Annotated in this window: 43 protein-coding genes, 2 pseudogenes and 1 riboswitch (2 of these 46 running past the window's edge); of the genes and pseudogenes, 20 read left to right on the top strand and 25 right to left on the bottom strand. The window is 69.1% G+C overall.

Features of this window, described 5'->3' with window-relative positions; translation table 11 throughout:
* The 7 genes and pseudogenes from G8A07_RS11625 to infA all read right to left on the bottom strand — a co-directional run.
* Positions 1-64: the 5' portion of an SDR family oxidoreductase gene (locus tag G8A07_RS11625; protein ID WP_195797143.1), read on the bottom strand. 731 nt of this gene lie to the left of the window's left edge; the window shows 64 of its 795 coding nt (coding positions 1-64); its start codon is at positions 62-64; its stop codon lies off the left edge, out of view.
* The gene (locus tag G8A07_RS11620; RefSeq protein ID WP_195797142.1) at positions 61-747 is read right to left on the bottom strand and encodes a TenA family transcriptional regulator; all 687 of its coding nucleotides are present in this window, start codon (positions 745-747) and stop codon (positions 61-63) included. The genes G8A07_RS11625 and G8A07_RS11620 overlap by 4 nt, the downstream gene beginning before the upstream one ends.
* Before the next feature lie 15 nt (positions 748-762).
* The gene (locus G8A07_RS11615; RefSeq protein WP_195797141.1) at positions 763-2220 is read right to left on the bottom strand and encodes an AMP-binding protein; all 1458 of its coding nucleotides are present in this window, start codon (positions 2218-2220) and stop codon (positions 763-765) included.
* Positions 2217-2849 (bottom strand): thermostable hemolysin, encoded by a 633-nt coding sequence (locus tag G8A07_RS11610; protein WP_249937308.1) that lies wholly within the window; start codon positions 2847-2849, stop codon positions 2217-2219. Before G8A07_RS11610 ends, G8A07_RS11615 begins: the two co-directional genes overlap by 4 nt.
* A gap of 153 nt (positions 2850-3002) precedes the next feature.
* Positions 3003-4964 carry an RNA polymerase sigma factor RpoD gene (rpoD, locus tag G8A07_RS11605; RefSeq protein ID WP_195797140.1) on the bottom strand — a complete coding sequence of 654 codons (1962 nt, stop codon included), beginning with the start codon at positions 4962-4964 and terminating at the stop codon, positions 3003-3005.
* Positions 4965-4996: 32 nt separating this feature from the next.
* Positions 4997-5305 (bottom strand): annotated as a pseudogene (locus G8A07_RS11600) (RNA recognition motif domain-containing protein); the annotation flags it as partial.
* 106 nt (positions 5306-5411) lie between these two features.
* The gene (infA, locus tag G8A07_RS11595; RefSeq protein WP_195797138.1) at positions 5412-5675 is read right to left on the bottom strand and encodes a translation initiation factor IF-1; all 264 of its coding nucleotides are present in this window, start codon (positions 5673-5675) and stop codon (positions 5412-5414) included.
* Between the two features lie 486 nt (positions 5676-6161).
* Between infA and G8A07_RS11590 the strand changes: the two genes are divergently transcribed.
* From G8A07_RS11590 to tam, 5 genes are all read left to right on the top strand, one after another.
* Complete coding sequence (locus tag G8A07_RS11590) at positions 6162-6626, top strand: universal stress protein (RefSeq protein ID WP_195797137.1); 465 nt, start codon at positions 6162-6164, stop codon at positions 6624-6626.
* A 78-nt stretch (positions 6627-6704) separates the two neighbouring features.
* On the top strand, positions 6705-6902 hold the full coding sequence (locus G8A07_RS11585) for a hypothetical protein (RefSeq protein ID WP_195797136.1): 198 nt from the start codon (positions 6705-6707) through the stop codon (positions 6900-6902).
* A gap of 124 nt (positions 6903-7026) precedes the next feature.
* Positions 7027-7458 carry an Hsp20/alpha crystallin family protein gene (locus G8A07_RS11580; protein ID WP_195797135.1) on the top strand — a complete coding sequence of 144 codons (432 nt, stop codon included), beginning with the start codon at positions 7027-7029 and terminating at the stop codon, positions 7456-7458.
* Positions 7459-7486: 28 nt separating this feature from the next.
* Positions 7487-8323, top strand: coding sequence for a universal stress protein (locus G8A07_RS11575; RefSeq protein ID WP_195797134.1), 837 nt, complete (start codon positions 7487-7489; stop codon positions 8321-8323).
* A 93-nt stretch (positions 8324-8416) separates the two neighbouring features.
* Positions 8417-9196 (top strand): trans-aconitate 2-methyltransferase, encoded by a 780-nt coding sequence (tam, locus tag G8A07_RS11570; protein ID WP_195797133.1) that lies wholly within the window; start codon positions 8417-8419, stop codon positions 9194-9196.
* Between the two features lie 3 nt (positions 9197-9199).
* On the opposite strand, the gene G8A07_RS11565 is transcribed toward tam, so the two are convergent.
* Positions 9200-9835: a LysE family translocator gene (locus tag G8A07_RS11565; protein ID WP_195797132.1), complete on the bottom strand. Its 636-nt coding sequence runs from the start codon at positions 9833-9835 to the stop codon at positions 9200-9202.
* Positions 9836-9921: 86 nt separating this feature from the next.
* Here G8A07_RS11565 and G8A07_RS11560 point away from each other — a divergent pair, with 86 nt between their 5' ends.
* Entirely contained in the window at positions 9922-10377 is a 456-nt protein-coding gene (locus G8A07_RS11560) for an Lrp/AsnC family transcriptional regulator (RefSeq protein WP_195797131.1), read from the top strand.
* A 119-nt stretch (positions 10378-10496) separates the two neighbouring features.
* The gene (locus tag G8A07_RS11555) at positions 10497-12077 is read left to right on the top strand and encodes a sensor histidine kinase (RefSeq protein ID WP_195797130.1); all 1581 of its coding nucleotides are present in this window, start codon (positions 10497-10499) and stop codon (positions 12075-12077) included.
* 484 nt (positions 12078-12561) lie between these two features.
* Here G8A07_RS11555 and G8A07_RS11550 read toward each other — a convergent pair whose 3' ends face one another.
* From G8A07_RS11550 to G8A07_RS11535, 4 genes are all read right to left on the bottom strand, one after another.
* Positions 12562-13704 (bottom strand): branched-chain amino acid ABC transporter substrate-binding protein, encoded by a 1143-nt coding sequence (locus G8A07_RS11550; protein WP_195797129.1) that lies wholly within the window; start codon positions 13702-13704, stop codon positions 12562-12564.
* 238 nt (positions 13705-13942) lie between these two features.
* Positions 13943-14491, bottom strand: coding sequence for a hypothetical protein (locus tag G8A07_RS11545; RefSeq protein WP_195797128.1), 549 nt, complete (start codon positions 14489-14491; stop codon positions 13943-13945).
* Positions 14488-14919, bottom strand: coding sequence for a DNA polymerase III subunit chi (locus G8A07_RS11540; protein WP_195797127.1), 432 nt, complete (start codon positions 14917-14919; stop codon positions 14488-14490). The genes G8A07_RS11545 and G8A07_RS11540 overlap by 4 nt, the downstream gene beginning before the upstream one ends.
* 23 nt (positions 14920-14942) lie before the next feature.
* A complete protein-coding gene (locus tag G8A07_RS11535; RefSeq protein ID WP_195797126.1) occupies positions 14943-16403 on the bottom strand; it encodes a leucyl aminopeptidase in 1461 nt (486 codons plus the stop codon).
* 28 nt (positions 16404-16431) lie between these two features.
* On the opposite strand from G8A07_RS11535, the gene lptF reads away from it, so the two are divergent.
* Genes lptF through G8A07_RS11510 form a run of 5 tightly spaced genes read left to right on the top strand, consistent with a single transcriptional unit; the run spans position 16432 to position 21117 of the window.
* Complete coding sequence (lptF, locus tag G8A07_RS11530) at positions 16432-17532, top strand: LPS export ABC transporter permease LptF (RefSeq protein WP_195797125.1); 1101 nt, start codon at positions 16432-16434, stop codon at positions 17530-17532.
* The gene (gene lptG, locus G8A07_RS11525) at positions 17529-18638 is read left to right on the top strand and encodes an LPS export ABC transporter permease LptG (RefSeq protein ID WP_195797124.1); all 1110 of its coding nucleotides are present in this window, start codon (positions 17529-17531) and stop codon (positions 18636-18638) included. Before lptF ends, lptG begins: the two co-directional genes overlap by 4 nt.
* On the top strand, positions 18639-19013 hold the full coding sequence (locus tag G8A07_RS11520) for a sirohydrochlorin chelatase (protein WP_195797123.1): 375 nt from the start codon (positions 18639-18641) through the stop codon (positions 19011-19013).
* Positions 19010-19954, top strand: coding sequence for a CysB family HTH-type transcriptional regulator (locus G8A07_RS11515; protein WP_195797122.1), 945 nt, complete (start codon positions 19010-19012; stop codon positions 19952-19954). Before G8A07_RS11520 ends, G8A07_RS11515 begins: the two co-directional genes overlap by 4 nt.
* An 8-nt stretch (positions 19955-19962) precedes the next feature.
* On the top strand, positions 19963-21117 hold the full coding sequence (locus G8A07_RS11510; RefSeq protein WP_195797121.1) for a pyridoxal phosphate-dependent aminotransferase: 1155 nt from the start codon (positions 19963-19965) through the stop codon (positions 21115-21117).
* Here the strand turns inward: G8A07_RS11510 and G8A07_RS11505 are convergent.
* Positions 21104-23029 carry an ATP-binding protein gene (locus G8A07_RS11505; RefSeq protein WP_195797120.1) on the bottom strand — a complete coding sequence of 642 codons (1926 nt, stop codon included), beginning with the start codon at positions 23027-23029 and terminating at the stop codon, positions 21104-21106. The genes G8A07_RS11510 and G8A07_RS11505 overlap by 14 nt on opposite strands.
* Before the next feature lie 239 nt (positions 23030-23268).
* On the opposite strand from G8A07_RS11505, the gene G8A07_RS11500 reads away from it, so the two are divergent.
* Together G8A07_RS11500 and G8A07_RS11495 are read left to right on the top strand one after the other, a co-directional pair.
* Positions 23269-23973 carry a Crp/Fnr family transcriptional regulator gene (locus tag G8A07_RS11500; protein WP_195797119.1) on the top strand — a complete coding sequence of 235 codons (705 nt, stop codon included), beginning with the start codon at positions 23269-23271 and terminating at the stop codon, positions 23971-23973.
* A gap of 40 nt (positions 23974-24013) precedes the next feature.
* Entirely contained in the window at positions 24014-25096 is a 1083-nt protein-coding gene (locus G8A07_RS11495; protein WP_195797118.1) for a phosphotransferase, read from the top strand.
* A 101-nt stretch (positions 25097-25197) separates the two neighbouring features.
* Here the strand turns inward: G8A07_RS11495 and G8A07_RS11490 are convergent, their stop codons facing one another.
* Positions 25198-25893 carry a hypothetical protein gene (locus tag G8A07_RS11490; RefSeq protein WP_195797117.1) on the bottom strand — a complete coding sequence of 232 codons (696 nt, stop codon included), beginning with the start codon at positions 25891-25893 and terminating at the stop codon, positions 25198-25200.
* A 70-nt stretch (positions 25894-25963) separates the two neighbouring features.
* Between G8A07_RS11490 and G8A07_RS11485 the strand changes: the two genes are divergently transcribed.
* Entirely contained in the window at positions 25964-26656 is a 693-nt protein-coding gene (locus tag G8A07_RS11485; protein WP_195797116.1) for a glutathione binding-like protein, read from the top strand.
* A gap of 14 nt (positions 26657-26670) precedes the next feature.
* Positions 26671-27693, top strand: a complete 1023-nt coding sequence (locus G8A07_RS11480) for an ATP-dependent 6-phosphofructokinase (RefSeq protein WP_195797115.1) — start codon at positions 26671-26673, stop codon at positions 27691-27693.
* Between the two features lie 6 nt (positions 27694-27699).
* Here G8A07_RS11480 and G8A07_RS11475 read toward each other — a convergent pair whose 3' ends face one another.
* Positions 27700-28176 carry a nuclear transport factor 2 family protein gene (locus tag G8A07_RS11475; protein ID WP_249937307.1) on the bottom strand — a complete coding sequence of 159 codons (477 nt, stop codon included), beginning with the start codon at positions 28174-28176 and terminating at the stop codon, positions 27700-27702.
* A gap of 113 nt (positions 28177-28289) precedes the next feature.
* On the opposite strand from G8A07_RS11475, the gene G8A07_RS11470 reads away from it, so the two are divergent.
* Complete coding sequence (locus G8A07_RS11470) at positions 28290-28943, top strand: TetR/AcrR family transcriptional regulator (protein WP_195797114.1); 654 nt, start codon at positions 28290-28292, stop codon at positions 28941-28943.
* Positions 28944-29453: 510 nt separating this feature from the next.
* Here the strand turns inward: G8A07_RS11470 and G8A07_RS11465 are convergent.
* The 3 genes from G8A07_RS11465 to G8A07_RS11455 form a co-directional block, all read right to left on the bottom strand.
* A complete protein-coding gene (locus G8A07_RS11465; protein WP_195797113.1) occupies positions 29454-30251 on the bottom strand; it encodes a hypothetical protein in 798 nt (265 codons plus the stop codon).
* Between the two features lie 155 nt (positions 30252-30406).
* On the bottom strand, positions 30407-30772 hold the full coding sequence (locus G8A07_RS11460; RefSeq protein ID WP_195797112.1) for a hypothetical protein: 366 nt from the start codon (positions 30770-30772) through the stop codon (positions 30407-30409).
* 2 nt (positions 30773-30774) lie between these two features.
* The gene (locus G8A07_RS11455) at positions 30775-31218 is read right to left on the bottom strand and encodes a hypothetical protein (RefSeq protein WP_195797111.1); all 444 of its coding nucleotides are present in this window, start codon (positions 31216-31218) and stop codon (positions 30775-30777) included.
* Between the two features lie 114 nt (positions 31219-31332).
* Between G8A07_RS11455 and G8A07_RS11450 the strand changes: the two genes are divergently transcribed.
* Positions 31333-32471, top strand: a protein-coding gene (locus G8A07_RS11450) for an IS3 family transposase (RefSeq protein ID WP_371816442.1) whose coding sequence is annotated in 2 segments (ribosomal slippage) — positions 31333-31579 and positions 31579-32471 — 1140 coding nt in all. Because the reading frame shifts where the segments join, the coding sequence is not laid out codon by codon here.
* Here G8A07_RS11450 and G8A07_RS28275 read toward each other — a convergent pair.
* From G8A07_RS28275 to G8A07_RS11430, 4 genes are all read right to left on the bottom strand, one after another.
* Positions 32468-32977: a hemagglutinin repeat-containing protein gene (locus G8A07_RS28275; RefSeq protein WP_195797724.1), complete on the bottom strand. Its 510-nt coding sequence runs from the start codon at positions 32975-32977 to the stop codon at positions 32468-32470. The genes G8A07_RS11450 and G8A07_RS28275 overlap by 4 nt on opposite strands.
* Before the next feature lie 63 nt (positions 32978-33040).
* Entirely contained in the window at positions 33041-33283 is a 243-nt protein-coding gene (locus tag G8A07_RS11440) for a hypothetical protein (protein WP_195797110.1), read from the bottom strand.
* Positions 33280-48021, bottom strand: a complete 14742-nt coding sequence (locus tag G8A07_RS11435; protein ID WP_195797109.1) for a hemagglutinin repeat-containing protein — start codon at positions 48019-48021, stop codon at positions 33280-33282. The genes G8A07_RS11440 and G8A07_RS11435 overlap by 4 nt, the downstream gene beginning before the upstream one ends.
* Positions 48018-49751 (bottom strand): ShlB/FhaC/HecB family hemolysin secretion/activation protein, encoded by a 1734-nt coding sequence (locus G8A07_RS11430; protein WP_249937305.1) that lies wholly within the window; start codon positions 49749-49751, stop codon positions 48018-48020. The genes G8A07_RS11435 and G8A07_RS11430 overlap by 4 nt, the downstream gene beginning before the upstream one ends.
* A 190-nt stretch (positions 49752-49941) precedes the next feature.
* Positions 49942-50053, bottom strand: a riboswitch (cyclic di-GMP riboswitch).
* 298 nt (positions 50054-50351) lie between these two features.
* On the opposite strand from G8A07_RS11430, the gene G8A07_RS11425 reads away from it, so the two are divergent.
* A complete protein-coding gene (locus G8A07_RS11425; protein ID WP_213086268.1) occupies positions 50352-50672 on the top strand; it encodes a PepSY-associated TM helix domain-containing protein in 321 nt (106 codons plus the stop codon).
* A 166-nt stretch (positions 50673-50838) separates the two neighbouring features.
* On the opposite strand, the gene G8A07_RS11420 is transcribed toward G8A07_RS11425, so the two are convergent.
* A complete protein-coding gene (locus G8A07_RS11420; protein WP_195797107.1) occupies positions 50839-52611 on the bottom strand; it encodes a hypothetical protein in 1773 nt (590 codons plus the stop codon).
* A gap of 398 nt (positions 52612-53009) precedes the next feature.
* Between G8A07_RS11420 and G8A07_RS11415 the strand changes: the two genes are divergently transcribed.
* On the top strand, positions 53010-55712 hold the full coding sequence (locus tag G8A07_RS11415) for a winged helix-turn-helix domain-containing protein (protein ID WP_195797106.1): 2703 nt from the start codon (positions 53010-53012) through the stop codon (positions 55710-55712).
* A gap of 492 nt (positions 55713-56204) precedes the next feature.
* Here the strand turns inward: G8A07_RS11415 and G8A07_RS11410 are convergent, their stop codons facing one another.
* Both G8A07_RS11410 and G8A07_RS27865 read right to left on the bottom strand, forming a co-directional pair.
* Positions 56205-57626 (bottom strand): amidase, encoded by a 1422-nt coding sequence (locus G8A07_RS11410; protein WP_195797105.1) that lies wholly within the window; start codon positions 57624-57626, stop codon positions 56205-56207.
* A gap of 13 nt (positions 57627-57639) precedes the next feature.
* Positions 57640-57671, bottom strand: a pseudogene (locus tag G8A07_RS27865) (alpha/beta fold hydrolase); its annotated part runs 760 nt beyond the window's last position; the annotation flags it as partial.

Raw genomic sequence — 57671 nt, 5'->3', positions numbered from 1 at the left:
CCACCGCGCGGCCGATGCCGCCGCCGGCGCCGGTGAGCAGCACCCGCGCCTCCCGCGCCTTCATGCCGGCACCCCGGCCGCGGCGCTGGCGACCTGCGGCAGTGGCAGACCGCGGAACACATCGCCGTAGAGCCGATAGAAGGCGCGCGCCGCGTGGATGATGTCGGCCTGGTCCTGCGGATCCTCGATCTGGTCCATCAGCAGCTCGAAATGCCCGGTGTGCTCCCGGTCCAGCGTGCCATGCGAGCGCAGGTAGCTGAAGGCCGCATCCGGCAGGCCCAGCGGCTTCTGGATCTGGTCGGCAGCCAGCAAGGCCAGGGCCACGCTGCTGCCCTCCAGCACATGCACCATGCCGAAGAAGCCCAGCGGGTTGCGCCGCGCAATGCCATCGTAGGCATAGGCCACCATCACCTCGGTGGCATGGCCGGGCATACCGTCGCGCACCGCCTCGGCATCGAAGCCGCAGGCGCGGATGTCGTCCAGGATCCATTCATCGTGGCCTTGCTCTTCCTCGATGTATTCGTCCAACGGGCCGCGCAGCCAGGCAAGGCGCTCGGGCAGCGCGGCCTTGCAGGCGGCCAGCAGCGGCACGGTATGGCGCACATGATGAAAGGCCTCGCGCAGGAAGGCGTGGTAGCTGGGCCGCGAGACCTCGCCGCGCAAGCAGCCCTGGATGATGGGCACGCTCAGCAGGCCGGCGCGGTCCGGTTCGGTTTCGGCCAGCAGCCGGGCATGAAAATTCGACATCGCAGACTCCTTGGTTCAGTGCGTCAAAGGGCTGGCCAGCGCGGCCTCGTGGGCGCGCCAGATCGCGTCGCGCAGTGGCCGGCCGTTGGCCGTGGCCAGACCCGTTTCGGGCGAAAAGGCGGCGCGAGCCCGCAACCACAGCCGCACCCGCGCGTAGTCCGGCAGGCCGGCGTTGGCCGCGTCCACGGCCGCCTGCAATGCAGCGTTGTCCAGATCGAGGCGGCTCGGCCAGAGCACCGCGCACAGCGCGCTCATGCCCTCGCCATAGACCACGGCCTGGCCGATCGCCGGCTCGCCACGCAGCGCCGTCTCGACCCACTCGGGCGCCACATTGCGACCGAAGGCCGTGATCAGCACATGCTTCTTGCGGCCGCTGACATGCAGGAAACCCGCCTCGTCGAGATGGCCCAGGTCGCCGCTGGGCCACCAGTCCGACGCGTCCGCGACCTCGCCCAGATAGCCCAGGAACAAGCTGCCGCGCACCTCGATCTCGCCATCGGGCGCGACGCGCAGTTCGGCATGCGGCAGGGCCCGACCGGCGCTGCCGGGCCGGTCCGCCCAGGGCAGGTTGAGCGTCTGCACCGAAGCCCCCTCCGACAGGCCGTAGCCTTCGTAGGCCGGGATGCCGAGGGCGCGCGCCTGCAGCAGCAGCTTGGCGCCCACCGCGGCCCCGCCGACCGCCACCAGCTTCAAATCCTCCGGGGCGCGCCGGCCGGACTGCTGCAGATGCGCCACCCAGGCGCGCAGCATCTGCGGCAGCAAGATCAGGCTGCCGGGCCGGTGCTGCCGTAGCGCCGCGTCGAAGCGCTGCGCATCGAAGCTGGAGGACCCGCTGAGGCCCAGCTCCGCCAGCGGCGGCGCGATGCAGGTGGCCCCGCGCAGCAGCGGCGCCATCAGCCCCGCGATGTTCTCCAGCAGCACCGCCAGCGGCAACGCGCACAGATGCCGGCTCACCGCCAGGGGCTCCAGCGCCTGCACCAGACCGGCGGTGACCCGCCGCATGCCCTCGTTGCCCAGGCAGACGCCCTTGGGCGCACCGGTGGTGCCGGAGGTGAAGGTAATCTTGGCCGTGCCGGCCGGCAGCGCGGGGGGCCGCGCCGGCAGGCGCAGCAAGGCCAGGTCCTGCCCGTCCAGCGTCAGCGCCTGGGCCGTCAGTTGCGGGAAGCGGCTCGTCAGCGCGGGCGGCAGCAGCAGGCTGTCCACGCCGGCGGCCGCCAGCGCATGCTGGACCTGCGCCGGGCTGAAAAACAGGGGCAGCGGCACATGCACCAGGCCGGCTTCGGCGGCGGCCAGATCGGCCAGCAGCCAGGGCAGGCCATTGTCCAGCAGCGTGGCCAGCACCCTCGTGCCCTGGGCCCGCAGCAAGGTGGCCAGCCGCTGCGCGCCGCTCAGCAGCGCCTCGCGCCCCCGGGAGCGCTGGCCGTCCTCCAGCCTCGCCGTGGCGCCCAGCAGGGTCGGCAGCACGCCGTTCATACCGCCCCCTCGGCGCGGCGCGCCAGTTGCTGCAGGGCCTGCGGCAGGTACCCGGCTAGCACCACGGGATGGTGTTCGTAGTAGCGGCCCCAGGAACTGGCGGCATCTCCCAGCTTGGCCGGATCCGCCGCACCCAGCGCCAGCGGCGTGACGCCAATGCGCAGGAACAGGTGGCGCAGCTCGGCGGTCAGGGTGGAGACCACCCATTCAAAGCCCTGGCTTGCCAGGTACGGGCCCATGCGCATGATCAGGCGTCGCCCTTCACCGGCGCGGGCCGCCGCCAAATGCCCCACCTCGACCACGACATCGCGCGAAGGGGCCTCGGCGGCGCCGGCACCGAGCAGTTGCTCCACCGGCGCGTTCAAATAGCGCTCCAGGAACAGGGGGCCGCCCGCGGCCGCACGATAGCCGAGTGCGGCGACCAGCCCTTGCTGCGGGTCGCACAGGCCGACCAGCGTGGGCGCGAAGCCCGCCAGCATCGCACCGTAGCGCTGGGCATAGATGCGGCTGATGAAGTCCTCGACCTCGAGGCGGCCGGGATCGCCGGGGCCGTACACCTTCAGGTGAGCGGTCGCGGCGATCCCGATCGCAGGCGCGAGGTCGCAGGCAGTATGGGTGTTCTTCAGCAAGATGGCTCCTTTCGGACCCGCGGCGGGCGGGTCGCAACGGAGCGCATGCTCGGCAGCGGCGATTAATGCGGGATTAAGCGCGCCGCAAGGCGCGGGGTGCGTCGGCACCTATCCCGGTCCCGCTTGCGCTGGATCAGGGTCGGTCGCCGCGGCTCAGTCTTCGATATGCCCGCGCAGCTTGCCGGCGTGGCCCGCCAGCTTGAGCTTGCGCATTGCCTTGGCCTCGATCTGGCGCACCCGCTCGCGGGTCACGGCGAACTGCCGGCTGATCTCCTCCAGCGTGTGGTCGGAACTCATGCCGATGCCAAAGCGCATGCGCAGGATCTTGGCCTCGCGGTCGGAGAGTCCGTCCAGCAGCTCGTCGACCGCGCTGCGCAGGCCCGCCTGCATCGCGGCATCCAGCGGGGCCAGGCTGTGCTGGTCCTCGATCAGCTCGCCCAGGGTGGTGTCGCCTTCGTCGCCCACCGGCCGCTCCAGCGAGACCGGCTCCTTGGCAATGCGCATGACCTGGCGCACCCGTTCCTGCGGCAGCGCCAGCAGGCGCGCCAGGGTGTCGACATCCGGTTCGACACCGAACTCGTGCAGATGACTGCGGCTGAGCCGGTTGATCTTGTTGAGCAGGTCGATCATGTGCACCGGCACGCGGATGGTGCGCACCTGGTCGGCGAGCGCGCGCGTCACGGCCTGGCGTATCCACCAGGTGGCATAGGTGGAGAACTTGAAGCCACGCCGGTACTCGAAGCGGTCCACCGCCTTCATCAGGCCGACATTGCCCTCCTGGATCAGGTCGAGGAACTGCATGCCGCGATTGACGTATTTCTTCGCGATCGAGATCACCAGACGCAGATTGGCCTCGACCAGTTCCTGCTTCGCGGCCAGCGCGGCCTGCTCGCCCTCGCTCATGCGCCGGGCGATCGCCTTCAGCTCCTTCAGCGGCACGGCCGCCGCGGCCTGCAGCGCGATCAGCCGGCGCTGCAGCTCCCGGATCGCGGGCTGGTGGCGCTCCAGCGCGGCAGCCCAGGGCGTGGCCGCCGACCTCTCCTCGTCCACCCAGGCCAGGTCCAGCGCCCGGGGTGGGAAACGCTCGATGAAGCGCTGCTGCGGCATGCCGCAGCGGTCCACCACGATCTTGCGGATCTCGCGCTCGCAGCGGCGCACCTCGTCCACCTGGGCACGCAGCAGCCCGCACAGGCGCTCGATCGTCTTGACGCCGAAGCGCAGATCCATCAATCGCAGGCTGAGCGCCTGCTGGGCGCTCAGATAGGAGGCCGAACCATGGCCGGCGCGCGCCTCCGCCCGGCTCAGCCGGTCGACACCGACGCGCAGCGCCGCGAAGGCCGCCAGCGCGGTGGCACGCAGCTCGCCGAGCCGTCGCGTGCCGGAACGGCTCGCCTCGGCGCCGCCCGCTTCCTCATCCTCGTCGTCGAAGACATCGTGATCTTCCTCGGCGACATAGTCGTCCGCCTCGCCGGCCATGCCTTCGATCAGCTCCTCGACGCCGAGGCTGCCCTCCGCCAGCCGCTCGCCGCAGGCCAGCACCTCGGCCATCACCATCGGCGAGGCCGATATCGCCAGCATCATCGCCTGCTGGCCGGCCTCGATGCGCTTGGCGATTTCGACCTCGCCTTCGCGCGTCAGCAGCTCGAAGCCGCCCATCTCGCGCATGTACAGGCGCAGCGGATCGGTGGTCCGCCCGAACTCCGAATCGACCGTCGACAGCGCCGCTTCCGCGGCCTCCTCGGCCTCTTCCTCGCCGGCCACCGCGATGCCGCCGCCGGCCACCAGCAGCGTGCCGGCATCGGGCGCGCGCTCGTAGACCTCGACGCCCATCTCGCGCAGCAGCTTCGCGACCGCCTCCAGCCCCTCGGCGTCGCCCAGCTGCTGCGGCAGGTGGTCATGGACCTCCTGCTGGGTCAAAAAGCCGCGCGTCTTGCCCAGGGTGACCAGGGCCTTCAGTTCCTTGCGGCGCGTCTCGGCCTCTGCCTCGGTGAGCTGGCTCACCTCGAGGCCGAACTCACGCACCAGGGCCCGCTCCTTGGACTTGGGCACCTTCATGCGCAAGGGCTTGGCCTTGACGCTCGCGGCGGGGTTCGCGACGGAGCTCTTCGCGGCCATGCGACGCGCCGGCTCGGCGCTCAGTAGCTGCGGCCGCCGCCGTAGCCGCCGCGGCCACCACCACCGCCGCCGCCGAAGCCGCCCGGGCGCTCCTCGCGGGGACGAGCCTCGTTCACGACCAGCGCGCGGCCGTCCACCGACTGACCGTTCAGGCCGCGGATCGCGGCCTGGGCCTCGCTGTCCGAGCCCATCTCGACAAAGCCGAAGCCCTTGGAGCGGCCGCTGTCGCGGTCCATCATGACCTTGGCGGAGGAGACGGTGCCGAATTCCGAGAACTGCTGCTGCAGATGCTCGTCGCGCACGGAGTAGGCCAGGTTGCCGACGTAAAGTTTGCTGCCCATATGGCTGCCTTTCGATAAATGCGTGCGGCCTTGCGGATTGCGTTGAGGACCGGTGACGCGGGGTGGGTAAATTGGGAGGGGGAACGCTGTGCCGGTGGATGCCCGCTCAGCGTGGACCGCGTCGCATCGGCGCACCGCCACCGCCGCGCGTTTCAATATGGCGGAAGGTGATGCGGCCCTTGCTCAGGTCATAGGGCGAGAGCTCCAGCGACACCTTGTCGCCCGCGAGGATGCGGATGTGGTGCCGGCGCATGCGGCCGGAGGTGTAGGCCACCAGGCTGTGGCCGTTGTCCAGCATGACGCGAAAGCGAGAGTCGGGCAGCACTTCCTCGACCTTGCCGTGCATTTCAATCAAGTCTTCCTTGGCCAACGGATCTCCTTGCCGATCGATGTGAGGGAATGAACGACCACGCGTGCCAGGCAAGCCAGCGCGGCCGAAAAAGAAAACGAGTCGCGGGGGCGAGCTTCGGTGGGGCGTGGCCCGGCCGCATGCGCGGTCAGGGTCCGGATCCGGTCGGAGGATGGGAGGGACCGGAAATGAAGCTCGCCAGTTGAGGCGGCTGACACCGCGGAACCCGCAGCATCCGGGTCGGGCGGTGTGGTGCGCGGCGAGGGCCGGGGACCATGTCAGACGACAAATGGCGCGTTAGTGAGCAAGACGCGCCAGGAGGGGCGAAGTGTACGCCGGTTCCGCAATCGGCGCTGGCCGGGGCTGCTCGTCATCCGTCCGGCGCGAGGCGGGGGGGCGAGCGCGGCCCGATCACGCCCGGGCCAAGCCGCGCGGCTTGCGTTGGATCAAGGCCGCGCGACACCGGTGCGCCCAGCATCGGGTCATGCCCGTGATGGAGACCCATCCATGTATCGCAACATTCTGGTGCCGCTGGACGGCAGCGAGACGGCCCTGCGAGGCCTGCGCGAGGCCCTGCGCCTGGCCGAGCACCGACCCAGCACCTTGCATCTGCTGCATGTGCTGGCCGACTATCCGCTGATGGTCGAAATGTCGCGCGGCGTCGATTTCGAGGTTTCGCGCCAGCGCCTGCGTCAGCATGGCGCGCAGGTGTTGGCCGTCGGGGAACGGCTGGCCGCGCAGGCCGGCATCGAGTGCCGGAGCACAGTATGCGAGGCCCAGGGCCAGCGCGTGGCCGACCTGATCGTCGCCGAGGCGCGGCAGCAGCATTGCGGCCTGATCGTGATCGGCTCCCATGGCCGGCGCGGTGTCGGCCACGCGCTGCTGGGCAGTGACGCGGAGCTCGTGGCGCGGCTGGCGCCGATGCCCGTGCTGCTGGTCAAGGGCGCAAGCGACTCCGGCCATGCCGAATGACCCTGCCGACCACATGCCGGGCGCGGTCTGCCGGTCAAAGTTCGATACTTCGTGCAGCAACCCGGCGAAGGGATTCCAATGGACGAAAGCAACTCCTTCCTGTTCCACTACGGCACCGCCGCGCTGGACGAGTACGGCAACTGGCTGAACCAGGTGCTCGCGCTGCAGGCCGGTTGGCTCGCGACCGCCTGGGTGCTTCAGACCAGTTGTGCGATGCGTCCCTGGGTGCCGCCGCCATGGCTGTTCTGGCAGCCAGGCACGGAACAGCTGGCGTGAGCGGGCGGACCGCCAATGCCGGCTTTGTTGATCCGGAACAAGATGTGGCGCCATCGGCTGCCTAGACTGCCTTGCCAGGGCCGCGGCCCGTCGCCCGGTCCGAACTCAGAGCAAGGAGCAGACCATGAGCGCATTGACCCGCATCGATCCCCTTGAGCAGCTGTTGCCCGAGATGTTCCGTCGCTTCGCGCAGCCCCTGCGCTTCGGCACTTTGAACGCCGAACCCACCGGCGACATCCGTCTGGATGTCAGCGAGACGCCCGCTGATTACACCGTGCGTGCCGAGATCCCCGGAGCCAAGAAGGAGGACGTCCGCATCACGGTGGACGGCAACTTTGTCAACATCGCCGCCGAGATCCACCGCGACAAGGAAGAGAAGGCGGACGGCGGGCGCGTGCTGCTGAAGGAGAGTTACCACGGCAGCGTCGCGCGCGGTTTCTCGCTGGCGCATGAAATCGACGCCGGACGCGTCGTCGCCAGGTTCGAGGATGGTGTGCTCAGGCTGACCCTGCCCAAGCGCGAGGGCAGCGCAAGCCGCACGATCGCGGTGCAATGAGAACACCATCGCCCCACGGGAGCCGAACATGAGCTATCGCAGCCTGCTCGTACATCTGGACGGCACTCCGGCCGGCACAGCGCGCGTCACCCAGGCCATCGATCTGGCGATGCACATGGACTGCCATCTGGTCGGACTCGCGCCGACCGGGCTGCTGAGCATGCCGGTGGCGCCGGAGGCCGCTGCCACGCTGGGCCAGTTCAACGCGCTGGCCTGGGAACTGCTGCAGGACCAGGCCCAGCAGGCGGCCGGGCGCTTTCGTGCCGCCTGCGCCGCCGCCGGTCTGAAGTCCTGTGAGGCGTTGATCGATACCGCCGACATCGCCACCTCGCTGGTGCGCCACGCCCATTGCTCGGACCTGCTGATCCTCGGACAACCCAACCCGGCCCAGGTAGGCCACGCTCAGCAACGGGCGATCACCGAGCAGGTGCTGCTGCACAGCGCCCGACCGACCCTGCTGCTGCCTTATGCCGGTCGCCTTGGATCGCTCGGCCGGCATGCGCTGGTGGCCTGGGACGACAGCCGTGAATCCGTGCGGGCGGTGACCGACGCGCTGCCGCTGTTGCGGCGGGCGCAGGTCGTCACCGTGCTCAGCTGGCGCGAGAGCGACGTGCAGGAGCCGATGGCGCAGCGTCTGGCCGCGTTGCGACAATGGCTCGCCTGGCAGGGCGTGCAGGCCGAAACCCGCGAGGAACGCAGCAGCAGCAGCGTCGCCGACGCCCTGCTGTCGCGTGCGGCCGATCTCGGCTGCGACCTGATCGTGATGGGCGCCTACGGACATTCGCGCTGGACCGAGCGCGTGCTCGGCGGCGCGACGCGCGGCCTGCTGGACGCGATGACGGCGCCGGTACTGATGTCTCATTGAGCGCCCGGGCGTCGGCGCCTCGCATCCCGGCCTGCGTCAATTCTTATATAAGACATAAGATCGGCATTTCTCGACTCACCCCCGGAGCCGCCGATGCCCGCCGACTGGAATCCCGACCTGTACCGCCGCTTCGAGGACGAGCGCACCCGCCCGGCCGCCGAGCTGCTGGCGCGCGTGCCGCTGGCGGCGCCGGCGACGGTGGTGGACCTGGGCTGCGGCCCCGGCAACTCCACCGAGCTGCTGGCCGCGCGCTATCCGCAAGCCGAGCTGAGCGGGCTGGACAGCTCGGCGGCGATGCTGGCCGCGGCGCGCGAGCGCCTGCCCGGCCTGCGCTTCGAGCAGGCCGACCTGACGGACTGGGCAGCGCCGGCGCCGGTGGACCTGCTCTACGCGAACGCGGTGCTGCAATGGCTGCCCGGGCATGAGGCCCTGCTGCCGCGCCTGCTGCGCCTGCTGACGCCGGGCGGCGTGCTGGCCCTGCAGATGCCGGACAACCTGGATCAGCCCAGCCACCGCGCGATGCGCGAGACCGCGGCTGAGCCGCACTTCGCCGCCGCGATCGGCGATGCCGGGCGGCTGCGCGGCCGGCTGCTGAGCGCCGAGGCCTATTACGACCTGCTGGCGCCGCATGCCGAGGTCGACCTATGGCGCACCACCTACCACCACCACATGGCCGATGCCGCCGCCATCGTCGACTGGCTGCGTGCCACCGGCCTGCGCCCCTTCCTCGACGCACTGGCGGAACCAGCGCTGCAGGCCCGCTTCCTGGCGGCCTATCAAGCGCGCATCGAGGCCGCCTATCCGCCTCGCGCCGACGGCAGCCGGCTGCTGGCGTTTCCGCGGCTGTTCATCGTCGCGCGGCGCCACCCCTGAGCGTCAACGCGCGAACAGCCCGCCCAGCTGCCAGGCGGCGAAGCCGGCCAGCAGCAGCGCGCTGGTGCGGCGCACGCGGCGCTGCCAGCGCGCATCGAAGCGCTCGCGCAGCCGGCCGACGCCGGCGCTCAGCGCCAGCCACCACAGCGCCGAGCCGACGAACACGCCCAGCACAACCAGGCCCGGCGAGGCCGCCGCCGCGCCGCTGCGCGCCGACAGCGCGCCAAACACCGCCATGAAGGAAAAGATCGTCGCCGGGTTCGACAGGGTCAGCAGCACGGTGCCGAAGAAATAGCGCCACAGCCCCTGGCCGGCCTCGCGCGGCCGCGCCGCCGTCGCCGGCGCGGCCGGCGCGCGCCACAGTCCCCAGGCCATCCACAGCAGGAACAGCGCCCCGCCCAGGGCCAGCGGCACCCGCGCCGATTCCAGCAGCCGGATTACCGCGCTGACGCCATAGGCCCCGAGCGCGCCGTACATCGCATCGGCCACCGCCGCGCCGAGGCCGGTGGCCAGGCCGGCGCGTGGCCCCTGCTGCAGGCTGCGCTGGATCGTCAGCAGGCCGATCGGCCCGACCGGCGCGGCGATGGAGAGGCCGATCAGGAGGGCCTGGGCGAAGAGAGCGAGGTGAGCGGAGTCCATGACGGCACTGTAGGGAGCGCCACTCCTGCCGCAAAGCCTGGATTTCAGGCAGTATCGCGGTCATACCAACGATTTTTCAGGCAAGCATGGGAGCCGCCTTGCAACTCGACGAAAAGGCCTGGCTGCTGCTGCAGGCCCTGCAGGCCGACGGCCGCGCGCCGCTGAAGAGCCTGGCCGCCGCCGCGGGCCTGTCGATCCCGGCCACGGCCGAGCGGCTCAAGCGCCTGCAGGAGGCCGGCGTGATCAGCGGCATCCATGCCGAGCTGGAGCCGCGCGCGCTGGGCTACGCGGTGCGCGCCATCATCGGCATCACCGCGCCGCAGCCGGCCAAGGCCCGGCTGCTGAGCAAGCTGCGCGAACTGCCCGAGGTGCTGGAATGCCACCATGTCACCGGCGCCGACTCCTATGTGATGACCGTGGTCGCCACCGGCCTGGCCGAGCTGGAGGCGCTGATCGCGCGCATCAATGCCTTCGGCGAGACGCGCACCTCGATCGTGCTGAGCAGCCCGATCCCGCGGCGCGGGTTGCGGGCGCCGTCATGAGGCCGGGCCATGGCGAGAATTTTCCGCAAGACCTGGCCCCGCCCCGCCCGGACGGTGCCGATAATGGGCGCCACCATGCACCACCCCTTGAACGCCGCCCCGGCCGGCCCCGCCACGCGATGAGGCGTCTGTCCGGCTCCTCGCTGCGCAACGCGGTGGTGCTGGCCTTGGTGGTGGGCCTGCTGGTGCCGACCGGCGGCGTGCTGCTCTACGACCTGCAGACCCAGCGCCGCGAGGCGATGGACGACCTGAAGCGCGACCTGGCGCGGGTGGTGGAGATCCTGGCGCTGTCGCTGTCCGAGCCGATCTGGCAGGTTTCGCCTGACCTGGCCGAGCCGATGATCAAGGCCCAGGTGGACGACCCGCGTTTCGTCTCGGTGCTGGTGCTGGAGCCCTCCTCGCCCAAGCCCTTCCTGGAGTTCCAGCGCGACACCGCGGACCGGCACCTGACCCTGAGCCAGACCCGCGCGGTGCTGCGCGATGGCCGCGAGATCGCGCAGATCACCGTGACGATGAGCGCCGCACCGCTGCTGGAGCGGCGCCGCCAGGACATGCTGCGCACCCTGTGGCGCAGCGGCCTGACCCTGACCCTGTCGCTGGCCCTGATCCTGATCGTGATGCAGCGCCGCGTGCTGCAGCCGATGGGCCGGCTCAGCGAGGCCGCCGCCAAGCTGGCTGCCGGCCGGCTGGAGCAGCCGCTGGACCGCAACCTGGACATGAGCGGCAGCGACGAGATCGCGCGCGTCGGCCAGGCGATGGAGCGCATGCGCCAGGCCCTGCTGGCCGCCTTCGATGAGCTGCGCCAGCATGCGATCACGCTGGAATCGCAGGTCGACGAGCGCACCTCGGAGCTGACCGCCGCCAACGCCGAGTTGACCCAGGCGCTGGCCACCCTGAAGACCGCGCAGCGCGAGCTGGTCGAATCGGAGAAGCTGGCCTCGCTGGGCCGCCTGGTGGCCGGCGTCGCGCATGAGCTGAACACGCCGCTGGGCAATGCGCTGACCGTGGTGTCGGCGCTGGAAGACCGCTGGGGCAAGCTGGAGACCATGCTGTCCGGCCAGGTGCCGATGCGGCGCAGCCATCTGGAGGAGCTGGCCAAGGACACGCGGCGCGGCCAGGACATCCTGCAGCGCAATGTGCAGAAGGCGGCCGACCTGGTGCGCGACTTCAAGCAGGTCGCGATCGACCAGACCACCGACCTGCGCCGCGACTTCGAGCTGGCGCGGGTGATCGAGGATGTGCTGGTGATGGTGGAGCCCAGCTTCAAGCACACGCCCTTCCAGATCCGCACCGACCTGGCCGGTGGCATCGCGATGAACTCCTACCCCGGCGCGCTGGGCCAGGTCCTGACCAATCTGCTGATGAACGCGCTGGTGCATGGCTTCGAGGGCCGCGACAAGGGCCTGGTCACGGTGCGCTGCGCGCTGGTCGACGAGGACACGGTGGAACTGCAGGTGCGCGACGACGGCCGCGGCATGGACGAGTCGGTGCGCCGGCGCATCTTCGACCCCTTCTTCACCACCAAGCTGGGCACCGGCGGCTCGGGTCTGGGCATGCACATCGTGCACAACATCGTCACCAATGTGCTGGGCGGCCAGATCGAGGTCTTCAGCAGCCCGGGCTCCGGCGCCCGCACGGTGATCCGCATGCCGCGCAGCGCGCCGCAGCATGCAGCCCCCATCACTGAGGTACAGCCGTAGAAAGCAGGCTTTCTACGCACTGATTGGTGATACCGCTGGCGAAGGTCTGGCCGCAGGAGGGTGGGCAGGCCTGCTGCTACGTGTCCCCCGGCCGCTGCGCGGCCTCCTCCTTGACCTCCGCATCAGGCCCACCCACCCTCCTGCTTGGCGCTGCGTTGGCTTTCTCCGCGAAACACTCGCGGTGGAGAAGCCGGGATGCGGGTGTGCGCAATTGCGCAGGTCAAGGAGGAGGGCCGCTCTGAGCGGCCCGGGGGACTGAGCCCGGACACAAGTAGTCCTGAGGACTGCTTGTGCCTGGCGAAGGATCGGGCCTCAGGCCCGAGCACGGAGCAATTGCGCATACCCGCGTCCCGGCGCCAGCCGGCTCTGCGCCGAGCTCATCAAACCACGTCGGGAGATCTCGAATCAATGAACAAAGAGCCAATGAAAAACGCCCACCGAGGTGGGCGTTCGAACTGAGTTTGACTGCCTGGTGAAATTCGGCTCAGCGCACGACGGCGATCTGCTCGCGGTTGCCGGCCTTGTAGGTGAACAGGGTCAGCGCGCCGTTCTTGATGTCACCCTTGTTGTCGAAGGAGATCGTGCCGGTCACGCCCTTGTAGCCTTCGGTCTTGGCCAGCACCGGCAGGTACTTGGCGGGCTCGGACGAGCCGGCCTTGACCATCGCCGCGGCCAGCACATTGACCGCGTCGTAGACATACGGGGCGTAGATCTGCACGTCGACCTTGTACTTGTCCTTGAACTTGGCCTTGAAGGCGTCGGTCGACTTCTTGGCATCCCCTTCGACGCCACCGGCCTCGGCGCAGACCACCTGGCCGTCACCCATCGTGCCGGCGGCCAGCTTGGGCAGCTCGCCCGAGCAGATGCCGTCGCCGCCCATGAACTTGGCCTCGATGCCCAGCTGCTTCATCTGGCGCAGCATCGGGCCGGCCACCGCGTCCATGCCGCCGAAGAAGACCACGTCGGGCTTCTTGGCCTTGATGGAGGTCAGGATGGCGGTGAAGTCCGTGGCCTTGTCGTTGGTGAACTCGCGGCCGACGATCTTGCCGCCCGCGCCCTTGACGCCCTTCTCGAACTCGTCGGCGACGCCCTGCCCGTAGGCGGTGCGGTCGTCGATCACGGCGATGTTCTTGCCCTTAAGCTCCTTGACGGCGTACTTGCCCAGGGTGCCACCCAGGTGCACGTCATCGGCCACGACGCGGAAGGTGGTCTTGTAGCCGTTGCGGGTGAACTTGGGGTTGGTCGCCGACGGCGAGATCTGCGGGATGCCGGCATCGCTGTAGACCTTGGAGGCCGGGATCGAGGTGCCCGAGTTCAGGTGGCCGACGACGCCGTTGACCTTGGAGTCCACCAGCTTCTGAGCCGCGGCCGTGCCCTGCTTCGGATCGCCGGCATCGTCTTCGGCCAGCAGCTCGAACTTGGCCTTCTTGCCACCGATCGTCACGCCCTTGGCGTTCAGGTCCTCGATGGCCAGACGGGCACCCAACTCATTGTCCTTGCCCAGGTGGGCGATCGCGCCGCTGGTCGGACCCACATGGCCGATCTTGACCACCAGTTCCTGCGCCATCGCGGTGCCGCTCAGCACCACGGCAACCGCGCCCACGATCACATTCAACTTGACTTGCATGTAATTAACCTCCGAGTTGGAAGAAGGAGAACTCTTGCTGTTGATTTATCAACCGCACAAACATACCCCAAATCACCACGCGTCTCTATGGGGAAAGCGTGAGAGGCAGGGTCTGCCGGGAGCGGCCCGTTGCCGGCGCGCCGCGGCGGCGATATCGATCTCAGCCAGGCCTCAACGAGGCGGGGCGCGGCGGGTTGACAGCCTCAACCCGGGGCCTGTCACCGCTTGTCAGCGGCGCTCAGCGCTCGAGGCGCTCGCGCTCCTGGCGCAGCACCTCGCTCAGCGTCTGCTGCACCAGGCTCTCCAGCTGTGGTGCCAGCAGCTCGCGCAGCTCCTGCAGCAGCAGCTGGCTCTGGCGCGCGGCGGCCTGCTCCAGGCGCTCGCGCAGCTGCTGGCGCAGCAGCTCGTCCAGGGCCAGGTCCAGCGCCATCCCGGCGCGTTGACGCAGGCCCGCTTCCAGGGCGTCGAAGAAGGCCGCATCGGCACGCGGCGCCGGAGCGAGCGCCGGAACCGGTGCCGCCTCGGAGGCCAGGCCCAGATCCAGCTCGAAGTCATGGCCGGCCACGGCCGGCAGGGGCGATGGCTCGGCGAAGGGAACAAAGGCCGGCATCGCGACCGGCGGGGGGGCGAGATCCGCCTCGGGCCGCGGCGCGCGAATGATGGGTGGCTCGACCACCGGCTCCCGCACCGGCTCGGCCGGCGGCGCCGCCGGTGCCGGCGGGCGCAGCCGCGCCTCGTCCAGTACCTCGGTCAGGGTGGGCACCACCACGCGCGGCGGCACACTCATGCGGGGCTCACCACATGGTGGGCCACCGGGTGACCCAGCTGCTTGTACTGCTTGAAGCGGCGGCGGCCGGCCTCGACCTGCTCGGGGTCGGTCGCCACCACCTCCAGCACCCGGGCGAACTGCTCAAACCCGTCCGGCATCGCGGCGCCCAGGTTCAGCAGCACCTCGCGGTGCGGCTGCGCCTGGGCCTGCTCGGTCAGCAGGATCGGCGTGCGCTCCAGGCTGGCCGGCTGGCGGCCGGGCCGCAGGCATAGATGCGGCACGAACTCGGTGGACTCGAACTCCCACAGGGCCTTGTCCAGCCGGTCCAGGAGCGGCGCCGGCCCCACCACCGCGACCCGCGCGCCGCTCTGCTGCGCCTTGCGCAGCAGCCGGCACACATAGGCCAGGCGCTCGGGCACCCCGGTGTAGAAACTGACCTCGGTCATGCGCGCGCCGCTCCCGCCATCCCTCAGCGGCCTTGCGACAGCACGAAGTGCGTCAGCAGGCCGACCGGGCGGCCGGTGCTGCCCTTTGCGCCGCCGCCCTTCCAGGCGGTACCGGCGATGTCCAGATGGCCCCAGCGGTACTTGGAGGCGAAGCGCTGCAGGAACTTGGCCGCGGTGATCGAGCCGCCTTCGCGGCCGGCCACATTGGCGACGTCGGCGAAGTTGCTCTTCAGGCCGTCGTCGTACTCCTCGTCCAGCGGCATACGCCAGCAGGGATCCAGCGCGGCATCGCCGGCCGCCAGCAGCGCGCCGGCCAGTTCGTCGTCGCTGGCGTACATGCCGCTGCGCACCCCGCCCAGCGCGATCACGCAAGCGCCGGTCAGGGTCGCGATGTCCACCACCACGGCCGGCTTGAAGCGCTCGGCATAGGTCAGCGCGTCGCACAGGATCAGGCGGCCCTCGGCGTCGGTGTTCAGGATCTCGATGGTCTGACCCGACATCGAGGTCACCACGTCGCCCGGCTTGACCGCGTTGCCGGCCGGCATGTTCTCGCAGGCGGCGATGATGGCCACCAGGTTCAGCTTGGGCTTGAGCTCGGCCACCGCGCGCAGGGTGCCCAGCACGCTGGCCGCGCCGCCCATGTCGAACTTCATCTCGTCCATGCCGGCGCCCGGCTTCAGCGAGATGCCGCCGGAGTCGAAGGTGATGCCCTTGCCGACCAGCACCACCGGCGCCACCGTCTTGGCCGCGCCTTCGTAGCGGGCGACGATGAAGCGCAGCGGCTCGGTCGAGCCCTTGGCCACGGCCAGGAAGCTGCCCATGCCCAGCTTCTCGACCGCCTTCTGGTCCAGCACCTCGACCTTCAGGCCATGGCTCTTGCCGATCGCCTTGACCTGCTCGCCCAGATAGGTCGGAGTCGCGACATTGGGCGGCAGATTGGCGGCCTCGCGGGCCAGCTCGATGCCGGCGCCGATCGCCTCGCCGCGCGCCAGGCCGGTCTTGACGGCCTTGGCCTCGTCCTTGGCCGCCAGCAGGGTCAGCTTGTTCAGCTTGGCCGCCGCGGGGGCGCTGGGCTTGGTGTGGCGGTAGACATAGACGGCTTCCTTGGCCGCCAGCACGGTCTGCTCGACCAGGCTGTCGCTCAGGGCCTCGAAGCCAGCATAGGCGATCGCGGCATGGGCCGCGCCGCGGCCCTTCAGCGCGGCCAGCGCGGCCAGCACCGCGGCTCGCGCGGACTTCAGCGTCGGCTTGCCGACGCCGGCCAGCACCAGACGCGGCGCCTTGACGCCGGCGACGCGCTGCAGCACCAGGGTCTTGCCGGCCTTCAGCTCGAAGTCGCCCAGCTTGATTGCATCCTTGACCGCGCCGGCCAGCGCGGCATCCAGCCCGACCGGCAGGCTGTCGCCGGCCAGCAGCAGCACCAGGGCGTCGGCATTCACGCCGGCCAATGCGTCCAGGGACGCAGACTGAGTACGGAAGTCCATAATGTCGTGGAAATATAAAAGTGCCCGGATGTTATTCGATTCCACCGTACGTAAAGAGCTGGCCCGCAGCTTCGGCGTGACCCTCGTGGTCATCCTGACCATCGTGCTGACGATGATGCTGATCCGCACGCTCGGCCAGGCCGCCGGCGGGCGCGTCGCGCCGCAGGATGTGCTGCTGCTGATGGGCTATGCCGGCCTCGGCCATCTGCCGACGATGCTGAGCCTGTCGATGTTCGTCGCCGTCGTCGCCACCCTGGGCCGCATGTACCGCGAGTCCGAGATGACGATCTGGTTCGCCAGCGGCGTCGGCCTGTCGCGCTTCGTCAAGCCGGTGCTGCGCACCGCCTGGCCGGTGCTGCTGGTGATCGTGCTGCTGGTGCTCTTCGTCTGGCCCTGGGGCAACCGCAACAGCGCACAGTTGCGGGAGCATTACGAGAAGCGCTCCGACCTGTCGCGCGTCGCGCCGGGCCAGTTCCAGAGCTCGCGCGACGGCAACCGCGTCTTCTTCATCGACCGCGGCAGCGATGCCGACGACGGCGGCCGCACCGGCCGCAATGTCTTCATCCTGACCAAGGCCGAGCACAGCGAGTCGGTCACCACCGCCCACAAGGGACGCATCGAGATGGAGGGCGACGACCGCTACCTCGTGCTCGAGCAGGGCCAGCGCAACGAGATGGACAGCAACAGCGGCAGCAAGACCCTGGCGCGCTTCGAGCGCTACCGGCTGCTGACCGACGCCCAGGTGATGCGCTCGGTCGACGCGCTGCCGCCCAAGGCGATGGACAGCCTGGACCTGGTGCGCAACCCGAATCCGCGCTACCAGGGCGAGCTGACCTGGCGCGTCGGCCTGGCGCTGGGCGCGGTCAATTTGGTGCTGCTGGGCGTGGGCATGTCGGCCTCCAACCCGCGCCGGCCCAACAACTGGAACCTGCTGTTCGCCCTGCTGAGCTTCGTGGTGTATTTCAACCTGATCAATCTGTCCCAGTCCTGGGTGGCGGCCGGCCGCATGAGCATGGCCGGCGCGCTGGCCACCGTGCATGGCGGCGCGCTGGCGATCGCGCTGGGCCTGCTGGCGCTGCGCGACCAGGGCAACCGCCTGTCGCTGCGCCTGAAGGGCGGTGCCGCATGAGGACCGTGCGCCGCCTGCTCTACCGCGACGTGGCCGGCTCGGTGCTGTTCGTCGCGCTGGCCTTCCTGTCGCTGTTCTACTTCATCGACTTCGTCGACGACCTGGACGACCTGGGCCGCAAGGGCCTGGGCGCCGGCAAGGCCGCCTGGCTGGCCCTGCTGGAGCAGCCCGGGCATTTCTACGAGCTGTTCCCGATCGCGGTGCTGATCGGCAGCATCTACTCGCTGGCGCGCATGGCCCAGTCCAGCGAGTTCACGATCCTGCGCACCGGCGGCCTCGGCCCCGGCCGCGCGCTGACCCTGCTGACCAGCCTGGCGCTGGGCTTCGCCGCGCTGACCTTCGTGGTCGGCGACTATGTGGCGCCGGCCTTCGAGCGCCATGCCGAGCTGGAGCGCGCGCGCCTGACCGGCGGCCTGGCGCGCGGCGCCAACGGCGCCTGGCTGAAGGACAAGCAGTTGGTCGACGGCCAGGAGCGCAGCTATTCGGTCAACGCCGGCCGCGCACGCGCGCCGGGCGAACTGGAGCAGGTGCGCATCTTCGAGTTCGACGCCCAGGGCGCGCTGATCTCGCGCACCGAGGCCGCCCGCGCCAGCGTCGACACGCAGGGCCTGTGGCGCCTGAGCGATGTGCTGCGCACGCGCTGGCAGGCCGCGCCGGCCGAGCAACCCGGCGTGCAGGAGGAAAAGCTCGACACGCTGGACTGGCGCAGCGGCCTGACGATCAGCGTGATCAGCGCCGCGCTGCTGCCGGCCAAGACCATGTCCACCGTCGAGCTCTACCGCTACACCCGCCATCTCTCGGCGCAGGAGCAGTCGGCCCAGCAGCACGACATCCAGTTCTGGCGCAAGGCCTTCTACCCCTTCGCCTGCCTGGTGATGGTGGCGCTGGCCCTGCCCTTCGCCTATCTGCATGGCCGCGCCGGCGGCATCAGCCTGAAGGTCTTCGGCGGCATCATGCTGGGCATCAGCTTCGTGCTGCTGAACAACCTGGCCGGTCACCTGGGCCTGCTGAAGGGCTGGACGCCCTGGGCCGTCGCCGCGACGCCCAGCCTGATCTACATGGGCATCTCGCTGGCCGCCTTCGGCTGGCTGGTGCGCTACCGCTAGATGGACGGCCTGCTGCTCTTCGCCCATGGCGCACGCGACCCGGCCTGGGCCCGGCCCTTCGAGGCGATCGCGGCGCGCATCCGCGCGGCGCGGCCGGCGCTGCCGCTGGCCCTGGCCTATCTGGAGCTGATGCAGCCCGACATCGAGAGCGCCGCCGCGCAGTTGGTCGAGGCCGGCTGCAGCCGCATCCATATCGTGCCGATGTTCCTCGGCGCCAGCGGCCATGTGCGGCGCGACGTGCCGCCGCTGGTCGAGCGCCTGCGCGCGCGCCATGGCCTCGAATGGCAGCTGCATCCCGCCATCGGCGAACAGGCCGCCGTGATCCAGGCCATGGCCGACACCAGCCTCCAATTCCTTTCGATGCCCCACGCATGAACCTGCACCAATTCCGCTTCGTCCAGGAGGCGGCGCGCCGCAACCTGAACCTCACCGAAACCGCCAAGGCGCTGTTCACCTCGCAGCCCGGCGTCTCCAAGGCCATCCTGGAGCTGGAGGAGGAGCTGGGCGTCGACATCTTCTCGCGCCATGGCAAGCGCCTGCGCCGCATCACCGAGCCGGGCCAGCAGGTGCTGAAGTCGATCGAGATCATCATGCGCGAGGTCGGCAACCTCAAGCGCATCGGCGAGGAATACTCGAAGCAGGACGCCGGCACCTTGTCGATCGCCACCACCCACACCCAGGCGCGCTATGTGCTGCCCGGGCCGGTGGCGCAGCTGCGCCGGCAGTTCCCGCAGGTGCATGTCAGCCTGCACCAGGGCAACCCGGAGCAGGTCGCGCGCATGCTGCTGGACGAAAGCGCCGACGTGGGCCTGGCGACCGAGTCGCTGTCCGACCACCCGGACCTGGTCACCCTGCCCTGCTACGAATGGCAGCATGTGCTGGTCGTGCCGGCCGACCATCCGCTGGCCCTGGTCGAGCGCATCACGCTCGAGCAGCTGGCCGAGGAGCCGCTGGTCTCCTACCACCCCAGCTTCACCGGCCGCACCCGCATCGACCGCGCCTTCGCCGCGCGCCAGCTGCACCCGCGCATCGTGCTGGAGGCGATCGACTCCGACGTCATCAAGACCTATGTGAAGCTGGGCATGGGCGTCGGCATCGTCGCCGAGATGGCGGTGCGCGAGGACGCGCCCGGCGGCGAGCTGGTGTCGCGCCCGCTGGGCCATCTGTTCGGCCAGAACGTCGCGCGCATCGCCTTCAAGCGCGGTGCCTATCTGCGCAACTATGTCTACGCCTTCGCCGAGCTGCTCTCGGACCGGCTCAACAAGAACCTGCTGGAGCGCGCGATGACCGGCGACGCCAGCGACTACAAGCTCTGACAAGCACGATGCATCTGAACAGCCGCCTGCCCCATGTGGGCACCACCATCTTCAGCACCATGTCCGCGCTGGCCCAGACCCATGGCGCGGTGAACCTCGGCCAGGGCTTCCCCGATTTCGACTGCGATCCGCGCCTGGTCGAGGCGGTCCATCGCGCGATGGCCGGCGGGCTGAACCAGTATCCGCTGATGACCGGCGTGCCGGCGCTGCGCCAGGCCGTGGCGGCGAAGATCGAGAGCCAGTACGGCCATACCTACGACCCCGAGCGCGAGATCACGATCACCGCCGGCGCCACCCAGGCCATCTTCACCACCCTGCTGGCCATCGTGCATCCGGGCGACGAAGTGATCGTGCTGGAACCCTGCTACGACAGCTACGCGCCCAATATCGAGCTGGCCGGCGGCCGCATCGTGCGCGTGCCGCTGACGCCCGGCAGCTACCGCCCCGACTTCGCGCTGATCCGCGCCGCCCTGAGCCCGCGCACCCGCGCCATCATCATCAACACCCCGCACAACCCCAGCGCCACCGTCTGGAGCGCGGCCGAGATGCGCGAGCTGGCCGCGCTGCTGGAGGGCACCGAGGTGCTGGTGATCAGCGACGAGGTCTACGAGCACATGGTGTTCGACGGCCAGCCGCACCAGAGCGTCGCGCGCTTCCCGGCGCTGGCCGCGCGCAGCTTCATCGTCTCCAGCTTCGGCAAGACCTATCACGTCACCGGCTGGAAGGTCGGCTATGTGGCCGCACCGGCGGCGCTGAGCGCCGAGTTCCGCAAGGTGCACCAGTTCAATGTCTTCACGGTCAACACGCCGGCCCAGCATGGGCTGGCCGCTTACCTGGCCGACCCGGCGCCCTATCTGGAGCTGCCGGCCTTCTACCAGGCCAAGCGCGACCTGTTCCGCGCCGGCCTGGCCGCGACACGCTTCAAGCTGCTGCCGGCCGAGGGCAGCTACTTCCAATGCGTGGACTACAGCGCCTACCGCGAGCGCTGCGGCGATCTGGGCGACGCGGCCTTCTGCGAATGGCTGACGCGCGAGATCGGCGTCGCGGCGATTCCGGTCTCGGCCTTCTACGCCACGGGCAGCGACGCGCCGATCATCCGCTTCTGCTTCGCCAAGAAGGACGAGACCCTGCGCCTGGCGCTGGACAAGCTCAGCCGCCTTTGAGCGGCGGCGCCGCGTCGGCGGCTTCTGCGCCGACCTCGTCCAGCGAGATGTCGACCTCGATCGCATGCGAGCGCGCCACGGCCGCACCGGCCGGCGCCTGCCAGACCATGGTCGCCATCATGCCGGCCGCCGGCGTGTCCAGCGGCAGGAACAGGTCGATCTCGCTGCCCCGAACTTCCTGCTCGGAGAGGTCGCGCGCCACGCTGTAGAGCAGCAGCAGATCGCGGCAGACGGCAAGGCCCAGCCCCATGCCGGCCGGCCCGGTCAGCAGGCTCTGCAGCATCGCCATGCTGGCCGCCGGATCGCGCCAGCGCCCCTGCAGCTTGCCCAGCACCGCCGCCTGGTCTTCCAGGCCAGCAGCCGCATCACCCTCGGGCGCGGCCGCGCCAAAATGCTGCGCATAGTCGGCCGCCAGCGCCTCGAAGGCCGGCTGCTCGCCGCGGCGTCGATGGATCTCCAGCAGCTGCAGATAGGGCAGGCTCGCGCCATTGCCCAGATGCGCGCGCAGCAACTCGATCGCGGCCTCGTCCTGACCCAGCACCTGGAAGAAGTCCACCTGCTGTTCGAGATCAATCAGGGTCTCGACCGTCACCGCCGGCACCGCGGCGCTCGGCGGCGCTGCCGGCGCGTCGGCCAGCTGGAAGCTCAGCGGCTCCAGCTCCACCGGCGCCGTCGCCACGCTCAGCACCGGCTCGGCCAGGGCCGGCACCGGCAGGGTCTGTTCATCTGGGCGCGCCCAGACGGCGGGTTCGGGGATCGGCTCGGGTTCGAGCGGCCGTGCCGGCGCGGCAGGTGGCTCGGGCGGCAGCGGCGCCGGCGACCGGGCCACCACGGCCTCGGCCTGCAGCGAGTCCAGCTGCGACAACTGCGATTCGCGCCGCGCGGTCTTCACATCATCCCACCAGGCCGATTCATGCATGCGGCGATCGGCCTGCCGGCCGCGCCACAGCCACAGGCAGGCGCCGCCAAGCGCCAGGGTCAGCAGCCCCAGGCCATACACCAGCGGGTTGGCATAACGCGCCGATTCGGCCTGCGCGAGCCGGGCCTGCAGGGCCGCCAGGCGTTCGTCCGCACCGCGCTGCTGGGCCTGCATGTCCTTCAGGCTCTGCTCGAGCTTGGCCAGGCGCTGGCGAGATTCATCCTCGGGCGCCGACGAGGCCGCGCTCGGCGCGGAGGCCGGCGCTGCGGCCTCGACCAGCACCTCGGGCGGGTCCATCTGCAGGCGCGGCTTTTCGGCGGTCTTGGTCGCTGCTGGCTTGGCAGCGGTTTCGCTCACCTGGGCCGACTTCTTCGCCGGTTTGGCCGCGGCCTGCTGGCTGCTCGTCTTGTCGCCGCTCGCCTCGGCGGCCGGTGCTACGGCCTTCTTGCGCTCGGCACGCGGCGGGCGCGGCCGGGCCGGCGGCTCGGCGGCGGCCACCGTCGCCGGCATCAGCGCGGCGACCTCGGGCGCCGAGGCCGCGCGGGCGCTCAGCAGAGCATTCGGTTTGGCATCGGCGGTCGACAGCGCGGCCTGCAGGGCCGGCGAATACTGCTGCACCCGCGGCGCCTCGGCGACCGGCGGCGCGGTCTGCACCGCGTGATTCGGCGGGTCGATGAAGGCGGTGAACTGGCGCACCAGGCGCACCGGGCAACCGAGGCTCAGGCTGACGGTGACCAGCGGCTCGTCCACCTGCACCAGGCTCTGCACGCGCACCGCGCGCACATGAGTCTCGCCCTCGCCTTCCAGCTGCAGCTGCACCAGGGTCGGCGGCAGGCGCGAATCGCCGGCCAGCACCTCGGCACGCACGCATTCCGGGCCTAGGCGTTCGCCGGACGCGAGCTGCACGGGGAACACCAGGCTCAGCGGCTGGCCCAGCGCCGACAGGGTCTGCGGCCGGCCGACGCCGATCGCATGGGCACTGGAAAGCCCCATGGCGGCCATGGCAAGGATCAGGGCGTTCGGAACGCGGGGATTGCGGGGCATCAACCGTGCGCCGTTGTTGTTTGCGGGCACTCTAGCATGGCAACAGGCTGTAAGGACCGCTTGAAAAGCGCCCGCGGGGCCGGGTGTTTCCTAGTTCCGACACCCACCCCCACGCCGCGAAGGCCAAGCCGACTCATGGACAATGGGTCGGCAGGTGGCTTCCCTGCTTGTCACTTCAGCGACGCAGCATGAATAGCACGGTTCTTACAATTCCCGAACGCAGCAATATCGAGTCGGGGTCGTGGTTCTCCAAACTGTCTCTGCCCTTGCGCAGCGACATCCTCGCGCGCGCCTTTGTCCGCCGCCTGGGCGACGGCGCCCTGATGTCCTGCCGCGGCGAACCGGCCGAGGAATGGATCGGCGTCGCCAAGGGTGCGGTGCGGGTCAGCTCGGTCTCGCTGTCGGGCAAGCAGATCACCCTCACCTATGTCGAGCCCGGCACCTGGTTCGGCGATATCGCGCTGTTCGACGGCCTGCCTCGCACCCACGATGCCACCGCCCATGGCGAGACCACCCTGCTGGTGGTGCGCAAGCCCGATTTCAAGGAGCTGCTGTCTCGCCACAGCGAGCTCTACGAGGCCCTGCTGCGCCTGAACTGCCGGCGCCTGCGCCTGATGTTCGACACCGTCGAGGACCTGAACACCCGCCCGCTGGCCGCGCGCCTGGCCAAGCAGATCCTGCTGCTGGCGCGCGCCTACGGCGTCGCGCAGGGCGAGGAGATCCGCATCGGTCTGCAGCTCGCGCAGGAGGACCTGGCCCAGCTGCTGGGCGCCTCGCGCCAGCGCGTCAACCAGGAGCTGAAGGGCTTCGAGCGCGACGGCGCGGTGCGCGTCGAGCCGACCCGGCTGGTGGTGCTGAGCAAGGACAAGCTGATGGCCATCGCGACGCGTTAGCGCGGCGCGCCATGGGCCGCCACGATAACCAAGGAGACCCATGGAAGACGATTTCACCGGAACCCGCGCCCCGTCGCAGCCGCTCGACACCGCCGCCCTCGCCGACTGGCTGGCCGCCGCGGTGCCAGGTTTTGCCGGCCCGCTGAGCGTCGAGCAGTTCAAGGGCGGGCAGTCCAATCCCACCTACCGGCTGCGCACGCCCGGCGCCAGCTATGTGATGCGCAGCAAGCCCGGCCCGGTCGCCAAGCTGTTGCCCTCGGCCCATGCGATCGAGCGCGAGTTCAAGGTGATGCGGGCGCTGGCCGGCAGCGCGGTGCCGGTGCCCCGGATGCTGGCGCTGTGCGAGGACGAGTCGGTGATCGGCCGCGCCTTCTACCTGATGGAGCATGTCGAGGGTCGGGTCTTGTGGGACCAGAGCCTGCCCGGCATGAACCCGGCCGAGCGCGGCGCGCTCTACGACGAGATGAACCGCGTGATCGCGGCCCTGCACCAGGTCGACTTCGCGGCCCTGGGCCTGGCCGACTACGGCAAGCCGGGCAATTATTTCGAGCGCCAGATCGGCCGCTGGAGCAAGCAGTACCTCGCCTCGGCGACCCAGCCCATCGAGGCGATGGACCGGCTGATCGACTGGCTGCCGGCGCATGTCCCGCCGTCCGCGCGCGACGAGTCCGAGGTGGCCATCGTGCATGGCGACTTCCGGCTCGACAACCTGATGTTCCATCCCAGCGAGCCGCGCGTGCTGGCGGTGCTGGACTGGGAGCTGTCGACCCTGGGCCATCCGCTGGCCGATTTCAGCTACCACTGCATGTCCTGGCATATCCGCACCTCGGGCGCGGCGCGCGGCCTGGGCGGCCATGACCTGGCCGCGCTGGGCATTCCGGACGAGCTGGCCTATGTGCGGCGCTACTGCGAGCGCACCGGTCGCGCCGATGTCGACGCGGTGATGCGCGACTGGAACTTCTACCTGGCCTACAACCTGTTCCGCATCGCCGCGATCCTGCAGGGCATCGCCAAGCGCGTCGAGGCCGGCACCGCCGCCAGCGAGCGCGCCCGCGAGGCCGGCGCCGGGGCGAGGCCGATGGCGGAGCTGGGCTGGTCCTTTGCACAAAAAGCCAGCCGCTAAAGCCCGTCCGTTTTCCCAAGCGAAGCCCGAGGACCCGGCTTTGCCGGTCCTGCGGACTTGCCCCTTGAGGGGGCGGCCGCAGGCCGTAGGGGGTGGGTGGTTCAGTGCGGTGGCTGGCTCTGCCAGGCCACCGAGGTCGTCGTCGGCCAGGGGCCGCCGTCGGCCAGCCGCAGGTTGACGCGCTGGGCCTCGCGGCAGGCGGTCTCGAGCAGCTTCACCAGGTTCTGGATCTCGGGCAGGGTCGGCTCGGCCATCGCGACGCGCAGATAGACATTGCCGCGCAGCACCATCAGCACGAAGGGCCGCTCCTCGGGCAGCAGGTCCTGGCTGGCCTGGATCAGCAGCTCGCTCAGGCCCGCCTCGAGCCAGGCCGAGACCACCTCCTGGTTGACGCCCAAGGCGCCGAAGCGCTCCTTGACCAGGCGGTGCGGATAGTTCTTCAGCTTGGCGAACATCACCAGCCAGCGCATCTCCTCCGGCGTGTCGGTGTCGACGCGGGTCTTCAGCGTGTCGGTGTAGGCCTCGAAGACGGCCTTCTCGAGCCGCTCCATCAGCGCGCGCGCCAGCACCATCATCTGCAGGTCGGAGTTGAAGCCCATCTCGCAGCGCATGCGCAGCTCATGGCCTTCGATATAGCTGCGCTGCGAGGGCGCCCATTCGATGCGCAGCGCACCGAGCGCGCCGCGCGGCTGCTCGATCTGGAAACCGCGCGCGTCGCGCGTCTGGCGGAAGGCACCACCACGCTGGTTGGCCCAGTCGGCCACGGCCTTCCAACGCGCGGCGTTCGCACGGGCCACAAACCAGCGTTTGACTTGCTTAATTAACATGAGCTAGGACAATGGATCGGCGCAGCCTGGAGAAAGAACAATGATCGAAGTTTATTCATGGCCCACCCCGAACGGGCACAAGGTTCACATCATGTTGGAAGAATGTGACCTCCCTTATAAGGTGATCCCCGTGGACATCGGCACGGGCGCGCAATTCGAGCCGCATTTCCTGTCCATCAGCCCGAACAACAAGATTCCCGCCATCGTCGATCCCCAGGGTCCGGACGGCAAACCGATCTCGCTGTTCGAGTCGGGCGCGATTCTGCTCTATCTGGCGGGCAAGACCGGCAAGCTGCTGCCAACTGATACCGCCGGCAAGTACCAGGTGCTGCAATGGCTGATGTTCCAGATGGGCGGCGTCGGCCCGATGCTGGGCCAGACCCATCACTTCCGCATCTACGCGCCCGAGAAGATCGAGTACGCGATCAACCGCTACACCAACGAGGCCAAGCGCCTGTACGGCGTGATCAACAAGCGACTGGCCGCCAGCAAATACCTGGGCGGCCCCGAGCTGTCGATCGCCGACATCGCCACCTTCCCCTGGCTGCGCTCCTGGAAGAACCAGGGCATCGAGCTGTCCGACTATCCGCATCTGAAGGGCTGGTTCGACGAGATCGCGGCACGCCCGGCGGTGCAGCGCGGCGTCGAGGTGCTGGCCCAGCAGCGCAAGCCGCTGGTCAGCGACCAGGCGCGCGAGATGCTGTTCGGCGCGACCCAGTACAAGCGCCATTGAGCCCCCGGCCCGAGATGACGACATCCATCGAGAAACAGAGCGGCAAAGCCGGCGCGCGCCTGGCGGTGCTGACCAGCGGCGGCGATGCGCCGGGCATGAATGCGGCACTGCGCGCGGTGGTGCGCGTCGGCGCGGCGCGCGGCTTCGAGGTCTTCGGCGTGCAGCATGGCTTCAGCGGCCTGATCGCCGGCGAGCTGCGGCCGCTGGGGCCGCGCGATGTCGGCGGCATCATCGAGCGCGGCGGCACGCTGCTGGGCAGCGCCCGCTGCGCCGCGCTGAAGACCGAGGCCGGCCAGCTGGAGGCGCTGGCGCAGCTGCAGCGGCGCGGCATCGAACACCTGGTGGTGATCGGCGGCAACGGCTCGCAGACCGGCGCCTGGGCGCTGGCGCGCCGCGGCCTGGCGGTTGCCGGCGTCGCCTCGACGATCGACAACGACCTGCCCGGCAGCGACATCACGATCGGCTGCACCACCGCGGTGGACGTGGCCTTGGAATCGGTGGACCGGCTGCGCACCACCGCCTCGTCCCAGGGCCGCGTGTTCCTGGTCGAGGTGATGGGGCGCGACTGCGGCTACCTGGCCCTGCAGGTCGGCATCGCCAGCGGCGCCGAGCTGATCGTCACGCCCGAGGCGTCGCTGTCCGCCGAGGCGGTCGCAGCCGGCATCCGCGAGGCCTATGGCCGCGGCAAGAGCCACGCGATCATCGTCGTCGCCGAGGGCGCGTCGCTCGACGCGGAGGCGCTGGCCAAACGCCTGGCCGAGCTGCAGCAGTTGCAGCCGCAGACGCCGCTGGGCTTCGAGCTGCGCGTGTGCCGGCTCGGCCATGTGCAGCGCGGCGGCGCGCCCGGCGCGGTGGACCGGCTGCTGGGCACGCGCCTGGGCGCGGCGGCGGTGGACTGCCTGGCCGAAGGCGTCGGCGGCATGCTGCTGGGCCAGATCGGCGGCCGGCTCGCGCGCACGCCGCTGGCCGAGGTGGCCGGCAGCACCAAGGCGCCGGACCCGGCCCTGCTGGAGCTGGCCCGCACCCTGGCGCTCTGACGCGATCTACAGCCCCAGCTCGCTGAGCCCGGGGTGATCGTCCGGCCGGCGGCCGAGCGGCCAGTGGAACTTGCGCTCGTCCGCGCGGATCGGCACGTCGTTGATGCTGGCATGGCGGCGGGTCATCAGGCCCTCCGCATTGAACTCCCAGTTCTCGTTGCCATGGCTGCGGAACCAATGGCCCGAGTCGTCGTGCCACTCGTAGACGAAGCGCACCGCGATGCGCGCGCCCGCATGGGCCCAGATCTCCTTGATCAGCCGGTAGTCGAGCTCGCGTGCCCATTTGCGCTCCAGCAGCGCCTGGGCCTGGGCGCGGCCCTGCAGAAACTCGGCGCGGTTGCGCCAGCGCGTGTCCTCGCTGTAGGCCAGCACCACCCGCGCCGGATCGCGCGAGTTCCAGGCGTCCTCGGCCAGCCGCACCTTCTGGATCGCGGTCTCGAGGCTGAACGGGGGCAGCGGGGGTCGGGTCGTTGGCATCGTCATCGTCGGTCCTTTCTTTCGCTTCGTCTTGCTGAACGGGTGGATTCAATGTAGACAAGTCTGTCTACATGCGTTGCATATTATTCAAAGTAGACAGACTTGTCTACAATGAGCTCATGCTGCTCTTCCCCCTCCCCGCCGACCTGAGCGAGCGCCCGGCGCGCGACCGCATCCTGCTGACCGCCCACGAGCTCTTCTACCGCGAGGGCATCCGCGCCACCGGCGTCGACCGCGTGATCGCCGAATCGGGCGTCGCCAAGCTGACCTTCTACCGGCATTTCCCGAGCAAGCAGGAGCTGGTGATCGCCTACCTGGAGCTGCGCCACCAGGCCTGGATGGACTGGTTCCGCGCCGCGCTGGCCCGCCATCGGGCCGGCTCCGCGCGCCGCCCGCGCCAGCAGATCGGCAGACAGCTGGCCGCGGCGCTGGCGGAATGGTTCGGCGACCCGGCCTACCGCGGCTGCGCCTTTATCAACGCGATGGTCGAACTCGGCGGCAGCGAGCCCGAGGTGCGGCGCATCGCCCTGTCCCACAAGCAGGCGATGGCCGAGGCGATCGGCGAGCAATTGCTGCAGCCTGCAGCCACGTCCCTCGCGAGCGCATTGGGCCTGCTGGTCGACGGTGCGATCCTGCGCGCACAGCTGAACGGCGATGCGCAGCAGGCGCTCGGTGATCTGGAGCGGCTGGCGGAGGCGGCGGTCGAGCCACATGTGGCGGCGGCCACGCTGCCGGCTGCAAAGAGCACTGGCAGGGTACGCAAGGCCAGATGATGAAAAAGCGGACCAGCGGCCGGCGGCAGTCAGCTTGCTTGTCAGCAAGCTGCCTGTAGCTGAGCCGCTGGTCGCCGCAGACCGGCACCACCACTTCTCAAGTCACAGATCAGGGATTGGTCGGTCACAACAGCGGCGGCGCCGGAACCCCTAGTTGAAAAAGAAGAACTCGTCAGTTGGTCATTCAGTCAGTCAGTTCGTCACGGGACGGGCCAAGCCAAGACTTGACCCCTGACAAGAGCAGCAAGCAGCGTGCCTGCGGGCCAACTCAGTAGCCACGCCCAGGTGGCAGGCAACGATGCGAGTTACCGCGGCGCAAAAGCTACCGTAGAAGTTGCAGCATGCTGCCGACTGTTCGTCTTGATCGTGAAGATAGGGGACCGGTTGGCCCACCCCAGCACAGATCGGCGCTGGCGCCCCTCCCTACCAGCAAAGAGCATCCCCTCGACGAGCGATGACGCCGAAGAGCGAAACCTCCAGCCAGAGTTTCAGCCTCGACAGGTGGCCCACCTATGAGAACAAGCGCTTGACCTTGGCCAAAAGCCCCGGTGGCGGTGGCGGCATCCAGCCCGGACGCAGGAAGTCGTATTCCACATCGTAGGCATCCAGCGGTTGGATAGGCATCAACGGCATGGGAACCAGCGGGTTTTGAATCTGCACTTCAATACCCCGGTACCAGCACAGCTTTGCGTGGATGACCGCAAAGCCCGCCAAGAACTGGCCTTCAAGTTCATGGGCAGACTTGATCTTGGCCTGGCCTTCAATCATGGCCTGCAAGCCCACCTTGTCTTGCTTGAGCAGCAACGAAAAGAAGTCTTGCCCGGCCTGCGCAAGCGCTTTGTCGCGGTTGCCGCCTTTCTTGGCGACAAGAGCGATGGCTTCGCGCAGCGCCTCGTCATCGCGCTGCATCGCGAGTTGGAATTGGTGAAACAGGAAGTGCGCCCCCTTGACATAGTCTTTGTCCTTGAGCTCGACATGAGCCAGCCAGTCGTAGATCTCCGGGCTGTCCGAGAGCAGGCCATAGAGGAAAGGAGCGTAGTCGGCAAATACATCGCCGCTTGGTTTCGCCTCTTGTTGGCTGGCCACAAAGAGCTTGCAGGCGACGTAGAAATTCTGCTTCATACCCCGCAATTCGCCCTCTATAAAAATGCACTCCAAGCCACGATCCACTGAAAGGGGCGCAATATTTGGAAGAACAGATTCTCGATCTAAGCTGTAGTACTTATTCAAATATAGATTCACACGATCTTCAGTGAGTTGCTCCCAAGCCTCGACCGCTCGCTTCAGATGTTCCTCGCGTGTTTCCATGCTTTCGCGCACAACTTCACCTTCGCAACTAGCTCCCTAAAAAGCGCTCTCTCGCTCGACTCTCAGCCTACTAAACGATTTCTGCCTTGGTCGTTTTTTATGACTAACAGCTCTCACCATTAAGCCCCACTCCATAAATACCACACCAAGCAAGGTCACCGGCCTTCTCTCATTTTCCGTGGCAACCTACATTCCTTGTAATACTCAGAATCCCAGAATTCCTCGTCACTCATTCCACCGTACATTGCATGCACGAGTTCGTAGTATGGCCTAGTGATTTCTGGAAATGACAGGACATCCCCAAACACTCTTGGGTTGACATAACGAAGCAACGGAAATGGTTCCTCCAGTTCTTTCGCAATGCACAACATCAATAGGGGTTGAAGGTGATCCAACTCACTATCGGCGACCTCCTGCTCGTAGGATCCGCTGACACTTTCACTGAATTTGATCATCGCATTGCGAAGCTCCAACGCGACGCGGGCCAACTCATCGTGATCTAGCTTAAACGGTGTAGCCATCACTATCCTCCAATTTTAATTTTTGTGATTTTTGGTTCCGTCCACTGACTTCGATCTGGCACTAACGTTTGCGTCGCATTCCCCACAACTACGGGTCCATTTTTATTGGTTGCCGTCGCTACATTCGATTGATAGATCGTGGGCGTAGCCTTTGGCTGCGGTTGCATCTCATACACCTTGAAGCCCGCACCCTGACTCCCCGCAGGCAATCCCAATATATCGTTAGCTAGTGCTGGATTTTGCTGAATTCTCTGTAGCTGAGCAGAATCAACAAAATATGGAGAATCCGACCTTGGGCCATAAGCACTCTTCTCAGGAACAAGTTTATATAGCTTCATTTCCGCGTTGGCTTGCATTGGAACTGGCACTGATCGACCTGAGTTTATCAATTCGTCGGCCTTCTTTTCTGCCCCAGCACCAAACATCGCTTCCAAGTCCTTGATCAATTGATTCTTGATGCTTGCAGGAACTTGATCCGTAGAAAGCCCATGTGCGCTGCCCCCGAGGATTCGTAGCAGGCCGTTCTAGAGTCCGATCAACCCGAGATGGAGATCGGACCGATGAAGAAGCGATACACCGAGGAACAGATCATTGGCTTCCTGCGTGAGGCCGATGCCGGGCTGCCGGTCAAGGAGTTGTGCAGGAAGCATGGCTTCAGCGAGCCAAGCTACTACGCCTGGAAGGCCAAGTTCGGCGGCATGAACGTGTCGGACGCACAGAGGCTGAAGACGCTGGAGGCCGAGAACACGAAGCTCAAGAAGCTGCTGGCCAACTCGATGCTTGAGATCGACGCGATGCGCGAGGTTCTCAAGGGAAAGTGATGGCCGTGGCGGCGCGGCGCGAGGTCGTGCGGCAGTTGCAGGACAGGGGCTTGAGCGAACGCCGAGCCCTCGGGCTGGTGGGCATGAGCGCCAGCACCCTGCGCTACCGCCCTCGCGACGACGGCAACGGCCGGCTGCGTGAGCGATTGACGGAGCTCGCCGGCCAGCACCGCCGTCACGGCTACCGGATGCTGCACAGCCGGCTGCAGCTCGAAGGTTGGACGATCAACGTCAAGCGGACGTACCGGGTCTACCGCGAGGAAGGGCTGATGGTGCGCAAGCGCCGGCGCAAGAAGCTGCCGGTGCCTGAGCGGCAGCTGTTGGTGCGCCCGATGCAACCCGATGAGGTGTGGAGCATGGACTTCGTGTTCGACGAGCTGGCAAACGGCAGACGAATCAAGACGCTGACGGTCGTGGACGACTGCAGCAAGGAGGCGGTGCGGATCGCTGTGGATACGTCGATCCCAGCGCTGTACGTCACGCGGGTGCTCGACCAGGTCAAGGCCGAGCGGGGCTTGCCCAAGGTGATCCGCACAGACAACGGCCCGGAGTTCGCCGGCCGGACGATGCAGTGCTGGGCCGCCCGCAACGGCGTTGAACTGCGCTTCATCCAGCCAGGCAAGCCGGTGCAGAACGCCTACATCGAAAGCTTCAACAGCCGCTTCCGCGACGAGTGCCTGTCGCAGCACTGGTTCGCCAGCCTGAGCCACATGCGCAGCGTCATCGACAACTGGCGCGAGGACTACAACCACCACCGGCCGCACAGCACCCTTGGCTACGTGCCGCCGGCCGTGTTCGCCGCACGGTGCCGCCAGCATGCGGGCGGCACCGCGCCAAACCCCGCATCACCAACTACGATGCAAACCCCAGGGCTCTAGATCGAAGTGCTACGAAACCTGGGGCAGCGCACTGCACCTTGACGTCGAAGCCGCCATCGCCTGCGCGTATGGCGGATTGCTCGCCCACGCTCAGGTAGTCGCTGTCGATCTTGGTCTTGCCCGCGTTCAGGCTGCCACCGGGCGAGGGGCCGAAGGTCACGCTGCCGCCCACCTGCGGGCTTTTCTCGCGATACTGGTTCTTGTCCTGCAGGCTTTCGATGTTGAGGTTGCCCCCCCACGCTGGCCGTGACCTGATCGCCCTTGACCACGCCGCCCTTGATCGTGGTGTCGCCGCCGCTGTCGATCGTGACCTGGCTGCCGCTGATGTGGCTGTTGCTGTAGCTCGTGCCGTTGCCCGCGCCCTGCCCCTTGCCCACGCTGGCGCTCACCGTCACGCCGGCCTGCAGCCCGCCTGCACCCAGGTTGATGCCCGCCCCGATGCCACCGCCGCTGTTCTTGGAGCTATTGGATTCGGTGGTGTTGTTCTCGGCCGCCAGGAACTTGATCTGGTCATCGGCCTAGACGGTGCTGCTGCGCATCCTCACAGACGCCAGCAGCACCCAGATTCACTACAAGCGCTTCAATTCTTCCTTCGCGACTTTCATCACCTCTAGGAATTCAGCGAAAGGAAATTTAATTTCCCTACCATTATAAAGAGCGTCATTACAATAAAGCTTCATTTCCACTAGATCTTCGCCCTGCTCCTTGTTGAGCTCGCAAATAACAATATCACCCCAGCGAATTTGAAGCAAAAGTTTTTCAAATTCATCTCGATCAGTGACAGTTATTTCAAAGTTACTGCAAATTTTCATGGCCGTCTTGGATCAACAAAATTAACTTTACCACTCGACTCAAATCGGACCCCTTGACCATTTTGCAATCGATACTCAACAGCACCGCCGGGCAAGTTAGTCCGCACCGTCTGCGAATTTGTCAGCAAATCACGTATCCAGTTTTTTACATATTCATTTTTTCCCGCCGTATTTCCAGCCAATGGCTCAAACGTCCCGCCAGGCCTACTGGTGTCGTGCTTGTCCCAAGCCCTAGTCGCCTGCGACAACCCTGTGTCGTTAATCGGCTTGTTTGCCTGTGCTAGTAAATCATCAAGCGGCTGATGGGTCACGAGTGGCTTACTAGCCGTCTGCCCCCCATTTGCCCCATTATCAACCGCAGACTTCGCATCCGGCTTGCTCACACCCCGCCCAACTGCAGCATCCTCAACTGGCGCCAATTTAGACACCACCGAACCCTTGCCGCCGCCCACAGCTATCTGCGCAGCACCACTTCCCCCCAAGCCGAGCAAGCCCAAGCCAAGGTTCATTACACCTCGCCCGGCATCGCCATCGCTGATCGCAGCCAAGCCCGCGCCAATCTGGGCGCTGCTCTGTGCCGCTTCCACCATGCGCACTAAAGCGCCCACGGATCCGGTCAGAACCTGCAAAGCCGGCCCGCCAATGGCGGCTTGACTCTCGTGCACAGCACTGACGCTCTTGAGCGATTTGGCGTTCAGCATCAGCTTGGGCACATCACCGCTGTCAGCAGCCTGCGGCGGGCCGTACTTGAGCAGGTTCTGCGCCGCCGCCGCGCCTTCGGACTGGGCGTAGTTGCCCAGGTAAACCGCCAGCTCGTTTTTCTCCCTGACGGTTAAGGCCTCCGGGTTGCTGCGGTAGACCTGCAGCAACGCGTCGCTGCGCCGGTCCAGGTACTGCAGCGCCACGGCCGTGTTGGCAGCATCGATGGTCCCCGTAACTGGGTTGAATAGCTTCTGGAGGAAATTCTTGCTCTCGTCCTCCCGCAGCACGGCCAGAGCCTTGTTGCGCTCCAGCAATTGGGGCTGGCTCAGGAAGTTGTTCAACGTGGCATTGGTGGCCGTGCTGGCGCCCGCGCTTCCGCCCACAGCCGCCCCAGTGGCCGCGCCGGCCACGGCCACCAGCGCCTGCTTGACTTCGAGCGGCACATCCAACTGCTGGATCGCCTTGCCAAGCTCGGGAACCACCACCTGGCTCAGGCCGGCCCCTGCTGCTCCTTGGATGTTGCCCGTGAGCCCGCCTACCAGCGTATGCAGGGCTACCCGGTTCTTCCCGCCTTCCTCCCAGGCCGCCATGCCCTCCTTGTCGCCCGCCTCCTTGGCCTTGTCGTACTGCTGCTTGGCGTAGTTCCCCACCGCCTTGCTCGCCTGCTTGCCAAACTCGCTGGTGATGGCCACCTGGGCTGCCACTTCCTGCTTGACCCGCTCCTTGTCGAAAATCGGCTTGAGCCCGGCTTCCTTGTCTCCTGTGCGTGCACCCAGGTCGCCCGCCACACCCGAGATGCCCGCCATGCTCGTGCTGCTGGCATCGCCGCTGTCCGAGCCCAGGCCCACGCCCGAGAGCCCCGCGCTCAGGGATGCTCCGGGCTTGGGTGCGCCGGCCGCCAGCCCCACGCTCACGCTTTTCGCTTCGTAGCTGGCACTGTTCTGCAGGTCGGTCGTGGTCGTGCCCTGCTTGGCCTCGTAGTTGTTCTTGTCCTTGTCGATGGCCGCTTGCGTGCTGGTGATCTGCCCGCCCTTGAGGTCGGTCCTGCCCTGCACCTTGACGTCGAAGCCGCCGTCGCCTGCGCGTATGGCAGATTGCTCGCCCACGCTCAGGTAGTCACTGTCGATCTTGGTCTTGCCCGCGTTCAGGCTGCCGCCGGGCGAGGGGCCGAAGGTCACGCTGCCGCCCACCTGCTGGCTTTTCTCGCGATACTGGTTCTTGTCCTGCAGGCTTTCGATGTTGAGGTTGCCCCCCACGTTGGCCGTGACCTGATCGCCCTTGACCACGCCGCCCTTGATCGTGGTGTCGCCGCCGCTGTCGAGCGTGATCTGGCTGCCGCTGATGTGGCTGTTGCTGTAGCTCGTACCGTTGCCCGCGCCCTGCCCCTTTCCCACGCTGGCGCTCACCGTCACGCCGGCCTTCAGCCCGCCTGCCCCCAGATTGATACCCACCCCGATGCTGCCACTCTTGCTGCTTTGGCTGCTGCTTTCCTGCGTGCTGTTCTGCGCGGCCAGGATGTTGATCTGGTCGTCCGCCTTCAGCAGGGTCTTGCCGGCGGCGCTGATCTCGCTGCCGCGCACCGTGAGGTCGCTGCCTTCGCCCGCACCCGTGGCCTTGATGCTGACGTTGCCACCCGCCGTCACGCTGCTGCCGCGGGCGCTGTCGGCGCTGCTTTGCTGCTTGCTCTGGCTGCTGGAGCCGCCCACGCTGAAGTTGATGCCTATGCCCCCGGCCTTGTCGGCGGCGTTGCCTTCCATCATGACGGACGACCCGTCAGGATTCTTGGCACCGGTGGGTACCAGCCCCTGCCCGCCTTGCACCGCATCCAGGGCTTGCTTGGCGTTCAAGGCCACATTGGCTGCGGCCAATGCCTTCATGCGATCGGAGCCGGTGTTCTGTGCAGCCTTGATCTGGCTACCGGCCGCCTGGATCGCGCTGAGCACCGGGCTGGTGATGGCCACCGTCAGGCCGCTTTGCTTGAACCGGGTCTCGCTGCTCTGACTGCCAAGCTCCCGCGCCTCGACGATGTCGATCGACTTGGCCTGGATGTTTACATCACCTGCGGGTGCCTGCACATGGGAGCCGGTCTGGCGATACGCCCCGCCCGCCACGACATTCACATCCCCCTGAACCGCCCCCACCACCGAGCCCTGGTACTGCGTCTGGCTCGTCTTGACGGTCTGCGACAACGACTGCTTGCCGATCGTGAAGCCTAGGCCGCCTCCGCTGAAGAGACCGGACTTGACGGTCTTGGAGAACTGCTCGCTGTCCAGGCGGTTGTTCACACCATCCACCGTGATGTCACCGCCGGCGGTCAGCGTCGTGCCCAGATCGGACACGACTTGCGCCGCCGATAGCCTCAGGTCCTCGCCCGCCTTGATTTCCAGTGTGCGGCCCGAGACCTCGGTGCCCAGGGCCACGGTCTCATCGGTCTTGCTGTAGGTCGTGGTGGTCTTCTTCTTCAGGAAGCCACGCTTCTTGGTCTGCGTCATCTGCTCGATGACTTCGTTGGCCTCGCCGGCCAGCAACGCCACGTCGCGGCCCGCGGCCAGGGTGACGCCCTCCTCCACGCTCTTGAGCGTCGCGGCGGTGGCCGTCAGGTCCTGGCCGGCCTTCATCACCAGCGCGCCCTCGGCCTGCACGGTCGTGCCCACGTCCTGCGTGCGGCTTTCCTTTTTGAAGTTGTTGGCATTCCAGACCTGCTCGCGCGCGCTGGCGGTTTCCACCGTGCCGAGGGTCAGGTCGCGCCCGGCCTGGATCAGCACGCCACCGGCAGCTGCAGCACCACCGCCGTTCGCGCCGCTCCCCTGCTGCGTGATCTGCACCGCCTGCAGCGATACGTCGCGCCCGGCCTGCACCACCAGCACGCCGCCGGCGCTCAGGCTCGCCACCCGGTCCAGCACCGTGTCGCGCGTCGTCACATTGCCGCGCTGCGTGCCGCCGCTGGCCGTGGTCGTCTCCATCACCAGGTCGCGGCCCGCGCTCACGAGCAGGTCGCCGGTCGCGCTGAGCGCGCCGCCGACATTGCGCAGATCCTCCCGCGCGCTCAGCGCCAAGCTGGCGCCGCGCAGGCTGCCGGTGTTGGCGATGTTCTGCGCCTTGACGTCGACCACGCCGCTCGTGCCGCGCACCTGGCCCTGATTCGTGAAGTCGCCGCTCAGCGCCATCTCCACCCGGCCACCGGCGATCAGCGCGCCGCTGGGCTGCAGATCGCCTTCGCGCGGCAGCAGGTAGACCTGGGGCACCAGCACACGCTGGCGGCTGCCGTCGGCCAGGCTCACCTCCTGCTCCACCAGCCAGACCAGATCGGTCGTCAGCTGGGACATCTGCTCCGCGCTTAGCGCCACGCCGGGTCGCAGCTGGTGCTGCTTGGCGAAGCTCGCGCCGTTGTCCAGCAGCGCGCGATACATCGCCTCGTCGCTGCTGTAGCCAGGCAGGAAAGCGGTACCGGTCAGCTGGCCGATCTGCTCGCGCACCAGGCGCTGCTCATAGAAGCCGTCGCCCAGGCGCTTCTGCGTCATGGCGGGGTCTGCCTGCATCTGCTGCAGCAGATGGTCGCTGGACAGCCAGCTGCGGTAGTTGGCGAACTGCGGATCGGTCTCGACCAGGTAACGCGCGCTGGATTCGCTGCGCGCCTTGAACAGGCTGTTGCTGGGCATGTTCAGGTCGACCGCGACGCTGTGCGCCAGCGGTTTGCCATTGAAGCTCGCGTTGGCACCGCGCAAGGTGACGCCGCTCGCGGCGCCCGGCTGGCGCTTGCTGCCGGCGCCGGCCGCGCCGGACTCCACCACCGCGGCCTGGGCCGCCGCGCGCAGCTTGTTGGCCTCCGCATCGCCTGCCCCGCCGTCGACCTGAGCCCGCGCCGCGGCCCGCAGCGCCGCCAGCACGCCGGAGCGCCCGCCGCGCTGGTCCGCCTGCACGGCCGGGCCCTGCCCGTTCTGGGCCTGCGCGGCATCGACCTGCTGCGCGGCGGTCGGCCCATCGGCACGCAGCTGCGCATGCGCCGCCGCCAGGCCGCCCCCCAGCGCCCCCGAGGCGTCCACCGCCTGCGCCGCGCCGCCTGCCGCATGGCGCCAGCCTGCATTGGCCATTGCACCCGGCGCCACCGCCCCCCCCGTCGCGATGCTTCGGACCTCCTGGCCGATCAGCCCCGACAGGCCACCACCGCCGCCTGCGCTCACAAGGCCGGCGTTTTGCGCAGACTGCGCCGAGGCGCCACCACCCAGATTCACCGCCCCGGCCTGTTCGCGGCCGCCCGGCGAGCCGGCAGTGGGAATGTATGTGCGCGCAGTGGGTGGGAGCGTCAGCGAAACCTGACGACCAACGCCGGTCGTTGGATCAACCACCGTCACCGTGCGATTCAGGTTGTTCACCGATCCACCGGTGATCGCCACGCCATCGCGCCCCTCGACGATGCTCATGTCGTTGGTGATGCGCGCGCCCTGGATCTGCAACTGGCCACCGACAACGATGCGACCGGCGGAGGATTGAGAAACCTCAGTAACGCCCCCCTTCACGAGCTCCGGCGCAACACCGGAAAAGCGTGGATTTGAGGCCACGTACTCCTCCCAGGCCTGGCCTGGATGCCGCTCTCTAAGTGCGTCACCCGCATGCAAATAGATCCCCCCGGACTCAGGAGTTTCGTAAGGCTCAAAGAAGAACACGTCGCCATAGCCAGGAACATTGCGCTTAACAATCGGCGCCCCTTGGATGTGGATTTCGATGGCGGAGTCATAACCGGAGGCCATGCGCGCCAACACATAGTCGCCCCAAGCATTTCTTAAGGTGCGCCCATTCAGGTAGACCCACTCGTCAATATTTTCCCTACGCAGGCAGGGACCACTTTCGGTGGTCGGGTCGCAATAGTCATAGCTACCCACGAACCGCACCTTGTCGCCCAACGGATCCCCACCCGCCTTCCACATCAGATACGGATTCACGTTCTGAACATCCCCCGCCTTCAGCGCCAGATCCCCCCGTGCCTCGATCGTCGCCCCGCTGTTCAGCACATTGCCGGCCGTGATCTCCATATTGCCGCCGCTGCGGATGAAGGCCTTGCTGTCGAGCACGCGCATGCCGGATGCGGCGCCGGACTCCTGCCCGCTCCCCGCTCCCGCATGCACGCTGCGATTGATCAAACTGCCGCCGAGCTCCAGCGTCAACAGACGGCTGGCCTCGATCGTCGCGTTCTCGTTCAGCAGGCTTGCTGAGCCGGACAAGCCCAGATCGCCATCGGCGAAGATCAGCGCGCCATCGCGGTTCACGATGTCGCGGCTCAGCCGCGCATCGAGCGATCGCCGCGCGGCGATCACCGCGGCCTGGCCGCCCTCGCGATCGTTCAGCAACTGACCACCGTCGATCACGATGTCGCCGCCGTAGATGCGGCCGCTGCCCAGATTGAGCAGCCGGTCCGCCGTCAGCGAGACGCCGTCGCCGTCGATCAGGCCGCGGTTGCTGAGCGTGCCGCCGGCCGCGTTCAGGAAGGTCAGGCGGCCGCTGAGTTCGGCACCGGCCCGGTTGTCGATATTGACCGCGTTGACCGTCAGCGCACCGCCGCTGCGCAGGGTGCCCTGGTTGGTGAAGTTGCCGCGCAGGCCCAGGGTCAGGTCGCCGCGCGCCTCCAGCTGGTTGCCCGCGCCGTAGACGAAATCGCCGACCAGGCCCTGCAGGCTCAGGCTGCCGCCGCTGCTGATCTGGCCGGTCGCACCGCCGACGAACTCGCGCACCGACAGGCTCAGCGCATCGCCGGACCAGATGCGCCCGCCGCCGCCATTGTTCAGCGACAGCGTTGACACTGTCGGCTGGCCGCCGCCATCGCCGATCGTCAGGCGGCCCCCCGCACCGATCAGGCCGCCGGCGTTGTCCAGCGTCTGGCCGATGTTCAGCAGCAGGTCGCCGTTGGCCCGCACCTGGCCGCCGCGGTTGTCCAGCTGGGCGGCGCCGAGGTCCAGCTGCCCGCCCTGGATGCCCTGCCCCGCGCCCACGGTGTTGCTGTTGTCGATGCGATCCTGGACGCGCAGGGTCAGCGTGTTGCCGCCGTAGACCATGCCACCCTGGTTGAGCAGCTGGCGCGCGCTGGCGTTCAGGCTCTGCGTGCCGACCAGGCGCCCGCCCTGGTTGTCCAGGGTGCCGGCGATGTTCAGGTTCAGCGCCGCGGCCGACAGCTCGGCGCGGTTGCTCAGTTCTCCCGCCTGGATCTGTGCGCCGGCGCCGGCGCTGATGCCCGCCTCATTGACAAGGCTGCCGCTGTTGGCGATGGTCAGCGCGCCCTGCGCATGGACGCCGGTCGGCGTGGCGATGCCCGCATCGCGGCCATTGTGCAGCGCCGCGCCCGCAGTCTGCGTCAGGCTCAGGTCGCCGAGCGACTGGATCAGGCCGCCCCGGTTCTCCAGCGTGCCGCTGCCGATGCTCAGCTGCTGCCGGGCCAGCACACGGCCGCCGCTGTTGTCCAGCGTCTGGCCGCGCGTGTCCACGCTCAGGCGGCCGGCGTCGATCTCACCCTGCCGGTTGTTCAGGCCGGTGGCGACCAGTTCCAGCGCCTGTGCGGCCTGGATACTGCCTTGCTGGTTGTCCAGCCCGCCCGCCACGCGCAGGATCGCGCCGCCCCGCAGGCTGGCGATGCGGCCCTGCTGGTTGCCCAGCGCCGCAGCATCGAGGGTCAGACCTTGCTGCGCCACGAGGCTGCCGCCGGCGTTGAGCAGCTCGCCGCCGGTCTGCACCGTCAGCGCGCCATCGCTGCCGACCGAGCCGCCGCGGTTGTCGATGCGCCCGGCATTCAGCTGCAGCTCGCCGGCGCCGCTGCGCAGGCGCCCGCCCTGGTTGTCGAGCGTCGCGCCGACCGTGACGCGCAGCCCAGCCCCGCCCTGCAGCAAACCATCGCCGCCGTTGACCAGGCTGCCGCTGCGGACCTCCAGCAGGCCCGAGCTGCCAAGGCTGCCGCCGCGGTTGTCGAGCAGGCCGTCGACCGTCAGCCGCGCCGAGCCGGTGGCGACCAGGCTGCCACCCTGATGGTTCAGGCTCGCGCCGCTGAGGTTGACGTCCTTGCCCTGGGTCTTGGCATTGGCCAGGTTCAGCGCGCCGCCGGCCTCGATCGTGAGGCCGCCACCGGACAGGATCTGCCCGCCGGCGCCGTCCAGCCCGCCCTGCAGCTTCAGCGCCAAGCTGCCGCCGCCGCTGGCCTGGGCGATGCGGCCCGTGCCGTTGTCCAGCTGCTGGGCCTCCAGCCGCAGCAGACCGCCCTCGGCCTGGATCTGGCCGCCCTGGTTCAGGATCTGGCCGGCCACCTTGGCCTGCAGGCTGCCGGCCGCACCGGTCTGGGTCAGAGCCCCATTGACATGGCGCCATTGCGCCGCGTTCAGCACGACCGAAGCGCCGCTGAGCGTCGCGCCATCGGTGGCCAGCAGACCGGCGCTGCCGAGGTTCAGCTCGCCCGCACTGGCCAGCACCGCACGCTCCAGCTGCAGCGCCCCGCCGGTGGCCGACAGCGTGGCCCGCGCGGCCTGCACCCGGCTGTCCTGCAGGTTCAGCGCCGCCGCGCCGATGTTCAGCGCGCCGGCGGCCAGCACCTTGCCGCCCTGCTGCACGCTGCGCACCGCGCGCAGGGTCAGGTCGCCCTGCGCGGCCAGTGTGTTGTCCGCGCGCAGCCCGGCGGCCAGGGTGCCGTTGCCGGCGATCGATCCTGCCTCGACCGTCAGCGCGCCCTGCGCCGCCAGGGTGCCGCTGTTGAGCAGATGGCCGCCGAGCTGCAGCTGCGTGCTGCCCTGCGCATAGATCGAGCCGCCGTTGCTCAGGTCGCCACCGAGGTTCAGCCGGATGTCGCCGTCCGCCTGCAGGCTGCCGGCGTTGGCGAGACCGCTCGCGTTCAGCGTCAGCCCCTGCTGCGCGTTGATCAGGCCGCGGCCGTTGTTGTTCAGCTGGCCCAGGTTCAGCTCGATCGCGCGCGCGCCGAGCTGGCCGTCCTGGTTGTCCAGGCTGCCGGCCTGCACGCGCAGCTCACCGCCGGCCTGCAGCAGGCCGGCCTGGTTGTCGAGGCCGGCACGCAGCTGCAGCCGCGCATCGGCCGTGGCCAGCAGTTGGCCGCCCTGGTGGCGCAGGCTGTCCGCCGTCAACAGGACCTGTTTGCCCTGCGTCTGCGCCTGGCTCAGGTCCGCCGCACCGCCCACCTCCAGTCGCAGCTCGCCGCTGCCGAGGATCTGGCCCTGGCGCCCCGTCAGCGCGCCGGTCGTGACGATGTGCAGCTGTTCGCTGCCTGCATGCACGATGCGGCCCTGGCCGTTGTCCAGCTCGCCGGCTTGGAGATTCAGCGCGCGCCCCGCCGCCGCGATCTGGCCGCCGACATTGTCCAGCCGGCCCGCGACCTTGGCGTCCAGGCTGCCGGCCGCATCGGTCTGGGTCAGCCGCCCGCCGGCATGGGTCCAGCGTTGCGCCTCGATCTCGACCTGGGCCGCGCTCAGGGTGGCGCCGCTGGTGTCAAGTGCGCCTCCGTCCAGCTTCAGCAGGCCGGCGCTGCCCAGCGAGGCGCGATCCAGGCGCAGCTCGCCGCCCTGGCTGTTCAGCTCCACGCGCTGCGCCTGCACGCGGCTGTCCTGCAGCTGCAGACCGGCGGCGCTGGCGCTCAGGCGCCCGGCGGCCAGCAGGCTGCCGCTGTGCTGCAGGGTCTCGGTGGCGTGCAGGCTCAGGTCGCCCTGCGCCGCCAGCTGATTGTCCGGCCTCAGGCCGGCCGCGAAGTTGCCGCTGCTGGCGATGCGCGCCGCTTCGACCGACAGCGCGCCCTGCGCGGCCATCAGGCCGGTGTGGTTCAAGGTGCCGCCGCCGCGGACCGTCAGCGGTCCCTGCGCATAGAGGCTGCCGCTGTTGACGATGGCGCCGCGCACGGTCAGGTCGGCCGCCCCCTGCGCCTGCAGGTTGCCGGCGTTGTCCAGTCGGCCCGCGGTGACCGTCAAGGTCTCGCGCGCTGCGATCAAGCCGCGGCCGGCGTTGTCCAACCCGTCCTGCAAGCGCAGCTGCAGCGCACGCGCCTCGACCTGGCCGTCCAGGTTGCCCAACGAGGCCGCGTCGATCCGCAGCGTCTCGCCGGCCTGCAGCAGGCCGCGGCTGTTGTCCAGCGCGCCGGCGATGTTCAGGCTCGCCGCCCCCTGGCTGATCAGCTTGGCGTCGCGATGCGCCAGCGAGGCGGCCGCGAGCGTCACGCTGCGACCCTGGGTCTGCGCCTGGTTCAGCTCCAGCGCGCCACCGATCTGCAGGTTCAGGTCGCCCCGGCCGAGGATCTGCCCCGCCGTGCCGTCCAGCCGCTGCAGCTCCAGGGTCAACGCGCCCTCGCCGGCATGGACGATGCGGCCCTGGCGGTTGTCCAGCTGCTGCGCCTTCAGGGTCAGCGAGCCGGCATTGGCCCCGATGCGGCCGCCCTGGTTGTCGATCAGCCGCGTCACCGCGACCTGCAGGTGGCCCGCCGCATCGGTCTGCGCGAGCTCGCCGCCGGCATGGCGCCAGTCCTGCGCGCTCAAGGCCACCGAGGCCCCGCTTAGGGTGGCGGCCGAGCTGTCCAGGGTGCCGGCCGCGGACAGGCTCAACTGGCCGACCGCGGCCAGCGTCGTGCGATTCAATTGCAGATCGCCGGACTGCGCCTGCAGCGCGATCTGCCGCGCCTGGTTCTTGCTGCCCTGCAGGTCCAGGCTCGCCGCCTCCGCCGACCATGTACCGGCCGCGAGGCTGCTGCCACTGTGCTGCAGCCGCTGGGTCGCCACCAGCCGCAGGTCCCCCTGGGCCGCCAGGCCGTTGTCGGCCTTCAGGCCGGCGGCAAAGCTGCCGCTGCTGGCGATGTTCGTGGCCCGCAGTTCCAGATCGCCGGCCGCGGCCAGCGTGCCGCTGTGCTTCAGCTCCGCCGCCCGCACGAGGGCGCGGCCCTGGGCGTGGAGCAGGCCGCTGTTGCGCAGCTCGCCGCCGATCAGCAGCTCCGCATCGCCGCCGGCCTGCAGCCGGCCGGCGTTGTCCAGCTCCGCCAGTTCCAGCGCCAGGCGTCCACGCGCCGCCACCAGGCCCTGGCCGAGGTTGTCCAAGCGGCCGCCGGCCACGTTCAGCGTGGCGGCGTCGATCTGGCCGTCCTCATTGTTGAGCAGGCCGGCCCGCAGGTGCAGATCGCCGGCGCTCTGCAGCAGACCCCGGGTGTTGTCCAAGGTGCCCGCGATCTCCAGCCTGGCTCCGCCCTGGGCCAGCAGTTGCCCGCCCTGGTGCTGCAGGCTGCCGGCCTGCAAGCTGATCTGCTGGGCCTGGGTCTGCGCCTGCTTCAGGTCCGCGTCGCCGGCAATGTTGAGGCGCAGCGCGCCTTGGGCCAGCAGCGCGCCCTGCGCACCGGACAGGCTGCCCGCGACGATCTTCAGCTCGCTGCCCTGCCCCGCGCTGACGATGCGCCCCTGGCCGTTGTCCAGCTGCTGCGCGGCCAGGTTCAGGGCCTGGCCGTTGGCAGCGATCTGGCCGCCGCGGTTGTCCAGCCGGCCGGACAGCTCGGCCTTCAGCGAGCCATGAGCATCGGTCTGGCCGAGCTGGCCACCGGCATGCGCCCAGTTGGCCGCGCCTATCGTCACCCGGCCGCCGCTGAGCCGCGCTGCCTCGGTGTTCAGCGTGCTCGCGCTGCGCAGCTCCAGGTCGCCTGCCGCGGCCAGCGCGGCGCGGTCCAGGCGCAGCTCGCCCGTCTTGGCCTCCAACCGCAGTTGAGCGGCCTGCAGTTGGGCGCCCTGCAGCTGCAGCTCGGCACCCTCCAGCGTCGCACGGCCGGCGGCCAGCACGCTGCCGCCATGGCGCAGGGTCTGCGCCACCTTGAGCGTCAGCTCGCCCGCGCCGCCGAGCGTGTTGTCGGCCTTCAGGCCCGCGACGAAGCTACCGCTGGCATCGACGCGGTCGGCGCGCACCGCCAGGTCGCCGGCCGCCGCGGTCGTGCCGCGCTGAACCAGGTCGGCACTGTGCAGGCGCGCGTCGCCCAGCGCGCGGATCAGGCCGGCGTTGTCCAGCAGGCCCCGGTTGTCGATCTCCAGCGCGCCCTTGGCCTGCAGGCTGCCGGCGTTGAGCAGGCTGCCGGTGTCCAGGCGCAAGGCCTGCTCCGCCGCGACCAGCCCCTGGCCGGTGTTGCGCAGTGCTTCGGCCCGCAGCTGCACGCTGCGACCGCCGAGCTGGCCGTCATGGTTTTCCAGCTGACCCGCCCGTAGCCCCAGCTCGCCGCTGGCGAGAACGCGACCGCCGCGGTTGTCCAGCGTCTGGGCCTGCAGGTGCAGCGCCTCGCCACTGGCGCCGATCAGGCCGCCCCGGTTGTCCAGCGCCTGCGCGCCGATCGAGACCGTGCGCCCGTTGCTCTGGATCGACCCCTCGCGGTTGTCCAGGCGGCCGCTCAGCGCCACCGCCAAGTCGTCCCGTCCGCTGAGCTCCAGCCGGCCACCGGCGTGGCGCCAGTCCTGTGCCGCCAGGTCCAGGCTGCCGGCCGTGAGCTTCGCGCCCTCGGTGACCAACTCGCCGGCCGATTGCAGCGAGAGACGCCCGCTGCTCTGCAGCTGGGTCGCGCTCAGGTCGATCCGCGCGCCGCTCAGCGCCGCCTCGGCCGCCAGCTGCTGCCCCTGCAGCGCCAGCTCGCCGCCGGCCTCCAGCACTAGGCGACCGGCGCCGCCGATACGGCCATCGCTGCCCAGCCCCGCCGCGATCGTCGCGCCCGCATCGGCGCGCAGCACCCGCTCGGCCCGGGCCTGCAGATCACCCTGCGCCGCCAGCAAACCACGCACCCGCAGATCGCCGCCGCTGTGCGCGCTCAGCGCGCCGCCGGCATAGGTGGTGCCGCCCAGTTCCGCGCCGTCCTGCGCCGACAGGTTCAGCGTTGTACCGGCGCGCAGCTGGCCCTGGTTGTCGATCGCACGGGCCTCGATGCGCAGCGCGCCCTCGGCGGCGATGCTGGAGGCCTCGCCCTGCTGGCGCAGCGTGCCCTGCAGCTGCAGCCGGACATCGCGGCCGGCGATCGCACCGCCCTGCGCCTGCTCCAGCGAACCCGCCTCGAGGTCGACGCCCTCGCGCGCGGCGATCAGGCCGGCCTTGTTGCTCAGCGCCGCCGCTCCGCGCAGCTCGATGCCGCCGGCCGCTGCCTGCAGCTGGCCGCCATCGTTGAGCAGCTGGCTGCCGGCCTGCAGCTGCAAGCCGCCATCGGCCAGCACGCGGCCACCACGGTTGTCGAAGCGATCCGCGCTCAGCACGGCCTTGCCCGCGCTGCGCAGCTGCGCCTCGCGCTGGCTCAGCAGGCCGTCGGTGCGCAGCTGCAGCGACTGGGCCTGCGCCTGCGCGCCGTCCAGCAGCAGCGAACCGGCAGCGCGCACCTCCAGCCCGCCCTGGGAGGCCAGACCAGCCTCGCGCAGGTCGATGGCATCGGCGCTCAGGCGCAGCGCGCCGCTGCCGTACTGTTCCAGGCGCGCCTGCCTGCCGTCCATGCTGCCGGCCATGATCGCCAGCTCGCGGCCATTGCCGGCGATGCGCCCGTTCTCCAGGTTCAGCCGGCCCGCGACCTGCAGCTCCGGTGCCTCGGTGCCGAGGCTCAGCCATTCGCCGCGCCGGTTGTCCGCCTCGCCGGCCTTCAGCTGCAGCCGGCCACCGATCAGGGTCGAGCCCTGCGTGCTCAGCAGGCCCTCGGCCCCGACACTCAGCGCGCCGCTCGCCGAGAGCAGCGCGCCGTCGGCGCGCAGCGTGGCGCCGCTCAGCGCCAGCTGCGCCGCCTGAGCCTGGGCCGTGCTGAGGTCCAGGCTCGGCGCGCGGGCCTCGAGCCGGCCCGCGGCCAGCAGCTGGCCCGCCTGCCGCTGGGATTGAACAGCCTGCAGCGATAGATCGCCGGCACCGGCCAAGGCCCCGTTTTCCGTCAGGCCTGCCGCGGTGACGCTGCCGGCCTCGCCCTGCAGGCGCTCGCCGCTGATCTCGGCCGATCCGCGCGCCGCCAGCCAGCCGGCATTGCGCACACCCTCGCGCATCCGCAGCTGCAGCGCCGGCGCTGCGCCGCCCTCGGCCTTCTTCTGATCCTGCGCGTAGATCGTGCCGCTGTTGTCCAGCCAGCCCTCGGCGCTGAGCCTCAACTGGCCGCCCACCATCTGGCCGGCCTGGCGCACGCCCAGGCCCGCCTCGGTGCCGACCAGGGTGATGCGCTGCGCATAGATGCCGCCCAGCGCGGTGCTGTCCAGCGCATAGCGCGGCCGCGTCGCGTCGGCCGGCGCCAGCAACTCTCCACCAGAGGGGCCGCCGGCGGCGCCATCGGAAGCCATCACCCGGGTGCCGGTCGAGACCCGCAGGTCCTTCGCCCACAGGCCGGCATTGAGCTCGACCGCCCGCGCCAGCAGCGCGGTGTAGTCGGTCTGGCTCGCGTCCAGGCCCTTGCCGTCGACGCGGATCAGGCCGCCCTGCACCGCGAAGCCCGCGATGCCGCCATCGGCGCCCCAGCGGGTGGTGCCGGTGCTCAGGGTCGCGCTGCTGGCATTGATGAAGCCGCCGCCATCGATCTGGATGCCCGCCGGGTTGGCGATGATCAGCTCGGCGCGCTGGCCCGCGATCTCGACGAAGCCCTTGAGCTGGCTCGGCTGACCGCTGTTGATCTCGTTCAGGATCACCCGCGCGCTGCCCTTGGCCAGCCAGGGATTGCCCTGCACCCAGCCGCCGAGCTGCGTCGCGGCATCGCCGCGCACGTTGTTCAGCACCACGCCCTTGCCCTGCACATCGAACTGGCTGTAGCTGTTGCGCGAGACCCCGGCCGCGCCGGGCGTCTGGATGTTGACCAGCGGCGTGCCGTTGGCGGTGTTCAGCACCGTCGGCTGCTGGTTCTTCGGCGCGCTGGTGTCCGCCTTGATCTGCGCCAGCGCCGCCCCCGCCAGGCCCAAGCCGCCGGCCAGCGCCAGCAGGCTCAGCGTCGCCGAGGAACGGCGCGCCGGGCTCTGCCCGCTGCTCTTGCCCTGGCTGCGCGCATTCTCCGCCACGGCCATCAGCTGGCCGCGTTCCTTGTTGAAGACGATCCGATACTGAAGACGGTTCATAGCGAATAGCTCAGGTTGAAGCCGGCCACCAGGCGGGCGGCGGGAAAACGTTCGGGCTGGCGCAGCGGCGCGCCGGCGAAGACATCGAGGTACAGGCCCTGCCAGCGCAGGCGCGCGCCGAGCACGGCGCCGGCCAGGTGCCGGCCGGCCAGGCGTTCGACGGCCGGGCCGCCACCGACCCAGCCGCTGTCCACGCCGAGGTAGCCGGACACCAGGCTCGTCAGCGGCAGCTCGGCCTCGGTGCGCCACAGCAGGCCGCTGTCGGCCGACAGCGAGCTGTCGCTGCCGAAGCCGCGCACCGTGTAGCGGCCGCCGATCGCGAAGCGGTCCTGCGCCACCAGCGGGCGCTGCGCCAGCTGGCCGCGCCATTGGCTGCTCAGCTGCAGCTTGCGTTCGCCCAGTTGGACCGGCCAGTTCAGGCTCAGGTCGCCCTGCAGCAGCGCCATGCGCGAGCTACCCTCGCCGAACTCCTCTTCCGGCGCGGCCATCGCGGAGAAGGCGCCGGTGCCGCGGCGCAGGCTCAGGTTCAGCTCGCTGCTGGCGCCCTGGGCGCCGCTGCGCTTCAGGTTGAGGCCGGCCTCCCAGCCACCGACGCGGCGGCGCTGCACCTCGACCTCGGTGTCATCGATGTAGTTGCGCGAGCCGCGGCCGAACAGCTTGACCCAGACGCCGAACTTGTGCCGCGCATCGCGCCACAGCAAGGTGTTGAGCTTGATCTCGCCGTTGCGGCTGCTGCCGCGGTAGACATAGTCCTGGTTGGCGCCGATCACCACCTGGCGGTAACCGCTGCGGCTGAAGGTGAAGCTCAGCAGCGAATAGCCCCAGGGCAGCGAGTAATGCAGCACATGGCCATCGTTGCCGGAGGCGGGACCGGACTCCCGGTGCAGCGCGCGGCGCAAATGTCCGGCGTCGCGGTTGAGCGTCAGGTAGAACAGGTCGTTGAGCGTCAGCAGATGGTCCAGCGAGGTGGTCAGGCCCAGCGCATGGCGGCCGGTGGACTCGCTGCCACCGTCATCCAGCGCGAACTGCAGGCGCCAACCGCGGCCGCCCTGGTAGCTGACCGCCAGATCGCTCAGGCCGGGTTCGCTGCTGAGCTGGGCCGGCTCGACCTGGATGTCGGCCTGGGCGCCGGGCACGCGCTGCAGGTTCTCCAGCGCCTGTTCCATGTCGCGCAGATTGAGCAGGTCGCCCGGACGCGTGGGCAAGGCGTTGCCCAGACGCAGTTGCGGCGAGCTGCCCTCACGCACGCGGATTTGATGCAGCCGCCCGGGCACCACGTGCAACTGCAGCAGGCCGGCCGAAAGATCCTGGGCCGGCGTTAGAACGCGGGTGGTGATGTAGCCCTGCGCGATCAGCGCATCCTGAAGGCGGCTGAGCAGGATGGACACGCCGCGCACGCCCAGGCAATGCCCCTCGGGGGCATCATCCCCCTCTGGCCCCTTCAAGGCCGGGCGCAGAAAGCGTTCCAGCTCGCCCAGCCCCTCCAAGCCCAGGAGTTCGACGCGCTGAATCTGAAAGCAAGGGGTTTCAACTTCGCCCAGGCGCTGCCGCGCCAGGCTGGGAGCGTCCGACTCACTGCCCTGCAGGCGCACATCCGGCTCGCGCTCCATGGCCTGGCGCTGCTGCGCCTCGCGCTGGCGCTGCAGCTGTTCCTGCGCGGCCGGGTTGACGGCACCAGCGGGCAGCCCCTGAGCCAGCAGTGCGCCGGGCAGCAGGCCCAGGCAGCACAAGGCCCACCACGCCGGTCGTCGCCCGCTGTGGCTGTCGATGTGCCGTTCGTTGTTTTGCGCCGTGGTCTGTGCGACCCGGCCCCTCCCCGCCCACCCTGATCTCATGCGTTCTGCCCGTCTGCGGCGGCCAGCAGAGGGCACCAAGGACAGCATGCGCAGCGTTTGACGGTCGATCCAAGAGGAGGATTCGAACGGCAACCCCGCTATCTTGCTGCTGCGCCTGCCCTCAGTTCGAGTTCAGGACGGTCGCAAGACCGGAGGCTTTGCGTCACCGGCTCGCGCCGGGTTTGCCTTTGGTGGCCCGATGGCCACGATGAAGGCGAATTGTCGCCATCGGTAACAGCACCACAAGCCGACCGGGGGGTGATTGACAAGCCGATGACAATCGGGCACCTCGCCACGAACTCGGCCATGCCTCGCCGGCGCTGCGCGGCCTGAGCCTGGCGCTGAACGTCCAGAACGCGTCGGATAGGCGCCATGCCGCCTCCTGCATCCTGATGGACGGTTGTCACTACGGCACCGGCCGCGACCTGCGCCTGAACAGGCTACGACGAGGCCGACCGTTTTCGTGGCTCGGGCGGCCCTGGCCGGGCTACGCCGGTGCGGCGCCTGGGTGATGAGTACGCGGACATCTGCGACAAGATCGGCCGCACCCAGCGCAGCTTCGACGCCGACACCGGCCGCCTGCTGGCCAGCGACATCCCGACCGGCGAGGCCAATGGCGACACCATCACCACCTGGCTGCTGACCCTGCACATGGCGGCGGTGGGCAGCATGCCGGTGCGCATCCTGATCGCACTGCTCGGCGCCGGCGTCGCGATGCTGAGCGTCACCGAGGTCGTGATCTGGCTGAAGAAACGCCGGGCGGCCCAGGGAGCCAACAAGCTGCCGGCCGGCCAAGAAAAAGCCCAGCGACCTTGAGCAAACAAGGAACCGCTGGGCGAGGCCGGCGCTCAAGGGGAGGAGTCGGGAGGAAGCGCCGGGACCTCCAATCTACGGGGCAAGACTTTGGTGAAACTTAAGGCGTCCCATTTCCTGCTTCACCGGGCATGGCCCCGGCCGGAGCCGGCCGGGGCCCGCGCGGACCTCACCTCCGGATATTGCTCTGCAGGCTGTTGCGCACCGTGCTGTTGGCCAGATCGTCCTGCGCCCAGACGCAGACGGCCTGTCCCGCGGGGTTCGCCGCGCAGTTCACATTGGCCTTGACGTCACCCGCCCCGGTCTCGAGCAGGGTCGCCGCGCTCCACGCGCCGCCCCAGGGCAGTTCACGCGCATAGAGATTCAGGATGCCGGAGCTCGGGTTGGGCCATTGATCCGGGCTGCGGTAGGTCACCACCGCGCGGCCGTCCTGGTCGATGCCCAGGCTGTGGCCGGCGCTGTAGCTGTTCACCATCGCCGGCGCCGAGAAGCCGCTGCTCGGCGTATAGCTCGCCGCCTTCAGCGCGAAGCTGGCGTTCCAGCCGATCACGGCCCGGCCGTCGTTGGCCATGGCGATCGCGATGCGCACCGCGAGGTTGTCGCTTACCTGGCCAGCATCGATCTCGGTGGGGGTGCCCCAGGTGTTGGCGGCTCCGTCATAGCGAGCCACATAGAGTGAACTGCCCTGCTGCCAGGCCACGAGGGCGTTGCCGGCGGCATCGCTCGCAATGCGCGGGCTGGCATCCCGCACATCGGTCAGCAGCTCCTCGAGGCGCACCGGCGTCTGCCAAGCGCCGCCCGCATAGCGGGTGGCCTTCATGCTGTCGTTCGAATCGCCGGGATTGCGCTCCTGCCAGACGACGATCAGGCTGCCCTGGCTGCCGAGGGCGAGCTGGGCGGCGCGCGTCGTCAGGGTGGACTGGCTCACGTCGACGAAGGCGGGCCATTGGTTGCTGCTGGCCGGCAGGCGGCTGTAGAGCACATCGTCATTGCCGATGCCGACGATGTGCACATGGCCATCGGTGTCGAGCTTGGCATCCGTCAGCTTGCCGCCACCACCATTGGCGGGCGTGAACGGCGTTGCCGACCAGCCGGTGCCCGGGTTGTAGCGGCGCGTCTGGAAGTTCTCCCGGATCCACACCGCATTGCCGGCCGCGTCCAGCAGCAAGCGGCCGGTGACCAGGTCCTCCGAGGCGCTGCTGCTCGTCAGGCCCGGCACCACCACCGCGGCGGCCCAGCCCTGCCCGGCCGTGTAGCGGCGCGAGAATACCTTGCGCGTGCTGCCATCGGGCGTGCCGTCGGACTGTTCCCACAGCACCAGCGCATTGCCGGCGCCATCGATGGCCGACAGCACATTCGCATCGGCAAAGGTATTGCTGTCCGCGACGTTGAAGTCATTGCTGCTTTCCAGCAGGGTCGCGCTGCCCCAGGCCATGCCCTGCGCCGGCGCAGCGGCAAAGGCGGCGGTGACGTTGCGCGCCTCGCTCATCGTGACGGTACAGGCCGCCGACGTACCGGCGCAGGCCCCACCCCAGGCCTGCAAGACCTGGCCCTGGGCCGGCGCCGCGGTCAGCACGACCTGGGTCGCGGCCGCATAGGTCGCGCTGCAGCTGCTGCCGCAGTCGATGCCGGCCGGCTGGGAGCTGACCTTGCCATTGCCGGTGACCGCCACCGTCAGCGCGAAGCTGCTGGTGGGTTGCGGCGCGAAGGTCGCGAACACCGTGGTGGCCTGGATCACCGTCACGCTGCAGCTGTTGCCCGAGGCGGTGGCGCAGGCCCCGCCCCAGCTCTGCAGCACCTGGCCGGCCGCCGGCGTGGCCGTCAGCTGGAGCACCGTGTTGGCGGGCAGCGTCGCGCTGCAGGCCGAGCCGCAGTCGATGCCGCCGGTGTTGCTGGTGATCTTGCCGCTGCCGGTGACGCTGGCCGTGACCACATGGGTCACGGGGTTCCCGGTGCCGGGTCCGGTTCCCGGCGGCGGCGGTTCGGCGGCCGAATCGTCGTCATTGATCCAGCAGCCGGACAGTGCCGAAGCCGTCACCAAGGCCATTGCCAGCCACCCGAGCCTGCGTCCGCGACGCGCTTGTCCTGTGTTTTTCATGCTGTGAAAGAGTTGCTGCGAAGAAGAAGCGTCGCGCCTCGAAACCGGACGCGATCGGGGCGGATGCTAGGTTTGGCACCCCGGCGGCGTCGGCACGGCCGGGCCACGCCGCGATAACGGATCGGTAACGCCGGCACCCCTGTTACCGATTCGACGCGGCCCGGCGACAGCGTTCCGGGGCCTAGCGAGGTCTAATGAAGCGCCCCCGACCGTTCTTTGCCCCGTTTCGACACCCCGTTTCGATGGAAAGATCCGCATTCAGTTACCGTTTCGGCAGCGCCGAATTCGATGAGTCCCGCTTCGAGCTCCGTGTCGCCGGCCTGCCGGTGGAGGTGGAACGCCGCGCCCTGGAGGTGCTGGCCTATCTGCTGCAGCATGCCGGCGAGGTCGTTACCAAGGAGGAGCTGCTGCGCGAGGTCTGGGCCGGCCGCATCACCGTCGACAAGGTGCTGCCGAACGCGATCAACAAACTGAGACGCGCGCTCGGCGAGAGCAATGCCGACCGTGTCGCCACCCATGCCCGCCTCGGCTACCGGTTGGACGGACCGGTGATGCGCACCGCGGTCGGGCGGCAGTTTGCGAGCCCGCTGGAACTGGCGGCCGGACAGACGGTGCCGGGGCGCGCGAACTTCGCACTGATTCGCCAGCTGGGCCGCACCGGCGGCAGCGAGGTCTGGCTCGGCGAACATCCGAAGACGCATGAGCAGCGGGTCTACAAGTTCGCGCTCGACAACAGCCGGCTGCGCGCGCTGAAGCGCGAGGTCACCCTGCTGCGCCTGCTGCAGGAGGGCCTGGAAAATCCCACCCAGGTGGTGGAAGTGCTGGACTGGAACTTCGAGTTCGCGCCCTTCTTCCTGGAATGCCGCTACGGCGGCCAGCCGCTGACTCAATGGGCCGAGGCCCATCTGGCCGGCCTGGACCAGCCCGCGCGGATCGCCCTGTTCCTGCAGATCGCCGATGCGGTGGCGGCCGCCCATGCGGTCGGCGTGCTGCACAAGGACCTGAAACCCGCCAACGTGCTGGTTACGGGCGGCGCTTCGCAGCCGCAGGTGCGGTTGAGTGACTTCGGCAGCGGCCATCTGCTGGAGTCCGACCGGCTGGAGCAGCTCGGCATCACCCGGTTGGGCCTGACCATCGAGGACGGCGCGGCCGGTGACGGCTCCAGTTCGGGCACGCCGCTGTATATCGCACCGGAGCTGTTCACCGGCCATGCGCCCACGGTGCGCAGCGATGTCTATGCGCTGGGCGTGCTGCTGTACCAGCTGCTGTCGGGCCGCATCGGCCAGCCGATGGCCCCGGGCTGGGAGGCCGAGATCGGCGACGAGCTGCTGCGCGAGGACCTGCAGCTTGCCACCGATGGCAACCCGCAGCGCCGGCTGGCCGGTGCGGACGAGCTCGCCGACCGGCTGCGCCGCCTGGAGCAGCGCTGCCTCCAACTGCTGGAGCGACGTCAGGCGGAGGCAACCGCCCGCCAGGATCGCGAGACCCTGGCGCGCAGCGCGGCGCGCCGCCCGCTGATGCGCGCCTTGTTCGCGATGCTGGTGCTGGGTGTCGCGGCGGCGCTGTGGCTGCAGCAGCAGGCCGTGCTGGCGCGCAACGAGGCGCGGATGGAGCTCGCTCGCGCGACCGCGCTGACGCGCTTCCTGACCGAGGATCTGATCGGACGCGCCAACCCGCTGGTTTCGGCCAAGGGCCCCGACACGACCTTGCGCGAGGTGCTGCTCAGCGCGCGCGACCGGGTGGCCGAACGCTTTGATGCGCAGCGCGAGACCGCAGCGGTCATCCACGAGAGCCTGGCCGCATTGTTCAGCGCCATCGACATGTTCCCGGACGCCGAGAAGGAGGCTCGCCGCGCCTTGGCGCTGCTCGAACGCGACGGCGAGGCCGCCGGTCGGCAGGGCTTGCAGGCGCGCGCGGTGCTGGCGCGCGTGCTGAGCCGCCAGGGCCGTCGCGACGAGGCGCAACGGGAGTTCGAACAACTGGAGCGGCTCAGCGCGCCGCCGAACGACGATCCGCAGGCGCGGCAGCGCGTGGCGATGACGCGCAGCATCCTGCTGATGGATCGGAGCGAGTTCGCCAAAGCGGTCGACGAGTTGCGAGCCGCAATCGGCGGGCTCGACGCCACCGAGGCGGGCAGCACCGCACAGCGTGACGCCTTGCGGCTGGACCTGATCTTTGCGCTGGCGCTGGCCGGCAAGGACGAAGAGGCTCGGGAAGAAGGCCGCCGGCTCATCGAGGAAGCGGGCAGCCGAAAGCAGGACCATGCGCTGCTGATCGCTCTGACCCGGCTCGCTCTGGTGCGCGCCCATGGCGAGGACCATGCCACCGTCGAAAGGCTGTTACAGGAGGCGCGGCCGGTGATCGTGGCACGGCTGGGCGAAAACCATTCCCGCCATATCACGCTGCTCAACGAGCTGATGGCGCTGGCGTTCAGGCAGGCCGACTGGCCACGCGCCTTCGACTACGCGAAGAAGGTGCATGAGCGCGTGCGCGCCAAGCTCGGCGATGCCCACCCCGCCACCTACATCACCCTGCTCAACTGGGCGCGCGCGGAAGGGGAAGCCGGCATGGCCGCTCAGGCCCTGGACAAGGCGCGGATCGCGCATCAGCAATTGAGCCGGCTGGTGGGCCCGAAGGGGCCGCAAACCCAGGATGCGGCCGTCGTTCTGGCCACGATCGAGCTGCAGCTCGGCCACACGCCGCGCGCCCAGGCGCTGATCGACCAGCTCGACGCCTCCGTGCTGGAAGCCACCCGCGCCACCGGACTCTGGCCCGCCGCCATCGACGCGCTGCGCGGCGTGGCCCTGCAGCAGCGCGGCGAGATGGCCGCCGCGCGGCGGCTGCTCGACTCGGCGCTGGCGGTGATTGCCCCGGAAGAGGAGGCGCTGGCACAGCCGGGCCGCGTCTATCGCCTGGCCAAGGCGGCGCGGGCGCGGCTGCCATGAAGTGACAGCCCAAAAGGAAAGGGCCCGGAGGAGATCCGGGCCCTTGGCGATGTGGTGGAGCCGGGGTCACATGAACACAACGCCCTAGACCCGATTTCTGCTCGATGTAGGAACATTGAGAGATCTGACCGTCATGCACCACGGCGGCTTCGGCCTTCTTCTCGTTGGCATCACACTGCGTGCAGAGATGGATTGATGAGGAAGGAAAGGAGAGAGTGATACGAGTCGTGAAAGTGATTTCCAGGCAACACCTTCAGAAGATCTTTGACCCGAAGAACGAGACCTGACCGCGAGTTCTAGTGCGGAACACGCCACGCCAGGGAGTCAAACACGAGAGGGGACATTGAAAATCTCAAACGTCGAGAACCCAGCATCCATGTGGGTTGCAGCCGATGACTTGAAAGCCACCTCCGCCAAAACTATGCAAAGAGCCGCTCATGGCGGCTCTCTTCATTTCTGCTGATCAGCGCGGCCGGTGCGAAACGCCCTTCCCTAGCGGAACCAGACCGGCGGATGCCGCTGCTGCCAGGCGAACACCTGCTCGAGCGCGCCGGCCAGGCCCAGCAGTAACTCGTCCTGGCCGGGCTGCGCCATCAGCTGCACGCCGACCGGCACGCCCGCCGCGGTTTCGTGCACCGGCAGGCTGATGGCCGGTGCGCCGCAGAAGTTCGCCCAGGGCGTGAACGCGCTCCAGCGCAGCATCGCCTCGCTGGAGGCCCAGCCATCGTCGAGCCGCAGCGCGCCGCTGGGCAGGGCCGGGGCGGCACTGGTCGGCGTCAGCAGCACATCGACACCCGACTGCCATTTGAGCCAGGCGGCCGCCGCGGCCGCGAGCCGCGCCAGCGCCTGGGCATGGCGGATGCCGCTGACCTCCGCGGCATGCTCGACATGCCAGCGCGTGTAGGGCATCAGCGCGTCGCGTCGCTCAGGCGGTACCTGCTGCTGCACATGCAGGGCCAGGCCGATGCTGAGCACATCGCACAGCGGCTCCAGCAGCGCCCAGATGCGCAGCGCCGCCGGCAGCTCCAGCGGCACGATCTCATGCCCCAGCCCCTCCAGCGCCCGCGCGGCCTCGGCGCAGGCCTGCCGGCAATCGGCATGGACCGCCGCCTCGTCGGTGCCGGGATCGGTCAACAGGCCGATGCGCAGGCGGCCCGGCGGCGGCATGCGCGCGGCGCGGCGGTGCGCATCGGGCGCCCAGGACGGCTGGCGCCACAGCTCGCCGGGGCCGATGGCGCCGACGGCATCGAGGTACAGCGCCGCATCACCGACCGTGCGTGCCACCGGTCCCTCGCAGCCGAGCTGGTACCAGGCCGGCAGCACCGCGGGGATGCGCCCGCGGCTGGGCTTGATGCCGACCAGGCCGCAGTTCGAGGCCGGCGTGCGGGTCGAGCCCAGGCCGTCGCTGGCATGGGCCAGCGGCGCCAGGCCGGCGGCCACCGCGGCGGCCGCGCCGCCGCTGCTGCCGCTGGCCGAGAGCCCTTGCCCATAGGGGCTCAGCGCCGGCGGCGCCAGCCGCGTCTCGGTGTAGCAGCAGGGGCCGAACTCGGGCGCATGGGTCTTGCCGAGCACCACGATGCCGGCCTGGCGCAGCCGGCCCACGACGCCGCCATCCTGCTCCGGCACCCAGCCGGCCAGCGCCGCGCTGCCCAGCGAGGTCGGCAGGCCGGCCGCCGGATGCAGATCCTTCAGCGGCAGCGGCAGGCCGTGCAGCAGGCCCGAGGGCGGCTGCTCGTCGGCCCGCCGCGCGGCCGCCATCGCCTGCTCGGCGAACACATGGACGAAGGCGCCGAGCGCCGCGCCATGACGCTCGATGCGATCCAGGTAATGAGCCACCAGCTCGGTGGAGGAGATCTCGCGGCTGCGTAGCGCCGCGCATTGCGCCTCGGCGCTCAGGTCGTGCAGTTCGGCCATGGCAAGAACTGCTTCAGCGATCCGCGGCGATCTGCGCCATCACGG

The sequence above is a fragment of the Roseateles sp. DAIF2 genome (assembly GCF_015624425.1).
Classification (GTDB): domain Bacteria; phylum Pseudomonadota; class Gammaproteobacteria; order Burkholderiales; family Burkholderiaceae_C; genus Kinneretia.
The sequence above is the reverse complement of the archived record's forward strand: the minus strand, read 5'-3'. Positions and strand labels throughout refer to the sequence as shown.

What these genes read in the sequence shown, in the direction of transcription:
- G8A07_RS11620 (WP_195797142.1), bottom strand. Translation starts at nt 747, where the DNA reads ATGTCGAATTTTCATGCCCGGCTGCTGGCCGAAACCGAACCGGACCGC.
- G8A07_RS11615 (WP_195797141.1), bottom strand. Translation starts at nt 2,220, where the DNA reads ATGAACGGCGTGCTGCCGACCCTGCTGGGCGCCACGGCGAGGCTGGAG.
- rpoD (WP_195797140.1), bottom strand. Translation starts at nt 4,964, where the DNA reads ATGGCCGCGAAGAGCTCCGTCGCGAACCCCGCCGCGAGCGTCAAGGCC.
- G8A07_RS11590 (WP_195797137.1), top strand. Translation starts at nt 6,162, where the DNA reads ATGTATCGCAACATTCTGGTGCCGCTGGACGGCAGCGAGACGGCCCTG.
- G8A07_RS11585 (WP_195797136.1), top strand. Translation starts at nt 6,705, where the DNA reads ATGGACGAAAGCAACTCCTTCCTGTTCCACTACGGCACCGCCGCGCTG.
- G8A07_RS11580 (WP_195797135.1), top strand. Translation starts at nt 7,027, where the DNA reads ATGAGCGCATTGACCCGCATCGATCCCCTTGAGCAGCTGTTGCCCGAG.
- G8A07_RS11575 (WP_195797134.1), top strand. Translation starts at nt 7,487, where the DNA reads ATGAGCTATCGCAGCCTGCTCGTACATCTGGACGGCACTCCGGCCGGC.
- tam (WP_195797133.1), top strand. Translation starts at nt 8,417, where the DNA reads ATGCCCGCCGACTGGAATCCCGACCTGTACCGCCGCTTCGAGGACGAG.
- G8A07_RS11565 (WP_195797132.1), bottom strand. Translation starts at nt 9,835, where the DNA reads ATGGACTCCGCTCACCTCGCTCTCTTCGCCCAGGCCCTCCTGATCGGC.
- G8A07_RS11560 (WP_195797131.1), top strand. Translation starts at nt 9,922, where the DNA reads ATGGGAGCCGCCTTGCAACTCGACGAAAAGGCCTGGCTGCTGCTGCAG.
- G8A07_RS11555 (WP_195797130.1), top strand. Translation starts at nt 10,497, where the DNA reads ATGAGGCGTCTGTCCGGCTCCTCGCTGCGCAACGCGGTGGTGCTGGCC.
- G8A07_RS11550 (WP_195797129.1), bottom strand. Translation starts at nt 13,704, where the DNA reads ATGCAAGTCAAGTTGAATGTGATCGTGGGCGCGGTTGCCGTGGTGCTG.
- G8A07_RS11545 (WP_195797128.1), bottom strand. Translation starts at nt 14,491, where the DNA reads ATGAGTGTGCCGCCGCGCGTGGTGGTGCCCACCCTGACCGAGGTACTG.
- G8A07_RS11540 (WP_195797127.1), bottom strand. Translation starts at nt 14,919, where the DNA reads ATGACCGAGGTCAGTTTCTACACCGGGGTGCCCGAGCGCCTGGCCTAT.
- G8A07_RS11535 (WP_195797126.1), bottom strand. Translation starts at nt 16,403, where the DNA reads ATGGACTTCCGTACTCAGTCTGCGTCCCTGGACGCATTGGCCGGCGTG.
- lptF (WP_195797125.1), top strand. Translation starts at nt 16,432, where the DNA reads ATGTTATTCGATTCCACCGTACGTAAAGAGCTGGCCCGCAGCTTCGGC.
- lptG (WP_195797124.1), top strand. Translation starts at nt 17,529, where the DNA reads ATGAGGACCGTGCGCCGCCTGCTCTACCGCGACGTGGCCGGCTCGGTG.
- G8A07_RS11520 (WP_195797123.1), top strand. Translation starts at nt 18,639, where the DNA reads ATGGACGGCCTGCTGCTCTTCGCCCATGGCGCACGCGACCCGGCCTGG.
- G8A07_RS11515 (WP_195797122.1), top strand. Translation starts at nt 19,010, where the DNA reads ATGAACCTGCACCAATTCCGCTTCGTCCAGGAGGCGGCGCGCCGCAAC.
- G8A07_RS11510 (WP_195797121.1), top strand. Translation starts at nt 19,963, where the DNA reads ATGCATCTGAACAGCCGCCTGCCCCATGTGGGCACCACCATCTTCAGC.
- G8A07_RS11505 (WP_195797120.1), bottom strand. Translation starts at nt 23,029, where the DNA reads ATGGGGCTTTCCAGTGCCCATGCGATCGGCGTCGGCCGGCCGCAGACC.
- G8A07_RS11500 (WP_195797119.1), top strand. Translation starts at nt 23,269, where the DNA reads ATGAATAGCACGGTTCTTACAATTCCCGAACGCAGCAATATCGAGTCG.
- G8A07_RS11495 (WP_195797118.1), top strand. Translation starts at nt 24,014, where the DNA reads ATGGAAGACGATTTCACCGGAACCCGCGCCCCGTCGCAGCCGCTCGAC.
- G8A07_RS11485 (WP_195797116.1), top strand. Translation starts at nt 25,964, where the DNA reads ATGATCGAAGTTTATTCATGGCCCACCCCGAACGGGCACAAGGTTCAC.
- G8A07_RS11480 (WP_195797115.1), top strand. Translation starts at nt 26,671, where the DNA reads ATGACGACATCCATCGAGAAACAGAGCGGCAAAGCCGGCGCGCGCCTG.
- G8A07_RS11475 (WP_249937307.1), bottom strand. Translation starts at nt 28,176, where the DNA reads ATGACGATGCCAACGACCCGACCCCCGCTGCCCCCGTTCAGCCTCGAG.
- G8A07_RS11470 (WP_195797114.1), top strand. Translation starts at nt 28,290, where the DNA reads ATGCTGCTCTTCCCCCTCCCCGCCGACCTGAGCGAGCGCCCGGCGCGC.
- G8A07_RS11465 (WP_195797113.1), bottom strand. Translation starts at nt 30,251, where the DNA reads ATGGAAACACGCGAGGAACATCTGAAGCGAGCGGTCGAGGCTTGGGAG.
- G8A07_RS11460 (WP_195797112.1), bottom strand. Translation starts at nt 30,772, where the DNA reads ATGGCTACACCGTTTAAGCTAGATCACGATGAGTTGGCCCGCGTCGCG.
- G8A07_RS11440 (WP_195797110.1), bottom strand. Translation starts at nt 33,283, where the DNA reads ATGAAAATTTGCAGTAACTTTGAAATAACTGTCACTGATCGAGATGAA.
- G8A07_RS11435 (WP_195797109.1), bottom strand. Translation starts at nt 48,021, where the DNA reads ATGAACCGTCTTCAGTATCGGATCGTCTTCAACAAGGAACGCGGCCAG.
- G8A07_RS11415 (WP_195797106.1), top strand. Translation starts at nt 53,010, where the DNA reads ATGGAAAGATCCGCATTCAGTTACCGTTTCGGCAGCGCCGAATTCGAT.
- G8A07_RS11410 (WP_195797105.1), bottom strand. Translation starts at nt 57,626, where the DNA reads ATGGCCGAACTGCACGACCTGAGCGCCGAGGCGCAATGCGCGGCGCTA.